This window comes from Fructilactobacillus carniphilus (genome assembly GCF_024029675.1).
Lineage (GTDB): Bacteria > Bacillota > Bacilli > Lactobacillales > Lactobacillaceae > Fructilactobacillus > Fructilactobacillus carniphilus.
The window spans coordinates 230,686-287,098 of the sequence record NZ_CP097121.1 but is presented as its reverse complement, the minus strand read 5'-3'; the positions used below and the strand labels follow the sequence as shown (position 1 = coordinate 287,098).

The window sequence follows — 56,413 nt, the reverse complement described above, 5'->3', positions numbered from 1 at the left end:
CTATAAACCAGCAGACTTTCAGCAAGAAAACCATTTCAATTTTTTAGTAAGCACGACACAAAAAAAGACTGCCAGTATTGGCAGTCTTTTTGCGTTTAATTAACGGTTATGTTTTTGCTTCTTCGCAGCTTTTTCCCGTTCGTTCGTGTTCAAGATGCGTTTCCGCAACCGCACGTGGTCAGGAGTAACTTCACAAAGTTCATCACTGTTCAAGAATTCCAATGATTCTTCCAAGGTTAAGTGCACCGGTGCCTTAACCTTGGCAATATCTTCAGAACCAGCGGCCCGGACGTTCGTTTGGTTCCGACCTCTCGTGATGTTGACGGAGATATCGTTATCTCGGGAGTTTTCCCCCACAATCATTCCTTCGTAAACTTCCGTACCTGGGTCAGTAAAGATTTTACCCCGGTCTTGCACAGCCATGATGGCGTAAGTGGTTACCTTACCCGTGTTAATGGAAACCAAGGTTCCGTTTCGACGGCCTGGATCCCAGTTCTTAACTACGGGAGCATACTTTTCAAAACTGTGGTTCATGATTCCGTATCCGTGCGTTAAGGACAGGAATTGCGTGGAGTATCCAATCAAGCCTCGAGATGGAACCAAGAAGCTCAGTCGGGTTTGGCCGTTACCGACACTTTCCATGTTTTGCATTTCCCCTTTACGTTGGGAAAGGGTATCAATGATGGAACCAGAGTATTCTTCTGGAGTATCAATTTGAACTGATTCGTATGGTTCGCACTTTACTCCGTCAATTTCTTTGTAAATAACTTCAGGACGAGAAACTTGTAATTCAAAGCCTTCCCGCCGTAAAGTTTCAATCAAGATGGACAAGTGCAATTCACCACGTCCAGAAACTAACCAAGCACCTGGATCATCGGTGTCTTCCACTCGGAGAGAAACATCGGTGTGCAGTTCCCGTTCGAGCCGGTCAATTAATTGCCGCGCCGTCACGAACTTACCGTCTTTACCTACAAATGGCGACGTGTTCGTTCCAAACGTCATTTGCATGGTTGGTTCGTCAATCCGCAAGATTGGAAGTGGTTCCAATGCATCTGGAGCAACGACCGTTTCCCCAACGTTAATATCTTCCATTCCAGATACCGCAATCAGGTCTCCGGCCTTGGCTTCAGTGATGTCAACCTTATTCAAACCGACAAATCCCATAATCTTTGTTACTCGGAATTTTTGTTGGGAACCGTCCAACTTTATTACGACCACGTTGTCACCAACTTTAATCTTGCCCCGAAAGACCCGACCAATTCCGATCCGACCCACGAAATCATCGTAATCAAGCATGGCAACTTGGAATTGTAATGGATCTTCTGAGTTATCGATTGGAGCTGGAATGTTGTCTAAGATGGTGTCAAAGATGGGCTTCATCGTGTGTTCTTGACTATCAAGGTCAGGATCCAGGCTGGAAGTCCCGTTCATTGCTGAAGCGTATACCACTGGGAAGTCTAATTGACTTTCGTCAGCCCCTAATTCAATGAAGAGGTCTAAAACTTCGTCAACCACTTCTTCAGGACGAGCACCGGGCTTATCAACCTTGTTGATTACCACGATGGGTGTTAAGTGTTGGTCCAAAGCCTTTTTCAGCACGAACCGAGTTTGTGGCATCGTACCTTCGGCAGCATCAACCACCAAAAGCACTCCATCAACCATCCGCATGATCCGTTCTACTTCACCACCGAAGTCGGCGTGTCCGGGAGTATCCAGGATGTTAATTTGTTTGCCATCGTACTTAACGGCCGTGTTCTTTGACAGAATCGTGATTCCACGTTCCCGTTCAATTGGGTTCGTATCCATGGCCCGGTCTTGAATTTGTTCGTGACCATCTAACGTGTCAGATTGCTTTAAAAGTTCGTTAACCAAGGTCGTTTTACCGTGGTCAACGTGGGCAATAATGGCAATGTTTCTAATATCATCTCTTGTTTTCAAATGTGGTTCCTCCTCCAAAGCATTAAAAAAGCCAACAACTCAATTCAATCGTAACCGTCAGATAAAAAGCCGTGACACTGTCACAGCCTCTCTGCACTCCATATTAACAATGTAAAATCGTTTGATGCTCTTCTATTCGCTGTTAAAACTATTATCAATCATAGCACATTAGTCTCGTTACAGTCAAACTAATTGACCTTAATCCATTTCACCTGGGGAGTGGCTTCCACCTGCTTTAAGACCTGGTAAACGTCAAAGCCCGAATTACGTTCAAACTCGCGTTGCAATTGATTCTGTTCCGTGCGCGACGGATTAATCGCTTGAAAGCGTTGAAAGCTCTTAATCAATTGTTCTCGGTTTACTCCGTGAGGCTGTTCGTAGGCTCGTTCTATGTTGCGAAAAAACTCCGTCACATCCGTCAGTTCAATCACCGACCAATCTTCGACGATGGGGTAACTATAGGTATCGTTAGTGCGTTTCTTCATGCTGACTTTCCTTTTTAATTGCTTCAATAATATCTGTTGACCAGTTTAAATTATAGTCCAGTTCGTCTGTTTCAGCATCCGATAACTTGAATGGCAACTCGTGTGATAACCCGCCCTGATTGATCAGTTTGGGCATCTGGTTTAGCGCAATTTGATCGCTCTTTTTTTCTAAACTAACCACTGGTTGCACAGTGGAATCCGCTCCGATGAGACATAGCAAAAGCTTTACAACTGCTTGAATTTGTAACACCTGATTGACAACGATTTGCGGATCCGTAACAGCTTGCTGCAACTTGCCAATCAAATCGGTGTCGTAATTATTCGTCGGACTTGCCACGTAGGACAATAATGACGATGACCCCACATAAATCCGATTCCAAGCCAAAACACAATTAGTGTTCAAGCCACAGGCGCTCACGTTGATGTCCTCATCAGAAACGTTAAAGTTCGTAATCAATTGCTCCCTTAACATCAACGAAACCGGAACGTTTCCCACTCCCATTAACTTGTTCACGTCAAGACCGGAAAAAGTGGCTAGGAAATACAAAAAGACTTCGTCATGGGGCGCATCCACAATAATTTTCCCCTGAAAAGCGCGTTCCATTACGTCGTTAATCATCAACCGCAATTCATTGATTGCAGGAGCTAACACTGGGGCAAGCTTGTCAGCTTCTGTCGTTGGTTGATCATAAAAATCGAGGCTCGGAACATAGATTAGAGTATCAACCATACTCAAATCAGCAGCTGCAGCTAATTTTTCTGTCCGAAAATGGCGACAAGCCCGAGCAATGATGGCTTCTGCCGCAAAGTTCTCCTCGTCTAGCAAAACCGTCACCGGTAAATCCAACATAGCAAGGGCCGTCAGTAGTTGGTGAACCCGTGTGGGTGCTCCTGTAATTAAGATTGAGGCTTGCATCCTTTTCATCTCCCAGTAAGATAAGATTAGTTCAGCGTTTCGTTTTTAGTTAGTAATAACCTAACATTAAGTTAAGAATTTGCAAAGTTTTTCGTAAATAGTTGCAAAGATTTGTTTTGCAAGCGTGCAGCCGCTAGCCTATAATGAAGTACGGATTATCACAACGAATGGAGGCTCTTACCTTGTATTTAATGAAAGACATTACCCGGGATGGTAACCCCGTCTTGCGCAAGCAAGCGAAACCGGTCCAGTTTCCCCTTAGTGACGAGGATCGCCAGCTGGGTGAAAAAATGATGCAATACCTAGAAATTAGCCAGGATGAAGAACAATGTAAAAAATACCACCTGCGGGCTGGAGTCGGTTTGGCTGCGCCCCAAGTGGGTGTTTCCAAGCTAATGGCAGCGATCCTAACTCCACCGGAAGAAGAAGGTCAGGAATCACCGTTCAAAGCCATCATGGTGAATCCGGTGATTGTCTCAAATTCCGTCCAACAAGCTGCCTTGTCCGTGGGTGAAGGCTGTCTTTCGGTTGATAAAGACATTCCAGGTTACGTACCGCGTTCTGACCGAATTACCGTTGAATATCAAGACCTAGACGGTGAAAAACACCGCGTTCGACTCAAGCACTATCCTGCCATCATTGCCCAACACGAGATTGACCATTTGCACGGTACTCTCTTTTACGATCACATCAACAAACAAGATCCGTTTGCAAAAGAGGATAACGAAATCTTTATTGAATAGTCGAAACAACTGCATAAAACAAAAACGTTTCCCTTCAGCACGAAGAGAAACGTTTTTATTTATCTAAGCGATGCAAATCAGTCACGTATTCCTGAGTGGCTCGGTTAGCAAGATCAACCACGTCAAAGGAAAGCTGATCTTGGTTAATCCAACAATCGGTCACCAATAACCGGGTCCGCCCACTCGGCGTTACGTAGCCATCTGCCCGAGCTTGCCGTTTCAAAGCGTCTGCTAACAATTGCGTGGTTTCCAATTCACCAGGGTGTTGCTGCAGAACACAACGATACTCAAAGACCATGATGCCCCGACCCCATACTTCATCTAAAACCTTGGCGCGTTCTAACTCTCCTACCACCAACTGACCAGTCGGGTCTTGCAAAGTCGTCAGTGTTTTATTGACTTCTTGGTCTACCAATCCCCGCACGTGTCGTTGGTGACGTTTGTTAGGAAGTGTAACCAAGAAGTGATGCAATACATTATAAATTATCAGAGCAATTAAAAACCCTAGTACTAATTCAATTCCCGTCTTCATTTTACTTCTCCATTTTTCTGTTATTACCGTTCTCATTCTAACAGAAAACGCTCCATATATACTTGCATCATAATCTATGATAAAATTTAAGTAGGAGTTGGTCTACCAACGAACAGTTCGACATAAAAATTAAGTAACTGAACTAAAGGAGTAATAATTGTGATTTACAAAGTATTATACCAACCAAACCCACAGGAAAATCCTAAACGGGAAGCAACAAAGGCGCTCTATTTAGACGCCCCTACTCAAGCAGATGTTCGTGATTTGATTGCTAAAAACACCGACTACGTGGTGGAATTCATCCAACCACTTGCGGGTAAAAAGCTCGAATTCGAACAACAAGAACCAGATTTTAAAATTACGGAGTTTAATAAATAATGAATAAACTAAACGTCAAAAACAACGAAACGGCGATTTATGGCGTTGGTGGTCTAGGCGAAATTGGAAAGAATACTTACGGAGTCCAATTTCAAGATGAAATTGTCTTAATTGATGCTGGGATTAAGTTCCCAGAAAGCACTCAACTCGGGATTGATTACGTTATTCCTGATTATCAATATCTAGTGGAAAATCAGAATAAAATTAAAGCCCTGGTAATTACCCACGGTCACGAAGACCACATCGGTGGGATTCCTTTTATTCTGAAAGCCATCAACGTTCCAGTGTACGCTGGTCCGCTCGCCCTCGCCCTTATCAAGGGAAAACTCGAGGAACACGGCATGCTCAAGCAAACTGAATTGCATGCTATCGACGAAAACACGGTCTTAAAGTTTAAGAAAACCAGTGTTTCGTTCTTCCGTACGACCCACTCCATTCCGGACGCTCTAGGTGTGGCTGTACACACTCCTGACGGTGTGATTGTTGAAACCGGGGACTACAAGTTTGATTTGACCCCAGTGACGAATACTCCACCAGATTTACAAGCAATGGCTAAACTTGGTGAAGAAGGAGTACTGTGCCTGATGGCTGACAGTACTAATGCCGAAAAACCAGTCTGGACCAAGTCCGAACGCTACGTAAGTGATTCAGTCCGCAAAATTTTCAAACGCGTCGACGGTCGAATTATCTTCGCCACCTTTGCCTCTAACCTTTCGCGGGTCATGACCGCCATCGATGCGGCCTACAAAAACGGTCGCAAAATTGCCGTCTTTGGACGGAGTATGGAAGCTGCCGTGGTGAACGGCCGGGAACTAGGTTACATTAAGGTTCCTGATAAGGCCTTTGTGGACGCCAACCAACTGAAGTCCCTACCGGCTAACAAAGTTATGATTCTTTGTACCGGATCCCAAGGAGAACAAATGGCGGCCCTCTCACGAATTGCCAACGGAACCCACCGCCAAATTTCGATTGAACCAGGCGATACGGTGGTCCTTTCCAGTAATCCGATTCCTGGAAACGTGTTAAGCGTGAACCGGGTCATTAACGAACTGGAAGAAGCCGGCGCTACGGTAATCAAGGGTTACGAAAACCACATCCATACCTCTGGACACGGTGGTCAAGAAGAAGAGAAACTGATGATCCGGTTGATGAAACCGAAGTTCTTCGTCCCGATTCATGGAGAATACCGGATGCAAAAAATCCACATGGGTCTCGCCGAACAGTGTGGGATTCCGAAGGATCACTGTTTCATTCTCAGAAACGGTGATGTGTTAGCTCTTACCAAAGATAGTGCGCGAATGGCCGGAAACTTTGCGGCGGGAGACGTGTACATTGATGGAAACGGGGTTGACACCGTTAACGAAAAGGTCATCAAGGATCGCCAACTCCTCTCGGAAGAAGGCCTTGTGGTGGTCGTAGCCACCATCAACCTCAAAGACCGCGAAATTCAGTCCGGTCCCGACCTGCTTTCGCGGGGCTTTGTCTACATGCGCGAATCCGGTGAACTCCTGGACCAGGGACGAAAGCTCGTCTTTCGGACGATTCGCCGTGCCATGAATAGCAAAAACGCCAGTGAAAAAACGATTAAAAAAGCCGTGATTAACGAACTGTCGAACTTCCTTTACGAAAAGACGGAACGCCGTCCGTTAATTCTACCAATGTTAATCATGAATAACACGAATCAAAAATAAAACTTAGTCGAACAAAATAAAACCCCCACCGAACGATTATCTCCGTTCTGTGGGGGTTTTTGGATTAAACTAATTTATCCATATTATCTTAGTATAGTTAGATATCAAATTAGTTATGTTATAATTAAATTCACACTACTAAAGGAGAATTTTCATGTGGGTTTTAATTATCATCGCCATCATCTTGATCCAACTTTTCTTATCTCGCCAAGTTAAGTTTCCAGTGCTCGGTTTCATTTTACCCATCATCTACTTGATCTATTCCGTTTACATGATGGTTACTACCGCTACCAGTCTTGGGATGGGGCTCTTGTTGCTCATCGGAGGAGAAGCAGTCTTATTAGACATCCAGTATCATGAATTTACGAAAAAAAAAAGACAACCAGCAACGAAAAATAAGCAACCATAGAAGCCCCAATTCTCTTGGAATTAGGGCTTCTCTTTTTTATTGCTCAAATAAAAACGCCCCACCAAGCAAGCGCTCGATGACAGGCGTCATATTAAAAGCAATTAATCTTTAACAATCCGGTCAATTTCAGCTAATTCATCAGCCGTAAAGTCCAAGTTATCCAAGGCCTTCAAGTTGTCTTCTAAGTGCTCAACTTTAGAAGCACCCGTAACCACACTCGTAACCGTTGGGTCATGCAATAACCAAGCCGTTGCCATTTGAGCTAGAGTTTGATTCCGGTTCTGGGCCAAGTCATTCAACTGGTTCAACTTCTTCACAGCTGCGGCTTCCCCTTTATCTAGGATAAAGCTGTTCGTGAAGTGCAAGTGAATGTCGTCCGGAATTCCGTTCAAATACTTGTCCGTCAATAATCCTTCGGCCAGTGGACCATAAGCCACTAATCCATCATGGTTATCAGCCAACGTTTGCAACGTGCCGTCGTTTTCTGGATCCCGATTCAACATGTTGTAAGAACTTTGGTTGACCACAAACGGTGTGTGCAATTCCTTGAACAGTTCAATCATCTTAGCGGTTTGCGGGCCATCGTAGTTCGAAATCCCGATGTAAAGGGCTTTTCCAGCTTTAACTAACCCGTCTAAGGCTTCCGCGGTTTCTTCTAAACGAGTGTTGGGATCAAACCGGTGGCTGTAGTAAATGTCCACGTAATCCAAGCCCATCCGTTGTAAACTGCGGTCTAAAGCAGCTACCAACGTCTTTTTCGAAGAGAAGTTTCCGTAAACTCCCGGCCACATGTGGAATCCAGCCTTGGTCGTGATGATCAATTCATCCCGGTAAGGCTTTAAATCTCGCCGGTAAACCTGGCCAAACATTCTTTCAGCGGCACCCGAGCCTGGACCATAGTTGTTAGCAAGATCAAAGCTGAAAATCCCGCGGTCAAAGGCCGCCAGCATAATCTTTTCACTGTCTTGGAAGTTCGCATCGTCGCCAAAACTGTGCCACGTTCCAAACGATAAAGCAGGCAGTTGCAGACCAGAATTCCCAGCCCGACGCACCTTCATATTGTCATAACGTTGTTCGTTTGCTTTATATACCATCCGTATTTCCTCCTCTAAATAAGCGATGAGTGGATTTGTGTTCTTGAATCAATTTTAACGCATTCCCCAGTAATTCCCCAACCGAAATCACGGTTAATTTTGGTAATTGATCCGGATCAGAAATTACAATCGAATCTGTCACAATCACTTGAGAAATGTTGGGGTCGTTCAAATCAACTGGTTTTCGGTCCGCAAACACGGGATGCGTGGCTACCGCAATCACATCTTCTGCGCCCGCCTTCTTCAAAGCAGCAGCCGACACCTTCATCTTCCGACCGGTCACAATCAGGTCATCAATCACAATTGCATTTTTTCCAGCAACGGAACCAATTACAGAATCCGGGATGTGGTTCGATGAATCCGGTTCCCGGTTATCAACAATCGCAATCGGCAGATCCAGTAAGTCGGCAATGATTCGAGCTCGACCCACCCCGTTATGATCAGGAGCGACCACCACGGCATTTTCATCTAAATGTTGGTCGTGAAGATAGTTACTAATCAACCGACTTGGTTGCAAGTGATCCACGGGAATGTCAAAGAAGCCTTGAATCTGGGCAGCGTGTAAATCAAGCGTAATCACGCGGTTAATCCCACTGTCCTGCAAGATTGACGCTAACAACTTAGCGGTAATGGGCTCCCGCGACCGTGCCTTGCGATCCGAACGTGAGTAACCGTAATACGGGATCACCACGTTAATCGTGTGGGCACTCGTCCGGCGCACTGCATCAATCATAATCATCAGTTCCATGAAATTCATATTCACGGGATTTGATAACGATTGAATGATGAAAACGTCCTTCCCCCGGACACTTTCATCGATGGAAATCTTGATTTCGCCATCACTAAAGTGGTTGATGGTCGCCTTTCCCATCGGCATTCCACTCACTTGCGCGATTTTTTCAGCAAGCGGACGATTGGAATTTAAGGCAAAAATAACTGGCTGTGGTTTTGTAGTCACAATGCTGGTTCCTTTCCAAATTGAGAAATAAACTTCACCTTTAATTATAATCAACTTATTCGAGTTTAGCACCCAGAAAATCCTGTGGGGTCACTCCCTGCATCCCAATCATGGGATCGATGGCCTGGCGTTCAATCGCCTGGACCGTTAAACTGGTTGTTTCTGGGTCTTGCTCTGCGGTTGCGGCGGAATCTGAAGTAGTTTGTGTAGCAGGACTAGTCGTCTCCTCCGCTTCTGCGGTTTCACCAAATGCCGATCGTAATCGATCCGGCAAGCCAGTCTTTCGCCGACTGGCCTCGCGTTCCAAAGCCGCCGCAAAGACCGAGGCATCTCCGACCATTACCAGCTTGCTAGCGGCCCGCGTCACAGCGGTGTACAACAGATTCCGATCTAGCATGCGACGATACGGTGCCACCACGGGCAGAATCACCATCGGAAACTCACTTCCCTGCGCCTTGTGAATCGAAGTACAGTAGGCCAGCGTCAGCTGCGTCCAATCTTTACGAGTATAAGTTACTTCAGTCTGGTCAAAGGCGACCGTCAGTTTATCCAGATACTGCTTGCCATCGGGATTCAACTCAATCCCCACGATTTTTCCAATGTCCCCGTTAAAAACGTTGTGTTCAGGATCATTCACCAGTTGCAAGACCTTATCGCCAATTCGAAAACTATGCCGGGCCGTTTCAACCTGCTTGCGATCCGGACTGGGAGGATTAAAAATCGCCTGGACCGCCTGATTCAAGTGGTCAATCCCCACTTCGCCGCGATACATCGGGGCTAACACCTGGATGTCCGAAGCTTGAAATCCCTTATCCTTCGCCTTCGTGATAATTTGTTCCAGCACTGGAACCACCTGCTGCACAGAACACCGAATGAAGCTCCGGTCGGGTTCCCGCGCTAGTAAGTCATCAGGCAGCACCCCGTCCTTTAAGTGATGCGCCAGTTCAATAATGGTGGAGTCCTCACTCTGGCGGTGAATTTGATTCAACTTCATTGTTGGAATTAATTCCGACCGAATCAAGTCCGAAAAGACCTGACCTGGTCCGACCGACGGCAGCTGGTCCTGGTCCCCCACCAGAATAACCTTCATCCCGGTCGGAATCGCCTGGATTAGTTTAGTAAACAGCTCCGTATCTACCATCGACATCTCGTCAATAATCAACAATTCACCATCCAGGGCGTTGCCGGGTTCCTCCTCATCGTCACCATTCAAACCTAGCAACCGGTGAATCGTACTAGCTGGCAAGTCGGTGGCATCGCCCATTTTCTTGGCAGCTCGTCCGGTGGGTGCGGCCAGTAACACCGGATACGAAGCATCATCACCCTTGTAATCACGCGGATCCAACGACAAATCATGCTCCTCGGCATAGGCCTGCACAATTCCATTGATAATGGTCGTTTTCCCGGTTCCAGGTCCCCCAGTCAAAATAAACAATGGTTGCGCAAGCGCGGCCTGAATCGCCTGCACTTGTGACTCGTCGTAGTGAATCTTGGCTGCCTTTTCCACTTTTTGAATCAACCGTTCGGTATCCTTAGGCGCCTGACTATCCGCCTGTAAAATCCGATGAACGTTTTCGGCAATCTGCCACTCGTCTTGAAAGAGTGCCTTCAGGTAAATCCGATCCTGATCGACCTGGACCTTGCCGTCCTTGACCAATTGTTTCAGCGCGTCTGCCAGCTTGGTATCATCAATCTGTTGGTTCGGGTCAGTGTCCAAAATCTGAAAGCTGGCGTTCATCACTTCTTTAGTCGTCGAATAGGTATTCCCACTACTAATCGATAACCGATCCAACGTGGTTAACAGTCCCGCGCGAAGCCGACCCGGATTGTTATAGTCAATTCCAACTTTATTTGCAATTTGATCCGCCCGTTTAAAACTGATGTTTTGGATGTCTTCCACCAGCCGATACGGATCCGTTTCAATCACTTCGAGCGCCTGACCGTGATACTTTTTAAAGATGGCGGCGGCCAACGAACTTCCAAAGCCATAGCTATTCAAGCCGACGATGACTTGCTCGGCTCCATTATTCTTCTGCAGGGATTCCGTAATCGTGTCCCGTTGCTTGGGTTTCAATCCCAATCCGTTTAAGACCTTCGGATCCTTCAAAATCTTGGGGATTAAATCCGTCCCGAGTTGATCCACGACCTTTTCCGCCGTCTTCGGTCCAATCCCCGGAAAATCACTCCCCGAGAGATACTTAATTAAACCGGATCTGGACGTCTGCGCCACCCGTTCGTAGTTGGTGGCCTGAAACTGCTTGCCGTACTTCGGATGGTCTACGACCCGACCAAAAAAGCGGTAACTAAGTTCATCATTAATTTCCGCAAAATTGCCGGTCACCACAATTTCTGATTCGTTCCACTCAAAGTTATGCTCTTCCACCTGCACCAGCAAGACCTTGTAAAAACTGTCGTTACCTTCAAAAAAGGTGGTTGCCACCTTTCCGGTCAGCCGCGCGGTTTCTGGTTGTTCTGCCGTTGGGTCGTCAAACAGGTTAATCGACTGTGCCACGAACCTCTACTCCTTTTGCTGCTTGCGCAGTACTTTTTCAATGTCTGCAATGCGTTCCCGATGAGTCATAAAGTAGTTCTCATCCAGCTCGCGCGACTTTTTAAACTCCGGCTCCGCTTGATCTCGGTGTCCGTTAGTTAGTTTAACTACCCCCAAGTTAAAGTGAGCGGCCTCATCGTTTGGATTAGCGTCTAATGTCTGCCGGTAAAAATCAGCGGCGGAATTTAAGTCCCCACTCGCCAGTAAACAATCCCCAATCAAGCGATTCAGTTCGGGATCCTGCTTGGCTTGGTCGTGAGCGGTAATCAAAAAGGCCAACGCCTTGCCATAGTTCTTTTCACCATAGTAACTTTGGCCCAACATGATATACGCATCCTGCTTCAAAGCGGGGTCCGTCACCTGTTGAAATTGTTGAATCGCCTTCGTGTATTCTCCGGCGGCGTAGTAAACGTTCCCCAGTCCGTAGGTCAACGTGTTCTTGGCCTTTTGACTCCGATCCGCAAATAACCCAAGCGCCTTCATCAACAATTCTTCGGCTTGCGTGTAGCTCTTGAGTTGAATTAAAAAGGCACTGAGGTCGTAGTACGGTCGGTAGTCGTTGGGGTGTTCGTCAATATCTGTGATTAACTGGTGCAACGTGGCGGCGGCCCGTTCCTGTTTTTCGTCTGCTTCTGCGTCTGAATGTTCTGCCATTACTCTCCTCCTACACTAAATCTGAATCCCGCACCGGGTGTTCCAAGTAGCTGGTGTCATTCCAATCCAGTAATTTAAAACTTTGACCGTGGTCATTGGTTTCTAAAATCGTCGTACTGGTATTGGCCAGGCCACCCCGTTTTCGCAAGTCTTGCAATGGAATCCCCAGTAATGAGTTAATCAAGGCGTTCAAAGCCGCTCCGTGGCTGACAATTAAAATCTCGTCGTCACCATTAAAATTAGCGGTAATCTCACTAATCTTGCTCCGCATCCGCTTAATCAAATCCGGAAACGATTCTCCGCCAATTGGAGTAGGGTCGTACTGGTCCGGGTGATTACGAAAATCGTTAAAGGTCTCGGGATACTGGGATTCGGCGTCAGTAAACTTCATCCCTTCAAACTTACCCAGCCGAAATTCCTCTAGTCGATTATCCAAACTCAACGGCACTGGATGCCGCAGTTCGTCATTAATCACTGCGGCCGTAATCCGAGCCCGCTTAATTGGACTGGCGTACACGTGCGCAAAGGGAATGTCTTTCAGATAATTCCCCACAAGTTTCATTTCCTGATAACTCGCCGGCAGTAATTCGGAGTCTCCCCCGGCTCCCTGGTAGCGACTCTCTAGGTTCCATTCGGTTTTTCCGTGGCGCACAAAGTATAATTTCATGGTCTTCATCCTCGTTTATAATCTACTGTTATTATGCCAGTTTCAGGGGGGAGACGCAAAAGAGCGAGACCATCTAACAATAAATAATGAAAAACCCCACTAGTTCAGCCTTTCAGCTTCACTAGTGGGGTTTTTACAGCATTCACTAACTTATTGATCTTCGTTTTCTTTATCCTTTGCCACTACTGCACGCATGTAGTTCCGAATGTCGTAGGTCACAATGGCACCCTTTTTCTCAAGGACCTTTTTGTAGTCATCGTAGAGAGATTGCGGAATTCGCATCGTAACACTCTTGTATTCAGTCGTATCCTTTTCTCGAGCCATCGGGTTCATTCCTCCCTTCCTAATGAGATTATTGTCCCACGTTCTCAACGTCAAATAAAGCGTTTAGACGCTAATTAATACTTTTTTAAACATATTGTAATTTCTCTTCGTTTTTGTAAGCTGCATCAATAGTCGCCACGCCCAAACATTCATCCCCGTCGTAAAAGACAACCGCTTGGCCGGGTGTCACGGCGCGAGCGGGTTCGTCAAAGGTGACCTTAACGTGGTTCTGATCATCATCGATCTGAACCGTAACGCCGACGTCCTTTTGCCGGTACCGGAACTTCGCGGTACAGTGGAAGGTTTGTCCCCGACTGTTACCGTCGACAAATGACAAGTCCGAGGCCGTCAGATAATCAGCGTATAGGTAAGGATTTTCGTAACCCTTGCCCACGTAAAGGACGTTCTTTTCGAGGTCCTTACCAATCACAAACCACGGCCGGTTATCCTGACCATCACCACCGATGCCAAGACCACGGCGTTGTCCGATGGTATAGTACATTAAGCCGGCGTGCTCACCCTTGACTTCGCCGTCGATGGTCATCATCTTCCCGGATTGCGCCGGTAAGTACTGACTCAAGAAGTTATCGAAGTTATTGGGTCCAATAAAGCACACGCCCATCGAATCCTTTTTATCCGCCACGTAGAGGTTCGCGTCGTGGGCAATCTGCCGCACTTCCGGCTTGGTCATCCCACCTACGGGAAACATCACTCGGTCCAGTTGCTCCGCAGACAGCTGACTCAAGAAGTAGGTTTGGTCCTTGTTGAGGTCGGTCGAACGAATCAAGTGGTTCTTCCCGTTTTCATCACGTTTAAGTTGGGCATAGTGACCCATGGCGATGTAATCGGCTCCGAGGTCCATTGCGTATTCCAAGAATGCCTTGTACTTAATTTCCGTGTTACAAATGACGTCCGGGTTCGGCGTCCGCCCCCGTTTGTATTCCGCTAAGAAGTACTTAAAAACCCGGTCCCAGTATTCCTTTTCAAAGTTCACGGAGTAGTAGGGAATCCCGAGTTGGTTGGCCACGTGGGCCACGTCCTTAAAGTCTTCCGTGGCGGTACAAACTCCGTTTTCATCGGTATCGTCCCAGTTTTTCATAAAGATTCCAACCACGTCGTACCCCTGCTGTTTCAACAGGTAGGCCGCGACCGAGGAGTCCACGCCGCCACTCATTCCCACGACAACGCGCGTTTGACTGTTATCCTGCATAATATCACCATCATCCTAATAGATTTAGAATCTACGATTGAAGGTCGTAATTCCAGTAATAACAATGATACGCTACCAGAACTGGGCTTGGCAAGCGTTAGGCACACCCGGCTAGTTTTTGGTTAAAACCTGCCGAATGATGAGATTTTGCATCAAAAATTGGTATTGTTCCCGTTCTTCGGCAAACTGGTCACCCTTAAAAATGTCGACATTTTTCAGTCCCGAAGCCGTCAGAATGGCCAGCTTCAACTGCTTTAAATCAGCGCTAATGCTGAGCTTTAGTTGCACGTTGGCTTTCGCATTCATCGGGTTCAACGACTGGGTTAACTCATAGTTGCCTAGCTTGGTCTTTTTAAAGTTGAGGTCGCTCAACGTGTACTTTTTCACCGCCGGATTAACCTGGTAAGTGGCGGTATCGCCGTCTAAATGAACTTGGTCTGTAAATGCCATTAGCTCTTCCTCCGCTCTGCTAGTCTGTGAATAATCTTGCTGGTCGTGGTTACGAACTGGTCAATTTCAGCTTTCGTTGTGTCTTTCCCAAAACTTACTCGGATGGATTCAGAAAGACGCGGACTATCTTTGCCAAACATCGCGGTTAAGACATGCGATGGTTCCAGATTCCCGGCAGTGCAGGCAGAGCCCCCGGACACTGCGATTCCATCTAAATCAAGGTTGTTCTGTAAGACATAGGTTGACGTCCCCGGAAACCAGAGATTCAGCACGTGCGGGGAGCCGGCACCTGCTTCCGGTCCATTGACGTGGACCAGAATCTCATGGTCAGCAAAACCGGTCAGGATTTGGTCGCGAAAACCGCGGAAACGGTCCCGCAACTCTTGCTTCTTGGCACTAGGCAATTGTTGCACCGCCGTCGCAAAGCCAGCAATCGCGGGCACGTTCTGGGTTCCGGCCCGGCGTTTATCTTCCTGGTCGCCCCCCATGATGTAACTAGGAAACTTCAGGTCGGAACGCCGGTAGAGAAAGCCCAGTAATTTGGGGCCGTACAGTTTATGCGCCGACGTTGACAGCAGGTCGATGTGGTCGCGTTCCACGTCAATGTCTTCTAAGCCATAGGCCTGCACAGCATCCGTGTGGAACCAAGCTTGGTGATCCTGGAGTAATTCACCAATCTCATGGATTGGCATCATACTGCCGATCTCGTTGTTAACGCTCATAATCGAAACTAACGTGGTTTCATCATCGAGAGCAGCTTCCAAATCGGACATCCGCACCGTCCCGTGTTCGTCGACCGGCAGATAGGTCACCCGGTAGCCGTGTTGTTCCAAGTAATGCATCGGCTTTAAAACCGCTTCGTGTTCAATCGCGGTGGTAATCAAGTGCTTTCCCAGGTCCTGACGGGCTTCCGCCGTCCGAATGATGGCGGTGTTATCGCTTTCGGTTCCACCACTGGTGAAAACAATCTCACTGTCCTGGGCATTGATACTGGCCGCCATCACATGCCGGCTATCCTCCAACACGTGGTTGGCCTGCCGGCCCAGTTGGTACAGCGTCGACGGATTGCCAAATGTATTTTGGTATTGTTTCGTTAGCTCGGCGAGAACGGGCGCAGAAATCGGCGTCGTCGCCGCGTGATCTAAGTAAATTTCGCTCATCGCCCACTCCTCCCTATGCCGCGTTGGTGTTGGCAAACAACCGGAGTAACATTTCGGCAGACTGCCGGCCGGCTGCTACCACGAATTCTTCAAAGCTCTGGCTAGCGTTTTCGTCTCCCGTATCGGACATCGCTCTCACCACCACGTACGGAACGTCAAATTGGTGAGCGACTTGGCCAACCGCAGCGCCTTCCATTTCTCCTGCTAGGGCATCCGGGAAGTGCCTTAAGATGGTCGCAATCATGTCTTTGCCGGCGATGAACTGGTCCCCGGTCACAATCAAACCGTGGTGGACGTTCAAACCTTGATCCGCCGAAGCGGTCGCAATCCGGTCACCCCAAGTTTTGGAGGCCGGAAAACGCGCTGGTTGGTTCGGTAACTGACCAAAGACTTCACCATCCGCGGTACAATCCACGTCGTGGTAAGCTGTTTCCGTCGAAATCACGATGTCTCCAACCTGTAACCCTGCCCCGATTCCAGCGGCTGCTCCCGAGTGAATCAGAACATCCACTGGAAAGTTGGTCATTAGTAAGGCGGCCGTGATCCCGGCTTCCACTTTTCCAATCCCAGATTTCACCAGGATGACCCGTTGCCCACTGATTTCACCAGTGTAAAAGTCGACCGCACCGACCGTAGTCGTTTGCGCGTTTTCCAGGGCCTCCTTGAGTTCCTTGATTTCTTCGTCCATTGCACAAATAATTCCAAACGTTTTCATTAATTTTTACTCCATTATCTAATTTAGTCGACAAAGCGCATCACGCAGAGGACGGCAATGATGAGGATGATTAAGATAATAATCACAAAGTCCAGCTTGTGCGCTAACCGGCGGTGACGGGCCTCTGGATCTTGGTCAGGAGCCTGCCGCAGTGGTTCCTGTGGATCAGTTGGTTCGTTGGAATCCGTTGATTGTCTGAACCGGTTGCGTCGCGATTGCTGTTGTTGCCGCCGAAACGCCTGCCGGGTCATCTCTGGTTCCGGATTCCCAGTTGTTTGTTTTCTATCATCCATCCTGCTAACCTACTTTTTCATTAATTCCCAGGCTTGAATCGCCATGATCGTCTTAGCATCCTCAATCGTCCCGGCTTGTACCATTGCCTGGGCTTCTTCTAAGGTGTACTCGCCAATTTCCAAAAATTCACCGTCATCACGCGGTAATTCGTCGGTCACGGGAGTCAAATCCGTGGCTAAGTACAGGTACATGTATTCATCGGTGAACCCACACGACGAATAGAACGAATAAAGGGGTTCAATCTTACCGGCTTGGTACCGAATTTCTTCGTTTAGCTCTCGTTGGACCGCATGGATTTCGTTACCGCGGTCGCGGTCATCGAGCTTGCCGGCGGGAATTTCCACCATGACCGCCTTAGCGGGTTCGCGCCACTGCTTTTCCAGCACCATCTTGTCGTCCGCGGTAATGACTAGCATTCCCACGGCCGGGGCGTGGTGAACCACGTCACGGTGCGCAGTTTCGCCGTTTGCGAGCCGCACCGTTTCTTGTTCAACCCTGATAATTTCACCGTCGTACTTAAGGTCACTTTTGATTTCGGTTTCTTTTAATTCCTTATCGGTCATAACCATTCCTCCACCTTTTCATTGTACTGACTTCGGGTTCGTGCCGCAATTACCGGGCTAAGCGAATCTTAGCTGCTTGCGGTCCGTTTTTACCGGGAGCAATCACAAATTCCACCAGGTCCCCGGCATGAATTAACTTAGGATTCCCCTGGATGATGCCCGTAATGTGCATAAAAATCTCTTGGTCTTCGTCATCTACTAGGTAGCCAAAGCCCCGACTCTGGTCGTACTGTTTAATCTTTCCTTGCATCGTCGTTTCTCCTCACTGCACAGCTATTTCTACTCTAATCATAACAAAAGCCGAGACTAACATCTCGACTTTTACATGATTGATTTAAGCGTCAAATTCAGTTGTCGCTGTTTCTGGGAATTCGGCCCGCACGATTTTAGCACACCGAGCACAGAACTCTGGATAATCCGGATCGCTGCCGACGTCGGTTTTAATCAACCGGCACCGTTCACAAACCTTCCCATCAGCGTGTTCCACTTCAATGGCGAGGTCGTCCCCAAAGGTGGAAACGTCGTCTTCGGCGGCTTCAATCGGCTTGATTTCTAGCTGCGAAACCATCAGGATTTGGGCCACGTCCACGTTTAATTGGGCTAAGAGCTCTTTCACTTTTGGCGTTACGTAGAGGATTAACTTAGCTTCGGAAGGCTTTCCGATGATCTTGTCATTCCGGGCAGCTTCCATCGCCTTTAGAACGTCCTTACGCAGTTGCATGAACTGATCCCATTCCGTTCGGATTGCCGCTTCGTTATCGAAGTGGTGCACCGTTGGCATTTCGGCTAGTTGCACGAATTCTTCTGGTTCGTAACAGAACTGCCAGATTTCTTCGGTCGTGTGCGGAATGATCGGCGTCAGCAACTTCGTTAGGGTTACTAAGGATTGGTACAACACCGTTTGCATCGCCCGGCGCCGGGAACTGTCTTCGGCATCAATGTACAAGATGTCCTTGGCAAAGTCCAGGTAGAATGCGGACAGATCCACTGTGATGAAGTGCATCAAATGCTTGTTGATGGCCATGAAATCATAGTGATCGTAGGCATCCTTCACGTTTTGTACCAACTCGTTTAACTTGATCAACATGAACTGATCAACTGAAGTCAAATCAGCGTAGTCCACCGCGTTGGTTTCTGGATTAAAGTCACTGGTGTTGGCTAACAGGTAACGGACCGTGTTCCGGATCTTCTTGTAGCTGTCTCCCACCGTCTTGAAGTTCCCCATGGAAACCCGCACGTCGGCAGAGGTATCAACGGTCGTAACCCAGAGCCGGACAATGTCTGCTCCCATTTGCTTGATAACATCCGCCGGCGCAATCGTATTCCCCTGTGACTTACTCATCTTGTGACCCTTACCATCGAGGGTAAAGCCTTGAGACAGCAGGTTCTTGTAAGGTGAAATGCCCGCCGTAGCCACGCTAGTGATTAGACTGGAGTTGAACCAACCCCGGTACTGGTCGGAACCTTCCAGGTACAGATCAGCTGGGTAGGTTAAATCAGGTCGTTCGGCGAGGACTCCTTGATGTGAGGAACCAGAGTCAAACCACACGTCCATGATGTCAGTTTCCTTGGTGAATTCCCCGTTTGGTGAGTGTTCACTGGTAAAGCCGTCGGGTAACAAGTCCTTGGCGTCACGTTCAAACCACACATCAGAACCGTACTTGGCAAATAAGTCCGCCACGTGGCCGATCGTTTCGGGCGTCATGATGGCAGTCCCGTCTTCTGCGTAGAAGATTGGCAATGGCACCCCCCAGACCCGTTGTCGGGAGATGACCCAGTCACCCCGGTCGCGAATCATGTTGTAGAGCCGTTGTTGTCCCCATTCGGGGTTAAAGTGAACCGTATCGATGGCATCGAGGATTTGTTGCCGAATTTTCGTTACCGAAGCAAACCACTGAGGTGTGGCTCGGTAAATGACCGGCTTCTTGGTCCGCCAGTCAAACGGATAACTGTGTTTGTACGGCATGTAGTACAGCAGTTGGCCCTGGTTCTTCAACTTGTCCAAGGCAATTTGGTTGGCATCTTCATAGAAGACACCCGCAAAATCTGGACCAGCTTCTTCGGTCAGGTATCCCTTGTTATCAACCGGGGCAAAGATTGGTAAGTCGTATTGTTTCCCGATGTTGTAGTCATCTTCCCCGTAACCAGGCGCGGTGTGGACTAAACCAGTTCCGGAATCAGCGGTTACGAAGTCGCCCAACATTGTGACTAACTTGCGGTCCGGCGTGAAGGGATGTTCGGCGAGGACACGGTCCAAGTCTTTTCCTTGCACGTGTTTAACGATTTGGACGTCATGCCACCCAAATAATTCCGCATCGGCATCGAGTAATTCCGCTGCCAGGACGTATTGCTTCGGATCATCGTCGTGTTTAACCACCACGTAGTCAAAATCAGGAGAGACCGTGATTCCTTCTGAGGCGGGAATCGTCCACGGGGTCGTGGTCCAAACCACCATGTAGGTGTTGTCGTTATCAAGGACGCCTTTGCCGTCAACCACCTTTTCAGCGTAGAACGCCGATGGCGATTCAATGTCGTGGTATTCCACTTCGGCTTCGGCGAGGGCTGATTCAGATGACCAGGACCAGATCACGGGTTTCAGTCCCTTGTAGATCAAGCCCTGTTCGGCCATCTTGCCAAAAACCCGCACTTCAGCAGCTTCGTATTCGGGTAAGAGAGTCAGATATGGATTGTCCCAATCCCCTTGCACTCCCAGCCGTTTGAATTCCGTTCGTTGCCGGTCCACTTGCTTTAAGGCATAGTCGTGACACAGTTTCCGGAATTCGTTGGTCGACATCTTCTTGCGGTCATAACCTTCTTTTTTCAGTTGTTGTTCAATCGGTAACCCGTGGGTATCCCAGCCAGGCACAAACGGAGCCCGAAAGCCGTTCATGGACTTGTAACGCACGATGAAGTCCTTGGTAATCTTGTTCATCGCGTGGCCCATGTGAATGTCACCGTTCGCATAGGGAGGCCCATCGTGAAGCACAAACGTGGGCTTTCCTTCGTTTAAGCGTTGGCGTTGTTGGTACAGTTGGTTGGTTTCCCACCCTTGCTCGCGTTCGAGCTCTTTGACCGGTAGGTTCCCGCGCATTTTGAACTTGGTTTTCCCCAGGTTCAAAGTGTCTTTGATCCGCATCGCATTTCCTCCTTTAATGTACAAAAAAACTCCGTCTCAATCGGGACGAAGTTGTCGTGGTACCACCCAAAATTCAGGACTGTGCACAATCCTCTCATTTTTGTTATTTACGTCATAATAATAAAGTGATCTACCACTTGGAAAGTGACCAACGGGCTCCCACCTTCCCCGTTTCGCTGTGGTATTTTCCAAGCGGCTTGCTGTCTTTATTAAAGAATCTCAATCTGGCCATCTGGGTAGAAGCGGATGGTTGGATCCGCGTATTTATCAGATGACAACGGTTGATTACTTTCAGAGTTTACTCTCCCTGCTTCTGAGTTGTCAAGGCTTTCCACCAATGATTCCATTTCAGGAAAGTTCCGGTAGTCAGCACCCTTTAGTAATTCCGACCAATCAGACTGATTCGCAAACTGGAGTTGACTCTCTAACATAGCCACCATTTTCTTTTGGAAGCGTTGCAGTTGCGTCCGGAAATCATCGGTACTCAAGGCCAAAGCGGCGGCTTGCTTTGTGCCCGCTTCGACTTGAGCTTGCGCCGTCTGCATTGCTTCGGTGAGGAGTTGGTTCGCCTTTTCTTGGGCCTCCTGCATCGTCTTTTCTGCATCAGCATTCGCCGCTTTTTTTACGCGGTCAGCAGCATCTTGAGCCACCAAAATCGACTCATTCAAAGACCCCTTCAGATCATCGTAATGAGACAGCTCGTTCTTAGTGTCATCGAGGTCCTGCTTTAACGATTCATTTTCATCTCGTAGGATTTGGTAATCCTTGATAATTTGTTCCAAGAAATCGTTAACCTCGTCAATGTTGTAACCCCGCATTTTGGTGTTAAATTTTTTATTGTGAATGTCTTCTGCAGAAAGTACCATGGTAAGCCTCCATCACTTATTTTTTATCACATCAAACTCTGCTTTAATTTTACCTTTTTTGGAAAATCCGTCATTTTCGTTCAGTTTAATTCGACCCAAGCCCCGCACGGACACCAGATCATGAAGTGCCAGCTCGTAATCAGGTTTATCGTATGTAAACCAGTTTAACCGTACCTTGCCTCGAGTCACTAAGTCTTTGGCTACCGCTCGTGAGACTCGAAACAACGTGGCAATTACTACGTCCAGTCGCAGAGACGGAAGCGTCGTGTGCACTGCTTGAGCGTCATCTTGTACCTGCAGGAGTTCCGTAAACGACCGTGGTTCTAGCTTAACCTTGGTCCGTCCCATTTCGATTACCGTCTGTTGCAAGTACGGTGCAATTTCCCGCTTGGTGATTAACTGCCACCGGGTCCCGTCTGTAATAATATCTCCTAACACGTTGCGCTCAATGCCACTGCCCATCAAAGATCCGAGGACCTGACGATGCTCCAGCGTTGCAAACTTAACCGGATAATTAATTTCTAGTAACGCGAGTTCAAAGTCTGAACTCATCGGATTAAAGTACTCCGGAAACAGGAGCGCTCGCTGCATCTCGGCCTGGGGATAACCCCCATCCATTTGAATGTGGAGCTCTGGTTGCCGGTTCACGAGGGTCGTGAGTAAATACCGTTCCCGCGCGTTTAAAAAGTCAGTTAAAATCGGTCGATACTCGGTTTGCGCCTGTTCCAGCCAATCACTGGCTTGGCGGAGAAAGGGTAACTCACTTGAACGAAAATGTTGGGTAACGTTTTCAGAGAGTCCCATGTTAACCCACCAAGTTAATCAGAAAGCCAGCAATCCCGTTGACTCCAATTTTAATGAACCAGAGCGCTAGGATGGCTAGCACCGGTCCAAACCCAATCATGCCGATGCGGGCAAAGTTGAAATACGACACAAATGGTTCCACCAAGCGATTAATTAGCTGACCTAGCTTTGACTGACTGGCTCCGGGCAACCAACTCATTAGCGCCCAGGCTACAATTAGATAACTGTAAATGTCAATCAGATAACCCAAAGTAACCGCAATTAAGTTAATCACGTTGACCATTAGTTTTTCTCCGAACGGTCGTAGATTTGACTTTTCACGTCACCATTAACCACGTAATTTTGGGGCGTGCACAGATAGACCTTTTCGTCAATCTGCTGTAAATCCCCCTCAATCGCGTAAATAGTGCCAGTAATAAAATCGACAATTCTCCGAATCGTGGTGCTATCAACGTTTTCCATCCGAATTAAGACCGCATCGCCGTTAATCAATTTGTTGGCAATGTTTTTCGCATCGGCAAAAATTCGGGGTTCCACGATGTTAATTTTACTGTCGGGCATCCGATTATCATTCATAGAAAGCACCTTTCGTGGGTTCTTCTTCACTGCGGGCGTGGTTGGTTCTTGTGGATAACTATCAATCTCGTCTTCGTCATCATTACCAAAAAAATTATTAAAAATACCCTTAGCCATGCCTAACTCCCCCTTTATTAGTCAATAATTATTGATTCCGGTACTTAAAGTTAAACGGCGGGATGTCATCGTTTTTTTGATCATCATCTGCTGCTTGATCTCCCGCGTTAAATGGTTCAAACTCTTGTTTTTCGACGTTTTGGAACCGTTGATCTGGTTCGGCGCGTTGTTGTTGCGTTTCTGGGTTGGGTGTTGCCGTTTGGCTGGGTTGCACAACCTGACTGTTTTGATCAGGATGCACGACATTTTCACTAGAACGAGTGGCATTTTGAATTGATTTGACGTCCGTAATATCGCCCGAATCATCGTCAATCCCCGTAGCAATGACGGAAACGCGAATTTCATCACCCATACCTTCGTCAATCGAAGTTCCAAAGATAATGTTCGTATCGTCAGAAGTAGCATCCCGAATGATGTTAGCAGCATCCTGAGCTTCAAAGATTCCTAAATCTGGACCACCAGTAATGTTTAACAAGACCTGCTTAGCACCATCAATGGAAACTTCCAATAATGGTGAGTTAATCGCCTTTTTGGTGGCTTCTGGTGCCCGGTTTTCACCGCTAGCAGACCCCACACCCATCAAGGCAGTTCCCTTGTCCTTCATAATGGTTGTTACATCAGCAAAGTCCAAGTTCACGTATCCTGGTCGCGTAATCAAGTCTGAAATTCCTTGTACCCCCTGCCGAAGTACATTATCGGCATCGTGTAAGGCACCTAAGAAAGAAGTCTTCTTGTCAGCCATTTCGAGCACTTGGTTGTTAGAAATCACCACCATCGTGTCCACGTTTTGCTTCAAAGCGGCCAATCCTTCACTGGCATTATGCGCCCGAGCAGGTCCTTCAAAGGTAAAAGGTCGGGTGACTACGGCAACGGTTAAGGCGCCGGCTTGTTTCGCAATCTTAGCGATAATCGGAGCGGCTCCGTTTCCAGTTCCACCACCCATTCCAGCCGTCACAAAGACCATGTCGGCTCCCTTTAAGGCATTGGTGATGTCTTCTTGACTTTCTTCAGCAGCTTTGGCCCCGACCTCTGGGTTCGAACCAGCTCCTAAACCCTTGGTGAGCTTTGGTCCTAGGTTAATTTTAGTTTCTGCTTTGGACGCATCGAGAGCTTGCAAGTCAGTGTTAGCAGCAATAAACTCAACTCCCTGCACTCCGTCTTCAATCATTCGATTGACGGCATTTCCACCACCGCCACCAACTCCGATGACCTTGATGCTTGCGCCCGTTCCTGTGTTTTGATCCATTGCGTAATCCATATTCTCTACCCTCCGTGGTTATTCAAAGAAATTCTTCAAAGAGAAGCCCAAGCCGTTCTTTTTTCGTTTCTTCTGTTGTTGTGATTGACCGCGCCGCGAAAAGAAAGAAGAGTCGTCCGCGTCGTCAGTGACGGGGGCGTCGTCCTGGTATTGATCAGGATCTTGTTCTGGTTCCGACTCCAAGTTAGCGGCTGGTTCACCGTGACTAGTTGTTGCAAAAACGTCGTAAATCACCTGTTCTACGTCACTCATCTGGGTCGCATAGTTAACTAAGGACAACCCAAGGGCGAACGAAGGATGGCGTAATCCCATTTTATCAGGAACATAGACCCGGACGTTCATCCCAAAGGTGTTGGCAGCGAGTTCGGCAATCTTTGGCATTGAAGCCACTCCACCGGTCAACACGATGCCCCCCGGCATTCCTAAAGCATTGGCAGCAGCGAGCTTGTCCTTTAAGCGACCTAGGATTTGATCAAGTCGAGCCTCAATAATTTCTGCTAGTAACTGTTCGTTAATCTTACGGGGTTGGCTTTGTCCGACCACTTCAATTGAAAACTCGTTATCAGCAACCGCATATTGTGCATCAGCAATTCCATATTCCCGCTTGATGTTATCGGCATCCGCAAGCGAGATGTTTAACACGGAGGAGATGTCCTTGGTGATGTATTGTCCGCCTTCGTGGTCCACATCTATGTACTTGAGCTCGTGATCGTGAATTACAGCTGCGGTTGATTGACCACCGCCCAAATCCAACAAAATCGTGCCAAAGTCTTGTTCTGATTCCGACAACGCTGTTTTACCCTCAGCTTCTGCTCCCACTACCAATTGGTCGATGGAAATCCCCGCTTGTTCAACGGCCTTGCGAACGTTATGAATGATGGTTTTCGGACCCGTAATTAAGCGTCCGTCTAATTCTAAACGCGTTCCTACCATGCCACGAGGATCTGCGATGTCATCAAACTCACCAATCTTAAATTCTTCCGGTAATAGATTAATAACTTCTCGTTCCTGGGGAAGATTATTCGAAATGGCAGCTTGCGTTACCGCTTGAATGTCTTGATTATTAATTTCGTTGGTACTGTCAGTTAAACTAATCATGCCAGAGCAGCGGTCAATGCTAACCAGATCCGCTGGCAGGCCGACAATGACACTACTAATTTGGACCCCAGATTTAGCTTCTGCCTGATCCAAGGTCTTGCGAATGGCCTGGGCTGCTTTGTCAATGTCGACAATGATCCCGCGGCTGACTCCAGCCGATGGTTCGTTGCCAACTCCAATTACATTTGTTTGACCGTCAATGGTCTGTGCAACAATTGCTTTAATTGAAGTAGTCCCGATATCCAAGCCAACGTAAATATCTGATTCTTTCATATGCTATGAAGCCTCCCGCTTACTTAACTAGCATTGCAAGTTGTTAGTTAATATTTGTTATCAGTCTACCATAATAGTTCACGTTTGAGAACGCGATGTTCACCGAATTGGCGTTGCGTATGCGCCGTATTCCATGTGAACAATACTAGGCTGTTTTAAAGTTAGTTTTAATCGTTGGTAATCTTTCAGTTTAGTCGCTACCTGGCTCGCAAACGTAATGATTTGGTTTCCATCACGGAGTTGCAAATGGACCTTATCACTCCTACCCGCATCCTTGGCTGATGTAATAGTCTGCACGTTGGTGGCCTCCTTTTTTGAAAGGCGCCCAAGCTGTTGACCCAACTCTTCCAGTTGCTTTCGCTCAGTAACTCCCTGAATTTGGCAACTGCGGTTGCGCACGGCTTCCACTGGTTGTTGTTGCTCAATCCGTCCGTTCGGATACAGGGCATACCACTGCTGATGTCGTTCAAACCAGGCGCGGGGCTGAGCAATTTCTGCGTGGGCCGTAATTTGATTACCTGCTGCCGTCAGCGTCAGACGATTTAGTTGCGGATAGCGTTGTTGGAGCTGGCGTTGCACCCGGGGAAAATCCCGTTTGACTAACGCCAAGTTATCACCCGGTTCAATCGGTAGCTCCTTGCCCAACAGCTTAGATGATGATGCAGGAGTTACCCGCACCGTAGCCACCCGGTTTAAGGATGAAGCTTGGTAACCAAAGTAGGCGCACAGACCGCCGAAAACGATTAGCAACGGCACCGCTATGCGCACAGACCTTCTCCACCGTTCCCGTCTAATTTGCCGGTTTCTTCGTCCGACCCGGAGCCGGCGATGACGCCATTTGCGATCCGAATCAGCTCGCAGTCGTTCGTCTACCAACTCGTCTTGTGTTTTTTCATCCATGGTCTGTCCCTTACCACTTATTTTTGGTGTTGCCGAATTGCTTCCCGGCACACGTCTAGTAATTGATCCGCCGCATCAGCCACGCCGAGTTTCCGGGCGTTATCGGCCATCGCTTTCCGTTCTTGTGGATTGTTCATCAAGTGATCAATCTTTTGCAGTAACGTTGGTGCACTTAATTCAGCTTCCGTCTCCAGTAAAGCCGCATGTTGGTTCACCAGACTCATGGCGTTCTTGGTTTGATGATCGGCGGTTACGTATGGACTCGGAATCAAGATGGAGGGAATTCCATCGGCGGTGATCTCAGCTAGACTGGTTGCTCCAGCTCGACCTACAATCAAAGCCACCTTCGGTAACACCTCCGGCATGTTACTAATGTAAGGAACCACCTTCACATTGTCGTTAATGGGAACCTTTTTCAAGCTCTCCATGACCCCATCATACCGGTTTTTGCCCGTGACGAACACTACTTGATAATCTCGATGGTTAAATTTGGGGATAGCGGCTACCATGGCTTCATTTAATTTCAATGCTCCCTGGCTCCCGCCAAAGACCAACACCGTGGGTACATCGTTCTGTAATCCCAGTTCGGACCACTGGAAGTTACTCTTAATTTCAGCCACCTGTTGGGCCCGCGGATTTCCTGTAAAGACCACTTTAGCTTCAGGAAACTGGGAGCGCGCTTCGTCAAAGGCAATCCCAATCTTATCGACGTAACGGCTCAGAAACTTGTTCGTCCAGCCAACCACGCTATTTTGTTCGTGAATGACGGTCGGAATCCCCATCTTAGCAGCTGCATACAAGACCGCTCCGGAAACGTAACCTCCCGTTCCGACCACAACGTCTGGCTGGAACTGCTTAATAATTCGTTTGGCGGCCTGTACGCTCTTTAAAAAAAGGTACACCGTTTCAAAGTTATACAAGGAAAACAACTTCCGTTTAAACCCTTGAATCTTCAATTCGCGAAAGTCAATTCCTTTTTCAGGGACGATGTTTTTTTCCAGTCCGCGTTTGGAGCCCACGTATAAAACTTGGGCACCAGCGTCTTGGCGTTGTAGTGCTTCCACTAGCGCCAGGGCCGGGTAAATGTGTCCCCCGGTTCCCCCGCCAGAAACAATCATCTTCATTCTTATTTCTCCTCTCGTTGACCGGTTAATTTTTCTACGTCAGCAATAAAGCGATCTCCGCGTTCTTCGTAACTAGCAAACTGGTCCCAGCTAGCATTGGCAGGTGATAGTAACACCACATCGCCCGGTTGACTGAGGTCATAAGCCGCGGGGACGGCTTCGTCGAGGTTGTTTACAACTTTAATGTCAGAAACTCCAGCAGTGGTCCCCGCTTGTTTTAATAATTCGGCAGTTTCACCATAGACCACCAATCCGCGGACATGATCACGAAATTCAGGTTCCAGTTTTTCAAATGTGTAACCTCGATCCAGTCCCCCGGCAATCAAAACGACTGGTTTTTGCATCCCAGCCAACGCCATTTGGGTGGCTTCAATGTCCGTTGCCTTGGAGTCATTATAAAATTCGCGTCCTGCAGCAGTTAACACGTACTGGTTACGGTGACGCACGCCAGAAAAGGTGCGTAGGACTTCCACAATCTTGTCATTAGGTACTCCGGATAACTTAGCCACCGCAATCGCTGCTAACGCATTTTCCACGTTTGGTTCGCCGCTAACCTTCAAATCCGTCACATTCATGATAAATTCGTCCCGGAAGTACAATTTACCGCGATGTTGGTAAGCTCCGTCTTCGTAATTTCCTTGCGCAGAAAAAGGCACTACGATCGCCTTGCTTTGTTGACTGAGCTTGCGCCATTCTGGTTGATCAAAATTCATGACCAAAAAGTCGCGTTCCGTTTGGTTCTTGGTAATTCGCATCTTAGCAGCCACATAGTTTTCCCGGGTCTTGTGATAGTCCAGGTGATTCGAGTAAATGTTAGTAATCACAGCGATGTGAGGATGGAACTTGGTAATCCCGAGCAACATGAAACTCGACAATTCCATCACGATTTGGTCGCGACTCGTATCCCGTTCGGCAACCTGCGTGGCAGGAATCCCAATGTTTCCCGCCCGGTAGGCAGTTCCATTACTCATCCCTGCGGTTAACATTTCGCTAATCATCGTAGTGGTCGTGGTTTTGCCGTTACTTCCAGTTACAGCAACAATTGGAGCACTCGAAATTTCAGCAGCCAGTTCGACTTCACAAATAATTGGAATCGACTTGTGCAAGGCCGCCTGAACTAGCGGTACCGAGTACGGGATTCCCGGATTTTTTACCATCAAGTCGGCAGTTTCCACCAAACTTTCGGGTGAGGAACCAGCCACCACGTTAATCCCCGCTTTCACCAAGCGGTCGTAATCAGCGATTTCTGCTGCTGGTTTGGCATCCGTAAGCGTCACGTGCGCCCCCAACTTTACTAGCAATAAAGCAGCGTTGGTTCCACTCATCCCGGCTCCAAACACTAATACGTTTTTATCTCGATAATCATTAATTTCTCGCATGCTAAGCTCCTACTTTAAATCATTGCCCAGACGCCAGTTACAGCAGTAAATAACCCCACGGTCCAAAAGACCAAGTCGATTTTCCATTCGCTCCAACCGATCATCTCAAAGCTATGGTGAATGGGTGTCATTTTAAAAATCCGCTTGCCCGTTAGTTTAAAGGATCCGACCTGTAAAATCACGCTCAGAGTTTCTAACACAAAAACCAAACCAATCCATAGTAGGGATAGTTCGTGATGGAGCAAAATCGAAACCGCGGCTAACGAAGCTCCCAAGGCTAAGGAGCCCATGTCCCCCATAAAAATTTGGGCCGGCTTGTGGTTAAACAGGAGAAATGCTAAGACGGCACCCACCACGGCCCAGCAGAAGAGTTCCACTTCGTACTGACCCTGAACCTGAGCAATGATTCCATAAGCAGCAAAGGCAATGGCACTTAACCCACTCACCAATCCATCTAATCCATCGGTTAGGTTCACGGCGTTGGAAAAGCCCGTCAACCAGAAAACAACGAACAGAACGTACAAAATACCAAGATGTACCTCGCCAACGTCAAAGAAACGAATCGACATCGGAAAACCCCGGACGTAGTAACCGGCAGCGAACACCAGCGAACCAAAGACCTGCAAGGCAAACTTTTGCCAAGCCTTAAAGCCTTCGTTCTGGCGGCGAAACAGTTTGATGCTATCGTCCCACATTCCAATTAGACCGAAGAATAATAATACAAACAACAAAATCAACAGGACAGAATTTAACTGGTGGGTCAAAAATCCAATTCCCGCTCCGGTTAGAATAATGGCAGTTACAAAGCCCAGACCTCCCATCGTTGGGGTTCCGCTCTTTTTTTCGTGCCAGCTCGGGCCTTCCTCACGAATCATCTGTCCCTCGTTTTTTTCACGAAAATATTTAATTAGGAGCGGGGTAAAGCCAAGGGTTAAAGCGAATCCCACCACGAGGGGTAATATTCCATCCATAATTTCCATTAAATTCCAATCCTTTCTGTCCTAACTACTGTAAATTAAATCATTATCGTTAGCCTGCTGTCGAACGCCCTTTCGTGGTGCTGGTCGTCTTGATTCAGCTAACTATTTCGTCTTATTTTTATCATTATCAAGCGCCTTTTTCATAACCACGTTAAAGATTTTAGCAATTTCTTTGGTGGCCGGTTGATCACCCAACTGGGGCTGCTTCATCGTCACATACATAATATAACGTGGATGCTTAGCCGGTGCCATTCCAGCTACGGAATACAGATAACTGTCGTTGCCACTTTCATACTGACCATGGTCATCTGTTACCTGAGCCGTTCCCGTTTTAGCCGCCACCCGATACCCATCAATTTGAAAGTCATGACCAATCCCGTAATCCTTGTAAACCACATCTTCCATGTGCTTACGCATTTGCTCAGCAGTTGACGCCGAAATTGGATGACCCACAATTTTCTTCGGATAATTTTTTACCACTTGTTGATTTTTGGCATCCGTGACCTTATCAATTACACGCGGTTGCAACATAGTTCCATTATTGGCAATGGCGGTGAACCCTTGCATCATTTGCAACGCCGTCACTTGAATTCCCTGTCCAAAGGCCGTGTTTGCTTGTTCAATCGGTCGTTTAAACTGCATCGAGCCCATGGCCTGTTGATCAAAGTTCGACGAATTATTTTGCAATAACTGGAAGCGTTTGATGTAATCCTTCCACGTTGTCGATCCCATGTTTTCTTCCAAATGAGCCATTGCCACGTTACTAGACAGAGCAAACCCCTTATCATAAGAAATCGTACCCCAGCCGTTACGGTTCCAATCGGGAACAATTTGATTTCCAATTTGGTGCGTTCCAGAACGGTAGGTATCGGAACCGTGGTAGTTCCCGCTGTCAATGGAAGCGGCCATCGTAAAGATTTTCATGGTTGATCCGGGTTCATATAGATCTTGCGTCAGCGTGTCCCGCCAAACGTCGCCCAAACCTTGACCGGTAGATGGATTAAAGCTAGGCCGTTGCGCGGCTGCTTTAATTTCTCCTGTTTTCGCATCCATCAAAATGGCGTTTAAAACTTTGGGGTGAACATCTTGATCCACCTGATTCATCTGGTTTTCTAAAAGTAATTCTAAACTCGGATCAATGGTAGTGTGAACGTTCTTCCCGTTTTTAGGCTTCTTTTCCTTAGGTTTTTCTGAGGGGATTTGGTAACCGTAATTATCATGCTGACTCTCGCGAAAGCCATCCGTTCCCTTCAGGTATTTTTCAAAGCTATTTTCAATCCCCATCTGCCCTTCAAGGTGAGTTTGTTTCGTTTTTTTATCTACCTGTTGCGAGGCAATCCCTACAATATGAGAAGCAAAAACCCCGTTGGGATACATCCGAGCTGGTTGAGCAATAAAATTCACACCGGTCAGATGTTCTTTTTGAATTTTTTGCTTCACTGATAACGGAATGTTGTTCCCCGCGTTTCCAAACTCAACTTGGAAGGTTTTGTGCTTAGGGTTTAACGTCCGGTACGCCTTTTCATACGAAATTGGTAAGTTAGCGGATAATACCCGCGCCGTTTTGGCCTTATTCTGAACATATTGTGGATTACCCTTCATATCCTTTTGCTGGTGATTCAAGACTGCATAGACAGAATATGTATTGGTATTTTCAGCCAGTGGTTGCCCGTTGTTGGCATAAATGGTTCCCCGTCGGGCGTGCATGATGCTGGTTTGGTTATACAATTTTTGGGTACGATTGGAAAGGTTAACTCCGTTAGCCGTCTTAAAAAGAGCCTTTTGCGCAAAAAAGATGATAATCAATAAGAAAATCACCATGGCAAACACCAAGAAGCTCTTACCCGCCAGCTGTCTGGTTTTAACCGCTTTCCTTTGATTATTCATCTTCGTTTGCTTCTTACTCATCGAGTTACATTCCTTACATTTGAGTCTGCAATGGATAGCTTATCTTGTTTAACAACGTGATTAATGGCTTTCACTTCTCTGCTATCTAATTCCTGACGATAAATTTGGTTCTGCCGGTTCAAACGTGTATTTTTCGTCGTCACGTTTTGTAAAGTTCGTTGGGAATGATTAAGTTGGTTTTTCGCAGAAACTACGGTAATCATTAACATTACCATCAAGCACACCCCGGTAACCATGATGGTTTTTTCAAAAGCCGACAAGCGTAAGTGAGGAACTGGTTGTCTCCCTTGTTGTTGATGTCTGTTTGTTCGTGAATTTTGATTTGAGCTTATTTGTCTTTGTCGTTCAGCGAGACCATTCTGTGCCACAATGAAACCTCCTACTTGATTCTTTCAATAATGCGTAACTTGGCGCTGTGAGAACGATGATTTTCAGTCTGTTCTACCGTACTTGGTCGAATTGGTTTTTTGGCAACGAGCTGGAAGTGCGGCTCCAACTCCGCCGGAATCACCGGTAAGTTGGGAGGCAAATCCGGAATCGTGGTTTGCTCTTTAAAAATTCGTTTGACCAAGCGATCTTCCAATGACTGAAACGTAATGACGGCTAAGCGTCCGTGCGGTTTTAAAAGCGTTAACGCCTGTTCCAACGATTCCTCTAGGGCTCCCAGTTCATCATTAACTGCAATCCGAATGGCTTGAAAAACCCGTTTAGCCGGGTTTCCGCCATGTCGCCGCGCAGCAGCCGGAATCGCTGACTTCACTAACTCGGCTAGCTGGGTCGTCGTTTCAATGGATTGTTGTTGGCGCTCTCGTTCAATTTTACGGGCAATCTGCTTGGAGAACTTTTCTTCCCCGTATCGAAAGAAAATGCGCACTAAATCCTCATAAGGCCACTGGTTGACTACTTGGTAGGCGTCTAAACTTTGCCGCTGATCCATCCGCATATCTAAGCGAGCGTCTCGTTGATAGCTAAAGCCCCGTTCGGCATCATCAAATTGGGGCGAAGAAACCCCGAGGTCATACACGATTCCGTCCACGTCCCGAACTCCTTGAGCAGCTAAATCTGCTTTTAAATGGCGAAAGTTATCGTGAATGAAGGTCACCTCTTGTTCCTGTAAATAAGGACGCAGGTGCGTTTCATTGTAGGTAATGGCGGTTTGGTCTTGATCAAACGCATATAAATGTCCCGTGGTCAGCTGCGACAAAATCAAAGCACTATGTCCGCCCCCACCTAGGGTACAGTCCACATAGACGCCAGTTGGATGGACGTTTAATCCAGCTACGGCTTCGTGTAATAATACTGTTTCGTGCTTAAATTCGGTCATTATCACTGACTCCTAAGGTTAAAAATCTAGTAAATTTTCGGCGATTTCGTTGAAATCATCCTGAGCTTGGTCATTATAGTGATCCCATCTTTCTGCATCCCAGATTTCAAAGCGACTGGAAACCCCCGCTAACACACACTGTTTTTGCAAGTGAGCGTATTGAAGCAGTGGCTCGGGCAGGTTAATTCTTCCCTGTTTATCGAGCTCACATTCCGTCGCGGCGGAAAAAAAGAGCCGGGCAAAAGTCCGGGCGTCCCGTTTGTTAAACGGTAATTGGTTAATTTCTGCCTGGACCTTTTCCCATTCCGCCTGCGGATAACCAAACAAACAGCCGTCGAGTCCCCGGGTAACCATGAATTTGGGCCCCAGTTGCTCCCGAAATTTAGCGGGAATAATGAAACGGCCCTTTGTGTCAATATTGTGACGATATTCACCAAGTAACAATAAAACCGCCTCCTATCCCCTAAATATAGTTTCAGTCTACCACAATCTACCACTTTGAACCACTTAATTAAGAATTTTTGCCACAAAAAAAGTAGCACGAGAACATGTGTTCTGATGCTACTTAGAGCCGAATTCCAATTTCATAAATCAGGGCGATTACATAACAAGCCAGCCAGTACAAATCTCCCAACCGCCACCAAGCAATTAAAAATGGTTTGAGAAGAATTTCACCATCTTTGAAAAACCAAATTACAAGCAAGAGTGCCCCACTCCCAAACCAAATACTGAGTAACAACGGCAACCAGGTATTACCATGGGCGTCAATGTTGAACAATGGTAGCACCGCAATGGCAAAAAGCGGCAACACATCAATCACTTTCAACTTTGTGAAAAAGCGTTGGTGACTCACACGTTTCGTGAAGCTCAATAGTAGCGCGACTACTAAGAAGACCACCAAAGGAACTAGTTGTAGCTGTAACAAAGCGCTAATCGAATTAGGAACCTGAACCAGGTGCATGCGAATTCCTCCTTTTTTTGATCATGATTTGCAAAGACCACCAGACACCTTTAAAATTGTGATTAAACGAAAAATGAAAGTGGTGGTAAATTTGACAAAGTGGAAAGATAAAACAACCTTTCAAAAAATCTTGTACATCTTCGTTTGGATTATGATTATTGTAACTCTAGCCGGAGTAATTTTGGGATCGGCTTTAACCCTTTTCGGTGGCTAACATCCCTTGCAAACAAAGAGGACTGAAAATCGCAATTTTCAGTCCTCTTTTTGTTTGACTGTTTATTGGTCGTCGGTTTCTTGCTTATAAACCGTCCGAGGCGTACTACCTCGTTGTGGGCCAACGTAACCACGTTGCTCAAAATCATCAATAATGCGTGCAGCCCGGTTATAGCCAATGCGAAACCGCCGTTGCAACATTGAGGTACTAGCCTTATGTTCGTGGACTACAAATGCCAATGCCTCGTCAAAAAGTGGATCTTGATCTTCTTCAGCAGCTTCTACTTCCATCTCGGCATCCGTCACTACCAAGTTATCGTCGTACTCAGGCTGGCCTTCCTTTTTGACGGCTGCGACAATCGTTTCGACATCGGCATCCGAAATAAACGATCCTTGTACCCGGTTCGGCCGGGTTTGCCCAATCGGCTGGTACAGCATGTCTCCACGACCAAGCAATTTTTCTGCTCCGTTCGCGTCTAAAATGGTCCGTGAATCAATTCCACTGGAAACAGCGAAGGCAATTCGGGACGGCACGTTGGCCTTAATCAAGCCCGTAATGACGTCGACTGAAGGCCGTTGGGTGGCAAGCACCATGTGAACCCCCGCGGCTCGTCCCATCTGAGCCAGACGAATGATAGCACTTTCGACCTCATTTGAAACTGTCATCATCAAATCAGCCAACTCATCAACCACAACTACGATGTACGGTAATGGCAGTAGGTGAGTCCCTTCCCGTTCGTTTTGTTCCTTCACAAACTGATTATAGCCTTCGATTTTCCGCTGACCACTCTTCGCAAACAGTTCATACCGTTCTTCCATCTGGCTAACAACTTTATGCAATGCCCGAGCGGCCTTCTTCGGATCAGAAACTACCGGAGACAGTAAATGTGGAATCCCGTTATAGACGCCCAGTTCCACCCGTTTGGGGTCAATCAGCATCAGTTTAACCTGATCGGGGCGCGCCTTGAGTAGCAAGCTCACTAACATCCCGTTGATAGCAACCGATTTCCCACTTCCCGTAGAACCGGCAATCAACAGGTGGGGCATCTTCGTCAAGTTACAAGACACTACGTTTCCGTTAACGTCTTTTCCCAGTGGGACCGTCAAGAAATTGCTTCGTTCCTGAGCTGACTGGCGTTCAAAGACCTCTCGAAATGAGACCGTGGCCACCTCTCGATTGGGCACTTCGATTCCAATTAACGATTTCCCAGGAATTGGTGCCTCAATCCGGATATCCTTGGCGGCCAATGCCAACGCCAAGTCGTCGCTCAGATTCACGATTTTACTAACTTTAACTCCTACCGCTGGTTCTAATTCATATTCCGTAACGGAAGGCCCCAGACTCACGTTCTTCACTTGAGCATCAATGCCAAAACTGCGCAGGGTTTCCTGCAGGGTTTCTGAGTTATGGTTAGCTGTGGCTACTTCATCTGTCTGATCCTCTGGGGCAATTTGCCGTAATAACTGCACGGACGGCAATTGATAATCGCCCTCTGCTTCATCCGTAGTCACCATCGGATTAGGTTCAACCACCTCTGGTTCTGGAGCAGGGCGTTCACTAGCTACCTGCACAGCAGGTGCTTCGGGAGTCGATTTGCCGGTTGAGTCGGGCATCGTTGTCTTTGAAACAGACGCGTCTGCTGACGGTTGAGGTTCTTCATTTGACGTGGGTGTCGTCGAAGTTGATGTAACAGTAGAAGGAGCTGCTTTTGCATGCTGCTGTGGTGTCGATTGTTGTGCTAACTTTCGGCGGTGATGGGCCGCCTGAATCGCTGACAAACAGGCCTTGAGCAGCTTACATCCCTGCCGTAATCCTTGCACTACGTTAACCTTCAACAGCAACAGAATTCCAGTCAGGATTAATCCCAGTGCTAAAATCGTAGCTCCAATCCAGGAAAAGAGTTTGGCAAAAACCAATAACAGACCAGCACCTAAAAGACCTCCTCCCGCGTCGGCACTGACACGACCAGTGCTCAAATCACCCAGTACACTTTCCCAGGTAATCTGGATTAATTGGATGTGTAACCCCAGTCCGTTAAATTGCAGGATAGAGGCTCCCATTAGCACCCCTAGACTGACACAAATTAATCCTAGCCAACTACGTTCCGATAACCGAGGAAGGTGCAACTCTAAAAAGGTAAGTCCACTCAGTACCGCGGTAATCAACAGGACCACTGGGTACAAATTCCCTACTCCTAAGCGAGTTAGATTGGCGACGCCAACTCCCACAATTCCTAATTTAAATATCCCGAGTCCGGACAAAATCAAGCCAACTAAACCTAATAGATTACGGCGCTTGGTTCCCAAGTAGGTCAGAATGCGATTCTGCCGCCGGTTTTTCTTCGTTTTCGTGGTTGTGCGGCGGCGCTTGGTTTTTGCTGGTGTTGTTCTTTTTTTCGTTGATTTTCTAGCCGCCACAAAAATTCCTCTCTAATCTTTAAACTATTTTAACTTATCGTGTTCATACGTATGCACCCGTTCTAATCCAGCAAATGATTGCTGGCGTAGCGCCTCGTAAATCACAATTGCACAGGTGTTAGACAAGTTCAGCGCTCGAATGTGCTCATCATCTTGCGGAATCCGTAACGCCTGGCGTGCGTATTGTTGTTCAAACCGTTCGGGTAATCCGGTGGTTTCCTTACCAAACACAAAGTAATAATCTTGGTCAAAATCATGATAATCCGGGTCCGTGTAGGTTTGTGTTCCAAACTTTGAAATTAAAAACATGTTTTCAGGATTTGTAACCGTTTCTAAAAAAGCCGGTAGGTTGTCATGATAGCGAATGTCCACCTTATTCCAATAATCTAGCCCGGCCCGTTTAAGATGTTTATCATCAACTGAAAAGCCGAGGGGCTTAATCAAATCAAGAACCGTGTCCGTTCCGGCGCAGGTCCGCGCAATGTTTCCAGTATTGGCCGGCATCAGAGGTTCAAATAAAACAATGTGATTAGTCATAAATTTCTCCGCTTTCTATTTTCAACTTAGACGTCTATTATAGCACACCTGTTCGCATTTCGTGCAGAGCGGCAAATGCACCGAAGCATGGTAAGATTAAGCCAAAGGAGGATGAATTATGCAAATTGAACCCTTAATTTCGACCTTTCACGAGGTCCATACGGCGAGCGAAAAGGCTTTGGTGCGGGTGGCGCTTGCGAATCACTACCAGACTCCCAGTCGCGGATTAATTGCAGCAACTACCACCTATCTCCACGAACATCAGCAAAGTTTAGACGTGTGGATTAGTGCGGATTCGAAAACTAGCACTTGGAACGATGCAGAAATCAACCTGATGGAAGACGACCTTTTTCAATGCCAGGAACTAGGAGTTGATGGCGTCATTTTTGGTGCTTTAACTCAAGAAAACCAGTTAGATCAGGAAGCCCTCGAGGTCTTTTTAGGGGCATCCGCAGGAATGGAAACCTTTTTCTCCCCGACGTTTACTAAACTACCCCCATCGGAATGGCCGTCTGCCTTACAGTGGCTGGACGAACACCAATTCCGGGGAATTGTCGCTGCTGATCATTTAACAGAGCTCCAGGAAGCCTTACCAGCCTTTCCGAGCTTACAATTGGTGCCCCTTACGGAAACCACCGCTGCTGCCCAAGCGGTAGCCACCACGATCGATGTCTCGACCATCATTGCCCCACTAGTTGACTAGGCAAAAACGACTTCCTAAACCAGGAAGTCGTTTTTAGGTTGCATTAATTGCGAAAAACACGCAGGAACCGGTGCCGTAACGGTTACAGTTCGCTGGGCTAACGCGTCAAAAAAGGAGATTCGGTAGCAGTGCAGTGCCTGATGCGAAAGCTCATGATTGGTGGGATTATACAACCAATCCCCCACTAGCGGCAAGCCGAGCGCTGCAAAATGTACCCGAATTTGGTGGGTCCGTCCGGTATGTAATCGAATCTTTACTAGCGAATGGTGCGTGGTCCGATCGAGCAACCAAAATTCGGTCTGCGCAAATTTACCGCCACTGACAACGGCTCGTTCCAAAAACGAACCAGGCCGTCGCCCAATCGGCAAAATAATGGTGGCGTGGTCATTCACCGCCTGTCCGTCTAACACCGAGACGTAATGTTTTTGAACCTCGTGGCGTTGTAGTTTCCGGTCTAACAAAGAATGGGCTAGACTATTCTTGGCAAAAATTACTGGACCGCTAGTTCCCTTGTCCAAGCGATTGACCACGTGAATCACCCGGTTCGCATAACCTTGGCGAATGTAATAACCGAGCACCCGATTAACCAGCGTGTGATTCGGATAAAGCGCCGATGGAACGGTGGCTACCGTTGCTGGTTTATTTAGAATTAAATAGTTGTCATCCTCAAATAAGATGGAAATCGGGAGCTCGGAAACCTGCAAGTGGGGATTTTGAGGTTCGGGCGGCAAACTGACCGTTACCACGTCGCCCTGCTGAATTACTTCGTGCGGATAGCGAACTTTTTGATTAACCTGCAGTTCGCCTCCATGAAACTTCACCCGTTTTAACAGGGAGCGGGTCACCCCGTGCTGCAACAAAAAAGTCCGCAGTTTAAGCGGACTCGGTTGTTGATTGGTCCATTGAAATTTACTCATTCATATCCTCACCAATGAAGGAATTACCGACCCGCTTCCAGAAGTGGGTGTGCCGGTACTTCGCAAAGTAAATCCGTCGTTCCGAAATGCGGTAGGTAATCGCTTTAATCGGGCGGTCCTTCACCATTAACTGATCACAAGTTAACACGTTATGAAGTGAAACGTTGGGAACAATCGTCAGCTCTTCTGAAGGAGGAATGATGATGGGCGAGCCAATCGTTCGAAAGACCCGGTTGTTAATCGAAGCCATTTCAGCCATTTGCACGGCATTAAAGCGCGGAGAAATGATGGCTCCTCCCACTGATTTATTGTAGGCCGTTGATCCCGTCGGCGTTGAAATACACAAACCGTCACCGCGAAAGTTTTCAAACAGTTGGTCTTTGATGTAGACCTTCCCTACCATCGTCCCGAATAACTTTTTGACGGTCGATTCATTGAGGGCCAGCATGTAATCTGGTTCCCCTTGATCAGAATACTCCACCTTGATGTCTAACAACGGATAGCTTACGCTTTGTCCGTTATCGCGTTCAAGACTAGAAACTAATTGTTCGACCTCATTATCCCGCCAGTCAGTATAAAACCCTAAGTGACCGGTATGGACCCCTACAAATCGAATTTTTTCGGCCAGATCTTTGTAGTGATGAAATGCCGATAACAGCGTCCCATCACCACCAACTGAAATCACAACTTCTGGGTTTAATTCATCGAGCTGTAATTCGTTTGATTGATTAATTAATTTGGCTAACGCCGTCGCCACCGTGGTTGAGGAGGCGTTGTCGTTTCCAAAAATGGCAATCCGCATCATTTCTCTCCTTTGTCGTCTGCTTGGTCTTGTTGCGCTTCCGCGTTGGAAAGCTCATGGTGAATCTGCGACATTTCCTCATCGAGCTTAAAAGCTGTCTCAGATGCCGCTTGCAACCGCTGATGCACGTCCTCGGGAAATTCACCGGGATGTTTATAGTTTAACGAATGTTCCAGCGTGGCCCAGAAATTCATGGCTAACGTCCGCACCTGAATTTCCACGAGAATCTCCCGTTCTCCATCCAATAGTTGGAGCGGATAGCGAAATACAATGTGATAAGAGCGGTAACCACTTTCCTTTTCGTTATTAACGTAGTCTCGCTCGGAAACAATTTCTACGTCGTTACGGCGGCGTAATAACTGAACCACGTCCGATACATCGTCCAAAAAGGGACACATAATTCGTAGTCCACAAAGGTCTTCCATATCTTCTGTCAACCGCTCTGCCGTAATATGGCGCCGTTGCATTTTTTCTTCGATGCTTGGAATCGATTTAATCCGACTCGTCACAAATTCAATGGGCGAGTGTTCGCCTCTAACCTGAAATTCCTTACGCATCCCGCGTAGTTTTACTTTCCATTCTTTTGCGGCTTGTTGGTAGGGAAATAAAAGTTGCTCCCAGTTTTCATTCACAAAACCACCTCATTTACACTTGATAGTAACATCTTATCATATTCCGAACTCCAGCTCGGCAGTTCCAGAGACAAAATCATTGAAATTTAACTAAAGTTTGGTATTCTAAATAGTGCGTCTATTTATAAAGTTTATCTTAAAAAGTTTAAATTTCGAGAAAGGATTGTGCGGAATGATTGAAATGTACTTATTTGTAGAACCAACTTGTTCCACCTGTTTAACCGCGGAACAAGCTGTTACTAAAGTTGCTGATAACTTAACCCAAAAAGTGCGTGTAAAGTTCATTCCGTACCTTCAACTTGGAATAATTAACAACGAGCACCATCAACTTGATTACCAAATTACATTAGACTACAAAGCAGCTCTCTTTCAAGGATGCAAAAAAGGACGAGAATTCTTGCAACAGTTGCAAACAGAAATTATCACGAACCAAACTACTTATTCTAAATCATTGGCCGACCAAGTAGCTCGGGAAACTAGTTTGGACTTAGAGATGTTTCAAGAAGATCGCGAATCTGACCTTCCCCAATCGGCCTTTAAGTCCGACCAAGAATTGATTCGGGAAATGGGCGTAGCTGATCACGACAACCTCGTGATTTTCAACTGTGCAAGTTGTGCCAACGGTCTTTTGATTAAAGATTTAGACTATCAACATTTACATACCCTCTGTACCGAGATGGAAGCCAAGATTCAAAAAGAAGCTGGCACCCCTAACTTGCGGGTGCTGTAAAAGACTAGCAAATGCTAGTCTTTTTCTTTAGCCTGAATGGCCCGTTTTTTCTGAACCCCGTCCGCAAACCAGTGCTCCTTTTTTTGCCAGTATAGCTGTTGGTTCCGTTGGGTCGCCATCCCAGCTTGTACTAGATGATTGGCAAATTGCTGAACGATAACAAATACATGCTGATGTAAATCAGCCAATAACGGAAATTGAAGCTGGTGTTCCAACCGAATTACTAAGTCAGTTAAGTTAACAGTGTGCTTCGTTTCTAATTCCAATAGCACCTGAATGCGCCAGTTTAACCACCAAATCGCTGTTTGCAACGGTGGAACCGAACGGGGAACATGACAAACCAGCGGGCATCCTTGTAATAAGTGACGCTTTTGATAGCAAGTTTGTTGCAGTTTTACCACGGCCGGATTTTTCCGTTGCAACTGGTTTTCTACCCATCCTTGAAATAGTCTCAAGGATGGCACCGTTGGCTGCGTTAGTTGTGGATGTTGCAAGAACTGAATTAATGCCGCGCCGGTGCTAAACGATTGCTCCAAAAAAATCAACCGCTGATCCACCAAGCGAAGCTGATAACGGATCACGAACCGCATCGGCTGCTCTAAAAGAAAGAGCAGGTAATAGCCCACCGTTGGTCGATAAGCCAAAAACTTCAACACGCTGGCAGCAGTTTTACGCCGCAAGTAATACGCGTGCCCTAATAGCCATTCGGAGTGAAGCTCTAGGCTTCGGTAGCCTTGGATTCGTTCGCAAAACCGAGTTAGTGAAAGCGGACTACATTGAAATTCAAGCACTAGGTGGTGGTTCACCAACACATCTGGTCGTTGGTGAATTGCATCCAGATACCATTCCAACTGGGCGGTCCCATCCTGTTGACTCTGTTGCCATAAAAAGAACTTCCCTGCTAGATGCTCCTTCGTTTCTGGCTCCCCTACATGGCAACCGATATTTTGACGATGGGCAAAATGAGCCACCTTAAATCTACCTCGGCGTAAAAGGACTGTCGCCGCACAGTTAGGACAATAATAAGTTAATCCCCGTTCAGCGGTGCAAGCATTGATTCGTTTTTGGTCAGTCGTCATTGCCATTAACAAGCACATCACCCTTGTAGAAGATACGAAAAAAGACCACGTTTCTGTGGTCTTTTTGGTTAGTTTAATTAAAGTAATGGGTCAACGTTTTAACTGCTTGTTGCGCAATGATAGGTTGCGCTGATTGTTCCAGTTGCTCGGAGCGCATGGGACTTAACTCACCAAATTCATAGAATAAACTGAGCTGGTCGTCAATCGCATCTAACTGAGTTTTAATCTCATCCCAAGTAGGATCAACGTTGTCCGGAAACAATTGGTAACGAAGCACTAGATAATACTGGTCTTCGCGCTTATACAACGCCGTGGCCAATTTAACCCCGTGAATCCGGAGTTGCCGTTGGGCAGCCTGAATTCCGTTCAAAAGTTCTTCAAAACTAGCAAAGCGAATCGGAACCACTCTGGTTAAATGATCCGCATCAAAAACATCGCTGCTCTGCTGTTTTTGCTTCATTTTTGTAAATTTTTCCTTGGATTCTTCCGAAGCGAAGTTCACGTTGGCTTCCGTCAGTTGAGAAACCAACCGGTCATCCTTACTGATGATCATTTCAAACCCATCGTGGGCGGGTAAAACTTGAAAGGAAACCAGGTCGTTATTCTGAAACTCGTGATCAACGTCAACCTCTTCGAGGATTTGGTAGAAGAATTGTTCGACCTCATCCTGATTTTCCATGAGATCTAAAAGATTAACGTGCCGTTCTTGTAAATCCTTGTTAGTGACCCAAACTTTAATCGTATTTTCATTTGTTTTTTCAAATTTCAAAACGATCCCTCTTTAATCTAAATATTAATTACCATTCCTGTGTGCGGAAGTTGCACGGGAAGCTGGTTGTGACTGGCCACCGTAGTTTCTTGTAATAACCGGTCGCGGTCTGCTGTTTGGGGCAAATGACTAATTAGCAACGAGTGCACGTGTGCATTTAGGGCCATTCCCCCAACCTGAGTGGTAGTCATGTGCCAGATTTTCCCCGGTTGATCAGCAAAGAAATTGGTATCAGCAATCAACAGGTCTGCGTCATGAGCAAACTCTGTCAGTGTGGGGAAAACCTTTGAATCAGCAGTATAAACCAAAACTTTTCCGGTGTCACGTTCTTTGATTCTCATTGCAAACGCTGGCACTGGATGTTCTGTCCGTAAGAATTTAATTTCAAAGGGTCCAATCTGGTTAACCGTTTCAGGATCATAGGCCCGCTTTTCCGTTGCCGTGGGCCAATCTAAGCCGTCAAACGCTGCTTGATCGAAAATATGCCCGTAAATGGGTAGTAGTTCATGTTGATATCGTTCCGGGTGTAATTGCCAGTAGTATTGTAAAACCCCAACGTCGGCCACGTGATCGGCATGATAGTGCGATAATAAAACCGCATCTAAGCGTAAGGGATCTAAAACGTTCCCCAGCTCCATTAATACTCCACTGCCACAATCTAAGAGCAAATTGAAGCCTTTTGCTTGTAACAAATAGCCACTGGTTGCCGTGTTTTGATAAGGATAACCACCATAATAACCTAAAATAGTTAATTTCATTGTTTAACCTCATTTAAAAATCTTTTTTCTTTTAACTTCCTCTACTTTATTCTAAACTAAAAGTAGATAAAATGATTGGAGGATTACCATGATCAGAAAAATTTCCGTAACATTTGGATCAGAAGCCATTCTGGAACAGATTATGAAGAAATATCCCGAACGACACATGGCACTATTTGCCGCTGCTAACAACGCTCACGGAATGCAATTAGTGGATTATTCTGGTGAAGATTCTGTTTTCACTTCGCCAGTTGTTTACGAGGTAAAAGCGCATGCGGGTAATGATGACTGGGAGCACTACATTAGTTACATCGAAATTAGTCCGAGCAAAGACCAGCGACAAATTCTGGATGCTCAAGTTAGCAACTTTATGAGCAATCCGGATACCCCTACTGGAATGACGGGTGTTTACTATCTAACCGCCGAAGGTAATAGTGACAGTCGGATATTATTAACCCTTTGGAAACAGCAATATGATTGCATGAAATGGGAACAAAGTGAGCAACACGATTTTGTTTCGTACCAAACCTTTAAGAATGATTTTAGTGCTAACTACCATGAGATTGGTTATCAACGAGTTCAACCTAAAGCATAAAAAAAGGAGATGAATTTTTCATCTCCTTTTTTTAACGGTCCGTACGAGACTCGAACTCGTGATCTCCTGCGTGACAGGCAGGCGTCTTAAACCGACTGGACCAACGGACCAAATTGCGGGGGCTGGATTTGAACCAACGACCTCCGGGTTATGAGCCCGACGAGCTACCAGACTGCTCTACCCCGCGATAATATTCAAATAAAAAATGACCCGTACGGGATTCGAACCCATGTTACTGCCGTGAAAGGGCAGTGTCTTAAACCACTTGACCAACGGGTCAAAAAACGGAGAAGGAGAGATTCGAACTCTCGCGCCGCTTACGCGACCTACACCCTTAGCAGGGGCGCCTCTTCAGCCACTTGAGTACTTCTCCAGATGGGCCTAAGTGGACTCGAACCACCGACCTCACGCTTATCAGGCGTGCGCTCTAAACCAGCTGAGCTATAGGCCCAAAATAAAAGCGGGTGACGAGAATCGAACTCGCGACAATAGCTTGGAAGGCTATGGTTTTACCACTAAACTACACCCGCATAACATATTTAATTAATGAAACAAGTGGCGCGGGACAGAATCGAACTGCCGACACACGGAGCTTCAATCCGTTGCTCTACCAACTGAGCTACCGAGCCATATCAAAGCGGTCCGTACGAGACTCGAACTCGTGATCTCCTGCGTGACAGGCAGGCGTCTTAAACCGACTGGACCAACGGACCAAATTGCGGGGGCTGGATTTGAACCAACGACCTCCGGGTTATGAGCCCGACGAGCTACCAGACTGCTCTACCCCGCGATAATAAAAGGAGGATGAGAGATTCGAACTCTCGCGCGATTTGACTCGCCTGACGGTTTTCAAGACCGTTCCCTTCAGCCAGACTTGGGTAATCCTCCGTCAAACAGAAACAAGTATAGCATATACATATAAGGCCGTCAACAATAATTTGACAAATGGATCTTGTAGGACTCGAACCTACGACCGGACGGTTATGAGCCGTCTGCTCTAAACCAACTGAGCTAAAGATCCAAGACCTAATCGCGGCGGAGGGAATCGAACCCCCGACCTCTCGGGTATGAACCGAACGCTCTAGCCAGCTGAGCTACACCGCGATTAATAGGCAAATATTACCTAAAAATAGATATTAAAATATCTAATCGGGAAGACAGGATTCGAACCTGCGACCCCCTGGTCCCAAACCAGGTGCTCTACCAAGCTGAGCTACTTCCCGAACAAATGCACCTAGCAGGAGTCGAACCTGCAACCTTCTGATTCGTAGTCAGACACTCTATCCAATTGCGCTATAGGTGCATAAATGCCGAGGACCGGGATCGAACCGGTACGGTCATTACTGACCGCAGGATTTTAAGTCCTGTGCGTCTGCCAATTCCGCCACCCCGGCAAAAGGTGGTACAAAGCGGAAGACGGGATTCGAACCCGCGACCTCCACCATGGCAAGGTGGCGTTCTACCACTGAACTACTTCCGCATAATGCCGACTAGAGGATTCGAACCTCCGACCCCCTGTTTACAAGACAGGTGCTCTGCCAACTGAGCTAAGTCGGCATATGCTATATAATTAATGAGCCGTGGCAGGTTCGAACTGCCGACCCTCTGATTAAAAGTCAGATGCTCTACCGACTGAGCTAACGGCTCAAGATGGAAGATACAGGGCTCGAACCTGTGACCCTCTGCTTGTAAGGCAGACGCTCTCCCAACTGAGCTAATCTTCCAATTCGCGTGGCAACGTCCTATCCTCGCAGGGGGCGATCCCCCAACTACTTTTGGCGTGCTAAAGCTTAACTGCTGTGTTCGGCATGGGAACAGGTGTATCCTTTAGGCTATCGCCACCACACTCTGAGTGAACTTCGTTCCCTCAAAACTAGCTAATATTATTTCCTGCTGAGTTTCCATTCTGCTTTTCCTTGGTTAAGTCCTCGACTGATTAGTATTAGTCCGCTTCACGTATCGCTACGCTTCCACTTCTAACCTATCGACCTGATCATCTTTCAGGAGTCTTACTTCCATATAGGAATGGGAAATCTCATCTTGAGGCGAGTTTCACACTTAGATGCTTTCAGCGTTTATCTCATCCATACATAGCTACTCAGCGGTGCGCCTGGCGGCGCAACTGATACACCAGCGGTATGTCCATCCCGGTCCTCTCGTACTAGGGACAGCTCCTCTCAAATTTCCTGCGCCCGCGACGGATAGGGACCGAACTGTCTCACGACGTTCTGAACCCAGCTCGCGTACCGCTTTAATGGGCGAACAGCCCAACCCTTGGGACCAACTACAGCCCCAGGATGCGATGAGCCGACATCGAGGTGCCAAACCTCCCCGTCGATGTGAACTCTTGGGGGAGATAAGCCTGTTATCCCCAGGGTAGCTTTTATCCGTTGAGCGATGGCCCTTCCATACGGTACCACCGGATCACTAAGTCCGACTTTCGTCCCTGCTCGACTAGTCAGTCTCACAGTCAAGCTTGCTTCTGCCTTTACACTTACAGAATGATTTCCAACCATTCTAAGCAAACCTTTGAGCGCCTCCGTTACTATTTAGGAGGCGACCGCCCCAGTCAAACTGCCAACCAGACACTGTCTCCGAGCACGATGAGTGCTCAGGGTTAGAGTGTTCACATAGCAAGGGTAGTATCCCACGGGTGCCTCCACCGAGACTAGCGTCCCGGTTTCAATGGCTCCTACCTATCCTGTACAAGCTATGTAAACACCCAATATCAAGCTACAGTAAAGCTCCATGGGGTCTTTCCGTCCTGTCGCGGGTAACCTGCTTCTTCACAGGTATCTTAATTTCACCGAGTCTCTCGTTGAGACAGTACTCAAATCGTTACGCCTTTCGTGCGGGTCGGAACTTACCCGACAAGGAATTTCGCTACCTTAGGACCGTTATAGTTACGGCCGCCGTTTACTGGGGCTTCATTTCGAGGCGTCGCCGAAGCTAACCTTTCCACTTAACCTTCCAGCACCGGGCAGGCGTCAGCCCATATACTTCATCTTACGATTTTGCATAAACCTGTGTTTTTGATAAACAGTCGTTTGAGTCTCTTCACTGCGGCTGACCTGACGGTCAGCACCCCTTCTTCCGAAGTTACGGGGTCATTTTGCCGAGTTCCTTAACGAGAGTTCTCTCGCTCACCTGAGGATCCTCTCCTCGACTACCTGTGTCGGTTTGCGGTACGGGTAGTTAATTACTCACTAGAAGCTTTTCTCGGCAGCGTGACATCGGTTGCTTCTCTACTTTAATTTCGATCCTCATCAACGCTTGTCAACCCGGTCAGAAGCATTTCACTCCTCACCTGACTTACGTTTTAAACATCCTTTTCCAGCCGGATGCTCAACCTAGCCTTCTGCGTCCCTCCATCGTTCCAACATAATTAACTAGTACAGGAATCTCAACCTGTTATCCATCGCCTACGCTTCTCAGCCTCGGCTTAGGTCCCGACTAACCCTGGGTGGACGAGCCTTCCCCAGGAAACCTTAGTCATTCGGTGGACCAGATTCTCACTGGTCTTTCGCTACTCATACCGGCATTCTCACTTCTAAGCGCTCCAACAGTCCTTCCGGTCTGCCTTCATTGCCCTTAGAACGCTCTCCTATCACGCAACGTAGTTGCGTCCGCAGTCTCGGTAATATGCTTAGCCCCGGTAAATTTTCGGCGCAGAATCACTCGACTAGTGAGCTATTACGCACTCTTTAAATGGTGGCTGCTTCTGAGCCAACATCCTAGTTGTCTAAGCAACTCCACTTCCTTTTCCACTTAGCATATATTTAGGGACCTTAACTGGCGGTCTGGGCTGTTCCCCTTTCGACGATGGATCTTATCACTCATCGTCTGACTCCCGGACATAAATCAATGGTATTCGGAGTTTATCTGAACTCAGTAATCCAAGACGGACCCCTCGCTCAAACAGTGGCTCTACCTCCATGATTCTAATTCCGAGGCTAGCCCTAAAGCTATTTCGGAGAGAACCAGCTATCTCCAAGTTCGTTTGGAATTTCACCGCTATCCACACCTCATCCCAGCACTTTTCAACGTACACGGGTTCGGACCTCCGGTGCGTATTACCGCACTTTCATCCTGGACATGGATAGATCACCTGGTTTCGGGTCTACGGCAACATACTAATTCGCCCTCTTAAGACTCGCTTTCGCTACGGCTCCGCTTTTTCGGCTTAACCTTGCATGCAACTGTAACTCGCCGGTTCATTCTACAAGAGGCACGCCATCACCCCTTAACGGGCTCTGACTGCTTGTAGGCACATGGTTGCAGGAACTATTTCACTCCCCTTCCGGGGTGCTTTTCACCTTTCCCTCACGGTACTGGTTCACTATCGGTCACTAGGGAGTATTTAGCCTTGGGAGATGGTCCTCCCGGATTCCGACGCCGTTTCACGTGTGGCGCCGTACTCAGGATCCTGAACTGAGGGAATTCAATTTCGCTTACGAGACTATCACTCTCTTTGGTGCAGCTTCCCAACTGCTTCAGCTATCAAATTCTTTTGTAACTCAAATGTTCAGTCCTACAACCCCGAACCACGAAGGTTCGGTTTGGGCTATTCCCAGTTCGCTCGCCGCTACTTTGGGAATCGAAATTTCTTTATCTTCCTGTGGGTACTTAGATGTTTCAGTTCCCCACGTCTGCCTCTGCGTAGCTATGAATTCACTACGTAGTGATTAGTCATTACACTAATCGAGTTTCCTCATTCGGAAATCTCCGGATCACAGCTTACTTACAGCTCCCCGAAGCATATCGGTGTTAGTTCCGTCCTTCATCGGCTCCTAGTACCAAGGCATTCACCATGCGCCCTTTCTAACTTAACCTATAATCCGACGGATTATAAATTATTGAGTTTAGCGATTAAACACATTAAAAAACTCAAATTACACAATGGTTTTCTCGGTTAAAATTATATCAATCAATATAATTCTTACAGAAAATAATATTATCTAGTTTTCAAAGAACCAAGCGGTACTAAAAATACTAGTACCAATGGAGAATAGCGGGATCGAACCGCTGACCTCCTGCTTGCAAAGCAGGTGCTCTCCCAGCTGAGCTAATTCCCCAAAATTCAATTATCATACCGTAACAACGGCGATGGGCCTAAGTGGACTCGAACCACCGACCTCACGCTTATCAGGCGTGCGCTCTAAACCAGCTGAGCTATAGGCCCAAAAAGCGCGGATGGTACTGTGAGAGTAGTTCTCTCAAAACTAAACAAGACTTTGATCGGTGTAAAGTTCCGTATTATTCCTTAGAAAGGAGGTGATCCAGCCGCAGGTTCTCCTACGGCTACCTTGTTACGACTTCACCCTAATCATCTGTCCCACCTTAGGCGGCGGACTCCATACGGTTATCCAACCGACTTTGGGTGTTACAAACTCTCATGGTGTGACGGGCGGTGTGTACAAGACCCGGGAACGTATTCACCGTGGCATGCTGATCCACGATTACTAGCGATTCCAACTTCATGCAGGCGAGTTGCAGCCTGCAATCCGAACTGAGAACGGCTTTAAGAGATTAGCTTGACCTCGCGGTTTCGCAACTCGTTGTACCGTCCATTGTAGCACGTGTGTAGCCCAGGTCATAAGGGGCATGATGATTTGACGTCATCCCCACCTTCCTCCGGTTTATCACCGGCAGTCTCTCTAGAGTGCCCAACTCAATGCTGGCAACTAAAGACAAGGGTTGCGCTCGTTGCGGGACTTAACCCAACATCTCACGACACGAGCTGACGACAACCATGCACCACCTGTCATTCTGCCCCCGAAGGGGACACCTAATCTCTTAGGCTAACAGAAGATGTCAAGACCTGGTAAGGTTCTTCGCGTAGCATCGAATTAAACCACATGCTCCACCGCTTGTGCGGGTCCCCGTCAATTCCTTTGAGTTTCAACCTTGCGGTCGTACTCCCCAGGCGGAATGCTTAATGCGTTAGCTTCGGCACTGAGAGGCGGAAACCTCCCAACACCTAGCATTCATCGTTTACGGCATGGACTACCAGGGTATCTAATCCTGTTTGCTACCCATGCTTTCGAGCCTCAGCGTCAGATGCAGACTAGACAGCCGCCTTCGCCACTGGTGTTCCTTCATATATCTACGCATTTCACCGCTACACATGAAGTTCCACTGTCCTCTTCTGCACTCAAGTTTCCCAGTTTCCGATGCACTTCTTCGGTTAAGCCGAAGGCTTTCACATCAGACTTAAAAAACCGCCTGCGCTCGCTTTACGCCCAATAAATCCGGACAACGTTTGCCACCTACGTATTACCGCGGCTGCTGGCACGTAGTTAGCCGTGACTTTCTGGTTAGATACCGTCACGCCGTGAGCAGTTACTCTCACAGTCGTTCTTCTCTAACAACAGAGTTTTACGAGCCGAAACCCTTCTTCACTCACGCGGCGTTGCTCCATCAGACTTTCGTCCATTGTGGAAGATTCCCTACTGCTGCCTCCCGTAGGAGTATGGGCCGTGTCTCAGTCCCATTGTGGCAGATTACCCTCTCAGGTCTGCTACGTATCATCGCCTTGGTGAGCCATTATCTCACCAACTAGCTAATACGCCGCGGGTCCATCCAAAAGCACTAGCGCAAAGGCCAGCTTTCAAACTAAAACCATGTGGTTTTAGTTGTTATACGGTATTAGCATCTGTTTCCAGGTGTTATCCCCTACTTCTGGGCAGGTTACCCACGTGTTACTCACCAGTTCGCCACTCGGTCCGATCTAAAGTCAAATCCGTGCAAGCACTTCATTTCATTTAGGAGACCTCGTTCGACTTGCATGTATTAGGCACGCCGCCAACGTTCGTCCTGAGCCAGGATCAAACTCTCATTTTAAATGAGAACTTTACTAGCTCTACTTTATTATTTGTTTCTTAAGCGAATTGACTTCGCAAATGTTTAATTTTTAAACGCTAGTTTAAAAATTCCTTACACTTTTTGTAATCAAAATCTTGTTCAGTTTTCAAAGAACTACCCAATCATCAGTTACTTGACAACTTAATTATCATACAATGTTCAGAGGAAGAAGTCAAACACTTTTTTAATTCATTATAGTGCTCTATCAATCGCTCTTAACAACATGAATTATACTATCAACTTATCTAGGGTTCGTCAATACTTTTTTGCAGAAAAAAAGACTAGCCATCACGAAATTATCGTATGGGCTAGTCTTTAATTTAATTATTTCAATTCGGGCGCGTCAGTTTGAAAGTCAGATTCAGTTGACTTGCCGCCATTTTGATCGACTAAATCATTCTTTTGCTTTTGATCGGTTTGTTTCAACTTTTTCAAAGCGTCCTTTTTGTTGTAGTTAAACGACTTCTTATTAACATCATGATATCCAGGTACCTTGTGGAAGCGAAGCAAGTCACCATACACAACCTTATCAGAATTAGATAACGAATTATCGACGTAACTTTGAATCTTCGCCACTTCTTGCTTCTGTTCATTATTAAGCTTGAGCTCCGAACCGGTCTTAGTATCATAAACGGTGGATCCCACTTTCGTATACTTCGGACTAACAAAGTCACCATTTCTAAACGGCACAATTTGGTTATTATCCTTACTCATCAAATCCTGTCCAAATTGAATCATGTTCTGATTATTAACTCCGAGTAAGTGCAGCAAGGTAGGTAAGACATCAATTTCTCCCCCATAAGTATGGTTAACTCCACCTTGAATATTAGCACCATTAATCATGAACGGTACCTTCTGGAATTGAGCCAGATCATACTTATTAACACTCTTCTTATTCAAGAGCTTAGCAATGGCCGGACGATGGTTATTCGAAATTCCGTAATGATCCCCATAAAGAACCACGACACTGTTCTTCGCTAATCCACTCTTTTGTAAGTAGGCTTCAAATTCTCCAAAAGCCTGGTCCAGGTAATGCGCAGTTTGCACGTATGGATCAACCGTATTATCCCCAGTAGTGGTAGCTGGAAAGTCCGTGTTTTGTTTATCCAACTCATACGGGTAGTGGTTCGTTAACGTAATCAACTTCGCATAGAAAGGCTGCGGTAACTGTTGAATGTATGGAATACTCTGCTTGAAGAAAATTTTATCCTTCATCCCGTAACCAATGTTGTAGCTTGGCTTATTTTTGTAGTATGCCTCACTAAAGAAGTAGTCATATCCCCACGATTTGTAGGCGTTGTTTCGGTTCCAAAAAGTTGGAACATCGCCATGAAAGGCTGCCGTTGTGTATCCCTTCTGATCCAAAATCGATGGAGCCGCTTGATAAGTATTTTGTCCCCCATAGGTTACCATCGCCGAACCCTGCGGCAAACCATACAGTGAGTTTTCAAGCATCATTTCCGCGTCAGAAGTCTTTCCCTGCGCGACTTGGTGGTAGAAGTTATCAAAGGACAGCGTATGTTGATCATGGTAAAACTTATTAATGTTAGGCGTAACTTCTTTTCCGTTCACCTTATAGTCAATTAGGAACTGTTGGAAACTTTCCAAGTGAATGATAAAGACGTTTTTGCCCTTTTCTTTTCCATAGTAACTCACGTTCGGACTAGCGTAGTTCTGTTTAACGAACTTTTCTACGCTCTTTAAGTCCTTCGCCTTTGCCTGTGATCTCGTTTTCGATTCTTGATGAGTTTGATAAGCACTAAAGGCGGCGTACTCGTTCAACCCCAAGTACTTCACAATGTAATTATTATCAAAAGTTCGTGTCAATAATCCCGAGCGATCGGCATTAGCCACGTTGTATTCGGCAAACATCAAGACTAGGGATAGAATGGTAATGCCCACTGCGTACCGTAACTTCAACGGCTTCTTGCTAATCTTAATTACTCCGAACAGTAACAGTAAGATTAAAATCACGATGTCCAAATACACAATAAAATCAGTGGGACGCAGGATTTCCAAGAAACTTTTTCCCAGGTTATTTTGTACGTTCCCCGTTCCCTGAATAATTCCCATGGACAAGAAATCCGAAAATTCTCGGTAATACAAAATATTGGCAAAAATCCACGTGGACTGTAAGAAATCGATAATTAGCATCAACCAGTAGGACAACTTCCCCCGAAAATACAGGGCAATTCCGAACAAGAGTAGAGCAGACGGCAGTGGGTTAACCGCTAGCAGGAATTCTTGCATCCCACCGGATACTCCAAGGGTAAAGTCCGTTTTATAACAATAATAAGTTTTCAGCCAAAACAGTAAGACAACCAGGACGTAAAATCCAATCGTTGTATTAAAAAATTGGCGGATTCGCTTCCAAAAAGCAGCCATGCTTATTCCTCCATACTTTCCGCTTTATTATTTTGCGCGTGAACGCGCCGGGGCTTGATCATCAAGGCAACCAGCCCTAAGAACAGACCGAGATAGTAGGTCAATAATCGCCATAAAATCATGGCCAACGCTAATTTGCTGGAGCTATGAATGTAGCTACGGAATAACTTTTCAAAGCTATATTCGGCTCCCCCCGCTCCTCCCGGAATAGGAAACATTGAAATTACTAAGAAGATCAAAACGTCCAGGCTAGTAACCATTACGACGTTCGCATTATGATAACCTAACGACAGCATCACAAAATACGGAATGAGGTAGTAGAAAAACAGTTGTAAAAAGGTCAAGATGCAGACCTTGGCCATTAGTTTCCCTTCGTGCCCAATCCGAATACTTTCATCGTGGAAATTATCAATTTTTTGGTTCAAAGTTCGTTTCCAACGTTGGTATTTGTTTTCGTTGACAAACCAGCCCACCACTTTAAAACAGCCGTTGACTAGCTTTTTTGTCATCGAATACCAGTACATGATCATCAACAGTCCCACAATCACCACCAGGTGAATCAAAAACCCGAACACTACAAAAATAGCTAACGAGTGGACAGTATCAACCAGGTAGCGAAAGCCAATGATCAAGCTCACCACAAAATTCAGGACAATCATTGCTTGATAGATGACAAACTTCATTAACAGGGCCGAGCTGGCCTTCCCTCCATCAACACCAGCTTGAAGGAGCACCACCAATTGCGCAGGTTGACCCCCACTAGAAAACGGAGTAATCCCGTTAAAGAGTTGTTCAACCAGGGGAACCCGAATTGCATCCCGAAACGAAAATGTTGGCGTACTACTCTTCACCAAAAGATAGGTCACGACCGATTCAAAGAAAAAATACAGTAAAATACAACCCAGAGCGACGGTTAGCCACCCTAAGTTGACGGAAGAAAGGTCATTAATTAGCACGCTAAATTTAATGTCACGCACAGCGTACCACGAGATTAGCAATCCAATGGCCACCATGAGTAGTAACGAAATTTTATTTCTTCTGGACATGAGACCTCCCGTTTTCCGCCTGTATTTGGGCTTGCTGGATGTAAAAATCATGCCAAATCTGGGCTAAGTGATCCTCAGAATAATAATCAGAAGCCGTTTCTGCTTTATGAACATACTCCGCCAACTGCTCAGGATCATCCGCCAATTGATGTAACCACTGATTCATATCTGGCTCATCCTTAGCAGGCGCATAATAACCAGCAATGATTTGTTGGTATAGCGGTAAATCCCGTAAAATCACCGGCAACCCGCAAGAAAAGGCTTCTAACACTGACATTGGAAATAGCTCATTATAGGATGGCAGTAAAAAGACATCCGCCAAATCATAGTAGTCAACCAGCTGCTTGCGGTCCACAATCCCCGGAAAACTCAGGTTCGCCGGTGGATTTTCAACCAACTTTTTGAGTTCTGAATAACCTGCAGTCATGCCACCAAACGAAAAACCGCCCACCCAGATAAATTGGTACATCGGATTTGCCTGAGCCAGCTTGGCAAAATCTAACACGCCCTTTCGGGTTTGTACTTGTCCCGTACAAATTACCGTGAAGCGATGCTGATCGTAACCATATTGATCACGCAATCTTTGCTTCTGATTTGGTGATACCGGATGGAATTCCGTCTTGCTTACAAAATTCGGAATGTAAGTTACTCGTTTGGCTGAAATCCCATACTTTTCCAATTCGGGAATAAAGGTCGGATTCACCACCACAATTTGATCCATCCGTTTGTAAAATGCAATCACATACCGATAAAACAATTGCTTAATTCCCAGGGGTAGTTGCAAACTTTCCTCCAGAGTTTCTGGCAGAAAGTGCACGTAGCCAATTTTACGCCCCCGATGTTTACTAAACGTCGACAGGTAAAAAGTAGGATTAATGGTGTGATAGTGACTAATATCAGCAGGACGATACTGGTTCACTTCAATTTGAAATTCCGTCGGAAAACGGTCACGTAATAACCGGATTAATTCCAGATAGGCGCTTCCTACTCCCTGACCTTTGACTTTGGTCGCCGTTGAAAACATGTCAATTTTGAGCATCGTCATTCTACTCCTTATCGTCAGTGCTAACGTAACGGTCTACAACGTCGCGATAAAAACTTTCGATTTGATCCACAAAGTAATCGGCCGAAATGTCATGCAATTTTTGCTGCCGTAGTTCAGAGTTATCCAAGTAAGCAGTGGGATGCTGTAGGTATTCAATCACATCGTTACTAAATTCTGTTAACGTGGTGAACGTTTTCCCTAAAGATGGATCAGTAATCAAATCATTCGTATAGGGACTAGCAGCCACCACTACTTTGGTATCGGCGGCCATCGCTTCAATATAGGTTAATCCCTGAGATTCAGAGTTCGACGTTGACACAAATAAATCCGCCATTCGATAGTAGGCGTTGACCTTTTGATTATTGATCTCACCGGCAAAAGTCACATGGGCTTGCAAGCCAGACCGAGCCACCTGTTGGTGCAAATCATCTGCTGCTGGTCCGTCCCCCACAATGACAAGATGGGCATCCGGAACCGCTTCTAG

53 protein-coding genes, 21 tRNA genes and 3 rRNA genes (1 of these 77 cut by a window edge) are annotated in these 56,413 nt (G+C 46.9%); 8 read left to right on the top strand and 69 right to left on the bottom strand.

The features are described 5' to 3' along the window. Positions 1-99: 99 nt before the first annotated feature. The 3 genes from typA to M3M37_RS01560 form a co-directional block, all read right to left on the bottom strand. Positions 100-1,938 carry a translational GTPase TypA gene (typA, locus tag M3M37_RS01570; protein ID WP_252795416.1) on the bottom strand — a complete coding sequence of 613 codons (1,839 nt, stop codon included), beginning with the start codon at positions 1,936-1,938 and terminating at the stop codon, positions 100-102. A gap of 188 nt (positions 1,939-2,126) precedes the next feature. Continuing rightward, positions 2,127-2,423, bottom strand: a complete 297-nt coding sequence (locus tag M3M37_RS01565; protein ID WP_252795415.1) for a UPF0223 family protein — start codon at positions 2,421-2,423, stop codon at positions 2,127-2,129. Further along, positions 2,407-3,339: a lactate dehydrogenase gene (locus M3M37_RS01560; RefSeq protein ID WP_252795414.1), complete on the bottom strand. Its 933-nt coding sequence runs from the start codon at positions 3,337-3,339 to the stop codon at positions 2,407-2,409. Before M3M37_RS01560 ends, M3M37_RS01565 begins: the two co-directional genes overlap by 17 nt. 182 nt (positions 3,340-3,521) lie before the next feature. Between M3M37_RS01560 and def the strand changes: the two genes are divergently transcribed. Beyond that, a complete protein-coding gene (gene def, locus M3M37_RS01555; protein WP_252795413.1) occupies positions 3,522-4,082 on the top strand; it encodes a peptide deformylase in 561 nt (186 codons plus the stop codon). A 55-nt stretch (positions 4,083-4,137) separates the two neighbouring features. On the opposite strand, the gene M3M37_RS01550 is transcribed toward def, so the two are convergent. Next, positions 4,138-4,614 carry a hypothetical protein gene (locus tag M3M37_RS01550; protein ID WP_252795412.1) on the bottom strand — a complete coding sequence of 159 codons (477 nt, stop codon included), beginning with the start codon at positions 4,612-4,614 and terminating at the stop codon, positions 4,138-4,140. A gap of 159 nt (positions 4,615-4,773) precedes the next feature. On the opposite strand from M3M37_RS01550, the gene M3M37_RS01545 reads away from it, so the two are divergent. From M3M37_RS01545 to M3M37_RS01535, 3 genes are all read left to right on the top strand, one after another. Further along, positions 4,774-4,992 carry a DNA-directed RNA polymerase subunit epsilon gene (locus tag M3M37_RS01545; RefSeq protein ID WP_252795411.1) on the top strand — a complete coding sequence of 73 codons (219 nt, stop codon included), beginning with the start codon at positions 4,774-4,776 and terminating at the stop codon, positions 4,990-4,992. Further along, the gene (rnjA, locus tag M3M37_RS01540) at positions 4,992-6,683 is read left to right on the top strand and encodes a ribonuclease J1 (protein WP_252795410.1); all 1,692 of its coding nucleotides are present in this window, start codon (positions 4,992-4,994) and stop codon (positions 6,681-6,683) included. The genes M3M37_RS01545 and rnjA overlap by 1 nt, the downstream gene beginning before the upstream one ends. Before the next feature lie 154 nt (positions 6,684-6,837). Next, positions 6,838-7,092, top strand: a complete 255-nt coding sequence (locus M3M37_RS01535) for a hypothetical protein (protein ID WP_252795409.1) — start codon at positions 6,838-6,840, stop codon at positions 7,090-7,092. A gap of 101 nt (positions 7,093-7,193) precedes the next feature. Here the strand turns inward: M3M37_RS01535 and M3M37_RS01530 are convergent, their stop codons facing one another. The 29 genes from M3M37_RS01530 to M3M37_RS01390 form a co-directional block, all read right to left on the bottom strand. Beyond that, positions 7,194-8,186, bottom strand: a complete 993-nt coding sequence (locus tag M3M37_RS01530; protein ID WP_252795408.1) for an aldo/keto reductase — start codon at positions 8,184-8,186, stop codon at positions 7,194-7,196. After that, positions 8,176-9,147, bottom strand: a complete 972-nt coding sequence (locus M3M37_RS01525) for a ribose-phosphate diphosphokinase (protein ID WP_420842977.1) — start codon at positions 9,145-9,147, stop codon at positions 8,176-8,178. Before M3M37_RS01525 ends, M3M37_RS01530 begins: the two co-directional genes overlap by 11 nt. A 52-nt stretch (positions 9,148-9,199) precedes the next feature. After that, positions 9,200-11,656: an SF1B family DNA helicase RecD2 gene (gene recD2, locus M3M37_RS01520; RefSeq protein ID WP_252795406.1), complete on the bottom strand. Its 2,457-nt coding sequence runs from the start codon at positions 11,654-11,656 to the stop codon at positions 9,200-9,202. A 6-nt stretch (positions 11,657-11,662) separates the two neighbouring features. Next, positions 11,663-12,349: a tetratricopeptide repeat protein gene (locus M3M37_RS01515; RefSeq protein WP_252795405.1), complete on the bottom strand. Its 687-nt coding sequence runs from the start codon at positions 12,347-12,349 to the stop codon at positions 11,663-11,665. Between the two features lie 10 nt (positions 12,350-12,359). Then, positions 12,360-13,016, bottom strand: coding sequence for a histidine phosphatase family protein (locus M3M37_RS01510; RefSeq protein WP_252795404.1), 657 nt, complete (start codon positions 13,014-13,016; stop codon positions 12,360-12,362). A 150-nt stretch (positions 13,017-13,166) separates the two neighbouring features. Beyond that, positions 13,167-13,340, bottom strand: a complete 174-nt coding sequence (locus tag M3M37_RS01505; protein ID WP_252795403.1) for a transcriptional regulator — start codon at positions 13,338-13,340, stop codon at positions 13,167-13,169. Positions 13,341-13,425: 85 nt separating this feature from the next. Then, positions 13,426-14,550, bottom strand: a complete 1,125-nt coding sequence (mnmA, locus tag M3M37_RS01500; RefSeq protein ID WP_252795402.1) for a tRNA 2-thiouridine(34) synthase MnmA — start codon at positions 14,548-14,550, stop codon at positions 13,426-13,428. A gap of 111 nt (positions 14,551-14,661) precedes the next feature. Then, positions 14,662-15,000, bottom strand: a complete 339-nt coding sequence (locus M3M37_RS01495) for a DUF1831 domain-containing protein (RefSeq protein WP_252795401.1) — start codon at positions 14,998-15,000, stop codon at positions 14,662-14,664. Continuing rightward, entirely contained in the window at positions 15,000-16,160 is a 1,161-nt protein-coding gene (locus M3M37_RS01490) for a cysteine desulfurase family protein (RefSeq protein ID WP_252795400.1), read from the bottom strand. The genes M3M37_RS01495 and M3M37_RS01490 overlap by 1 nt, the downstream gene beginning before the upstream one ends. Positions 16,161-16,173: 13 nt before the next feature. Further along, complete coding sequence (locus M3M37_RS01485) at positions 16,174-16,875, bottom strand: 5'-methylthioadenosine/adenosylhomocysteine nucleosidase (RefSeq protein ID WP_252795399.1); 702 nt, start codon at positions 16,873-16,875, stop codon at positions 16,174-16,176. A gap of 23 nt (positions 16,876-16,898) precedes the next feature. After that, entirely contained in the window at positions 16,899-17,168 is a 270-nt protein-coding gene (locus tag M3M37_RS01480; protein WP_252795398.1) for a hypothetical protein, read from the bottom strand. Between the two features lie 9 nt (positions 17,169-17,177). Next, positions 17,178-17,732, bottom strand: coding sequence for an NUDIX hydrolase (locus tag M3M37_RS01475; protein WP_420842969.1), 555 nt, complete (start codon positions 17,730-17,732; stop codon positions 17,178-17,180). Between the two features lie 49 nt (positions 17,733-17,781). Further along, positions 17,782-17,982, bottom strand: coding sequence for a cold-shock protein (locus tag M3M37_RS01470; protein ID WP_252795396.1), 201 nt, complete (start codon positions 17,980-17,982; stop codon positions 17,782-17,784). Positions 17,983-18,066: 84 nt separating this feature from the next. Continuing rightward, positions 18,067-20,868 carry an isoleucine--tRNA ligase gene (ileS, locus tag M3M37_RS01465; protein WP_252795395.1) on the bottom strand — a complete coding sequence of 934 codons (2,802 nt, stop codon included), beginning with the start codon at positions 20,866-20,868 and terminating at the stop codon, positions 18,067-18,069. A gap of 209 nt (positions 20,869-21,077) precedes the next feature. After that, positions 21,078-21,734, bottom strand: a complete 657-nt coding sequence (locus tag M3M37_RS01460) for a DivIVA domain-containing protein (protein WP_252795394.1) — start codon at positions 21,732-21,734, stop codon at positions 21,078-21,080. Between the two features lie 12 nt (positions 21,735-21,746). Beyond that, positions 21,747-22,538: a YlmH family RNA-binding protein gene (locus tag M3M37_RS01455; RefSeq protein ID WP_252795393.1), complete on the bottom strand. Its 792-nt coding sequence runs from the start codon at positions 22,536-22,538 to the stop codon at positions 21,747-21,749. Position 22,539: 1 nt separating this feature from the next. Then, entirely contained in the window at positions 22,540-22,821 is a 282-nt protein-coding gene (locus M3M37_RS01450) for a YggT family protein (RefSeq protein WP_252795392.1), read from the bottom strand. After that, complete coding sequence (locus M3M37_RS01445; RefSeq protein ID WP_252795391.1) at positions 22,821-23,231, bottom strand: cell division protein SepF; 411 nt, start codon at positions 23,229-23,231, stop codon at positions 22,821-22,823. The genes M3M37_RS01450 and M3M37_RS01445 overlap by 1 nt, the downstream gene beginning before the upstream one ends. Before the next feature lie 28 nt (positions 23,232-23,259). Continuing rightward, positions 23,260-24,489: a cell division protein FtsZ gene (gene ftsZ / locus M3M37_RS01440; RefSeq protein WP_252795390.1), complete on the bottom strand. Its 1,230-nt coding sequence runs from the start codon at positions 24,487-24,489 to the stop codon at positions 23,260-23,262. An 18-nt stretch (positions 24,490-24,507) separates the two neighbouring features. Further along, positions 24,508-25,860 carry a cell division protein FtsA gene (gene ftsA / locus M3M37_RS01435; RefSeq protein WP_252795389.1) on the bottom strand — a complete coding sequence of 451 codons (1,353 nt, stop codon included), beginning with the start codon at positions 25,858-25,860 and terminating at the stop codon, positions 24,508-24,510. A 99-nt stretch (positions 25,861-25,959) separates the two neighbouring features. Continuing rightward, complete coding sequence (locus M3M37_RS01430; RefSeq protein ID WP_252795388.1) at positions 25,960-26,760, bottom strand: hypothetical protein; 801 nt, start codon at positions 26,758-26,760, stop codon at positions 25,960-25,962. A 17-nt stretch (positions 26,761-26,777) separates the two neighbouring features. Beyond that, entirely contained in the window at positions 26,778-27,884 is a 1,107-nt protein-coding gene (gene murG, locus M3M37_RS01425; RefSeq protein ID WP_252795387.1) for an undecaprenyldiphospho-muramoylpentapeptide beta-N-acetylglucosaminyltransferase, read from the bottom strand. A gap of 2 nt (positions 27,885-27,886) precedes the next feature. Next, positions 27,887-29,263: a UDP-N-acetylmuramoyl-L-alanine--D-glutamate ligase gene (gene murD, locus M3M37_RS01420; protein WP_252795386.1), complete on the bottom strand. Its 1,377-nt coding sequence runs from the start codon at positions 29,261-29,263 to the stop codon at positions 27,887-27,889. Between the two features lie 14 nt (positions 29,264-29,277). Next, entirely contained in the window at positions 29,278-30,234 is a 957-nt protein-coding gene (gene mraY / locus M3M37_RS01415) for a phospho-N-acetylmuramoyl-pentapeptide-transferase (protein WP_252795894.1), read from the bottom strand. Positions 30,235-30,345: 111 nt separating this feature from the next. Beyond that, on the bottom strand, positions 30,346-32,151 hold the full coding sequence (locus tag M3M37_RS01410) for a peptidoglycan D,D-transpeptidase FtsI family protein (RefSeq protein WP_252795385.1): 1,806 nt from the start codon (positions 32,149-32,151) through the stop codon (positions 30,346-30,348). Then, complete coding sequence (locus tag M3M37_RS01405) at positions 32,148-32,519, bottom strand: hypothetical protein (RefSeq protein ID WP_252795384.1); 372 nt, start codon at positions 32,517-32,519, stop codon at positions 32,148-32,150. Before M3M37_RS01405 ends, M3M37_RS01410 begins: the two co-directional genes overlap by 4 nt. An 11-nt stretch (positions 32,520-32,530) precedes the next feature. After that, the gene (gene rsmH, locus M3M37_RS01400) at positions 32,531-33,475 is read right to left on the bottom strand and encodes a 16S rRNA (cytosine(1402)-N(4))-methyltransferase RsmH (protein ID WP_252795383.1); all 945 of its coding nucleotides are present in this window, start codon (positions 33,473-33,475) and stop codon (positions 32,531-32,533) included. A gap of 18 nt (positions 33,476-33,493) precedes the next feature. Then, positions 33,494-33,919, bottom strand: a complete 426-nt coding sequence (mraZ, locus tag M3M37_RS01395) for a division/cell wall cluster transcriptional repressor MraZ (protein ID WP_252795382.1) — start codon at positions 33,917-33,919, stop codon at positions 33,494-33,496. 121 nt (positions 33,920-34,040) lie between these two features. Continuing rightward, positions 34,041-34,436 carry a DUF3397 family protein gene (locus M3M37_RS01390; protein ID WP_252795381.1) on the bottom strand — a complete coding sequence of 132 codons (396 nt, stop codon included), beginning with the start codon at positions 34,434-34,436 and terminating at the stop codon, positions 34,041-34,043. Between the two features lie 82 nt (positions 34,437-34,518). On the opposite strand from M3M37_RS01390, the gene M3M37_RS01385 reads away from it, so the two are divergent. Further along, positions 34,519-34,650, top strand: a complete 132-nt coding sequence (locus tag M3M37_RS01385) for a DUF4044 domain-containing protein (protein WP_252795893.1) — start codon at positions 34,519-34,521, stop codon at positions 34,648-34,650. 62 nt (positions 34,651-34,712) lie between these two features. On the opposite strand, the gene M3M37_RS01380 is transcribed toward M3M37_RS01385, so the two are convergent. Both M3M37_RS01380 and M3M37_RS01375 read right to left on the bottom strand, forming a co-directional pair. After that, the gene (locus M3M37_RS01380; protein WP_252795380.1) at positions 34,713-37,067 is read right to left on the bottom strand and encodes a DNA translocase FtsK; all 2,355 of its coding nucleotides are present in this window, start codon (positions 37,065-37,067) and stop codon (positions 34,713-34,715) included. A 24-nt stretch (positions 37,068-37,091) separates the two neighbouring features. After that, positions 37,092-37,604, bottom strand: a complete 513-nt coding sequence (locus M3M37_RS01375) for a tRNA (cytidine(34)-2'-O)-methyltransferase (RefSeq protein ID WP_252795379.1) — start codon at positions 37,602-37,604, stop codon at positions 37,092-37,094. A gap of 118 nt (positions 37,605-37,722) precedes the next feature. Between M3M37_RS01375 and M3M37_RS01370 the strand changes: the two genes are divergently transcribed. Continuing rightward, positions 37,723-38,307: a copper homeostasis protein CutC gene (locus M3M37_RS01370; RefSeq protein ID WP_252795378.1), complete on the top strand. Its 585-nt coding sequence runs from the start codon at positions 37,723-37,725 to the stop codon at positions 38,305-38,307. Positions 38,308-38,321: 14 nt separating this feature from the next. Here M3M37_RS01370 and M3M37_RS01365 read toward each other — a convergent pair whose 3' ends face one another. Genes M3M37_RS01365 through M3M37_RS01355 form a run of 3 tightly spaced genes read right to left on the bottom strand, consistent with a single transcriptional unit; the run spans position 38,322 to position 40,658 of the window. After that, positions 38,322-39,224, bottom strand: coding sequence for an RluA family pseudouridine synthase (locus M3M37_RS01365; RefSeq protein ID WP_252795377.1), 903 nt, complete (start codon positions 39,222-39,224; stop codon positions 38,322-38,324). Then, positions 39,217-40,026 carry an NAD kinase gene (locus tag M3M37_RS01360; RefSeq protein WP_252795376.1) on the bottom strand — a complete coding sequence of 270 codons (810 nt, stop codon included), beginning with the start codon at positions 40,024-40,026 and terminating at the stop codon, positions 39,217-39,219. The genes M3M37_RS01365 and M3M37_RS01360 overlap by 8 nt, the downstream gene beginning before the upstream one ends. Then, entirely contained in the window at positions 40,026-40,658 is a 633-nt protein-coding gene (locus M3M37_RS01355; RefSeq protein WP_252795375.1) for a GTP pyrophosphokinase, read from the bottom strand. The genes M3M37_RS01360 and M3M37_RS01355 overlap by 1 nt, the downstream gene beginning before the upstream one ends. 172 nt (positions 40,659-40,830) lie before the next feature. On the opposite strand from M3M37_RS01355, the gene M3M37_RS01350 reads away from it, so the two are divergent. After that, a complete protein-coding gene (locus tag M3M37_RS01350; protein WP_252795374.1) occupies positions 40,831-41,388 on the top strand; it encodes a DsbA family protein in 558 nt (185 codons plus the stop codon). 14 nt (positions 41,389-41,402) lie between these two features. Here M3M37_RS01350 and M3M37_RS01345 read toward each other — a convergent pair whose 3' ends face one another. The 3 genes from M3M37_RS01345 to M3M37_RS01335 all read right to left on the bottom strand — a co-directional run bounded on the left by M3M37_RS01345 (position 41,403) and on the right by M3M37_RS01335 (position 43,994). Beyond that, positions 41,403-42,473, bottom strand: a complete 1,071-nt coding sequence (locus M3M37_RS01345; RefSeq protein ID WP_252795373.1) for a competence protein CoiA — start codon at positions 42,471-42,473, stop codon at positions 41,403-41,405. Positions 42,474-42,540: 67 nt separating this feature from the next. Next, positions 42,541-43,236 carry an adaptor protein MecA gene (locus M3M37_RS01340; protein ID WP_252795372.1) on the bottom strand — a complete coding sequence of 232 codons (696 nt, stop codon included), beginning with the start codon at positions 43,234-43,236 and terminating at the stop codon, positions 42,541-42,543. Positions 43,237-43,253: 17 nt separating this feature from the next. After that, complete coding sequence (locus M3M37_RS01335) at positions 43,254-43,994, bottom strand: MBL fold metallo-hydrolase (protein ID WP_252795371.1); 741 nt, start codon at positions 43,992-43,994, stop codon at positions 43,254-43,256. An 88-nt stretch (positions 43,995-44,082) separates the two neighbouring features. Here M3M37_RS01335 and M3M37_RS01330 point away from each other — a divergent pair, with 88 nt between their 5' ends. Then, positions 44,083-44,589, top strand: coding sequence for a hypothetical protein (locus tag M3M37_RS01330; protein WP_252795370.1), 507 nt, complete (start codon positions 44,083-44,085; stop codon positions 44,587-44,589). Between the two features lie 35 nt (positions 44,590-44,624). Here M3M37_RS01330 and M3M37_RS01325 read toward each other — a convergent pair. The 28 genes from M3M37_RS01325 to M3M37_RS01190 form a co-directional block, all read right to left on the bottom strand. Next, positions 44,625-44,699: transfer RNA gene (locus tag M3M37_RS01325), tRNA-Asp, on the bottom strand. Between the two features lie 3 nt (positions 44,700-44,702). After that, positions 44,703-44,776, bottom strand: a tRNA-Met gene (locus M3M37_RS01320). Between the two features lie 19 nt (positions 44,777-44,795). After that, positions 44,796-44,868: transfer RNA gene (locus M3M37_RS01315), tRNA-Glu, on the bottom strand. Between the two features lie 6 nt (positions 44,869-44,874). Continuing rightward, positions 44,875-44,962, bottom strand: a tRNA-Ser gene (locus tag M3M37_RS01310). Positions 44,963-44,965: 3 nt separating this feature from the next. Next, a tRNA-Ile gene (locus M3M37_RS01305) sits at positions 44,966-45,040 on the bottom strand. Positions 45,041-45,048: 8 nt separating this feature from the next. Further along, positions 45,049-45,119 (bottom strand) — tRNA-Gly (locus M3M37_RS01300). A gap of 26 nt (positions 45,120-45,145) precedes the next feature. Beyond that, positions 45,146-45,218, bottom strand: a tRNA-Phe gene (locus M3M37_RS01295). A 9-nt stretch (positions 45,219-45,227) separates the two neighbouring features. Further along, positions 45,228-45,302: transfer RNA gene (locus M3M37_RS01290), tRNA-Asp, on the bottom strand. A 3-nt stretch (positions 45,303-45,305) separates the two neighbouring features. After that, a tRNA-Met gene (locus M3M37_RS01285) sits at positions 45,306-45,379 on the bottom strand. An 8-nt stretch (positions 45,380-45,387) separates the two neighbouring features. Beyond that, positions 45,388-45,477, bottom strand: a tRNA-Ser gene (locus M3M37_RS01280). 58 nt (positions 45,478-45,535) lie between these two features. Then, positions 45,536-45,610: transfer RNA gene (locus M3M37_RS01275), tRNA-Ile, on the bottom strand. Positions 45,611-45,619: 9 nt separating this feature from the next. Next, a tRNA-Met gene (locus M3M37_RS01270) sits at positions 45,620-45,693 on the bottom strand. Positions 45,694-45,738: 45 nt separating this feature from the next. Further along, a tRNA-Pro gene (locus M3M37_RS01265) sits at positions 45,739-45,812 on the bottom strand. A 6-nt stretch (positions 45,813-45,818) separates the two neighbouring features. Then, a tRNA-Arg gene (locus M3M37_RS01260) sits at positions 45,819-45,892 on the bottom strand. A gap of 5 nt (positions 45,893-45,897) precedes the next feature. After that, positions 45,898-45,983: transfer RNA gene (locus tag M3M37_RS01255), tRNA-Leu, on the bottom strand. Positions 45,984-45,997: 14 nt separating this feature from the next. After that, a tRNA-Gly gene (locus M3M37_RS01250) sits at positions 45,998-46,069 on the bottom strand. A gap of 4 nt (positions 46,070-46,073) precedes the next feature. After that, positions 46,074-46,146: transfer RNA gene (locus M3M37_RS01245), tRNA-Thr, on the bottom strand. 17 nt (positions 46,147-46,163) lie between these two features. Next, a tRNA-Lys gene (locus M3M37_RS01240) sits at positions 46,164-46,236 on the bottom strand. Positions 46,237-46,240: 4 nt separating this feature from the next. Beyond that, positions 46,241-46,313, bottom strand: a tRNA-Val gene (locus tag M3M37_RS01235). A gap of 5 nt (positions 46,314-46,318) precedes the next feature. After that, positions 46,319-46,435: ribosomal RNA gene (gene rrf, locus M3M37_RS01230) — 5S ribosomal RNA — on the bottom strand. A 70-nt stretch (positions 46,436-46,505) separates the two neighbouring features. Continuing rightward, positions 46,506-49,421, bottom strand: a 23S ribosomal RNA gene (locus M3M37_RS01225). A gap of 170 nt (positions 49,422-49,591) precedes the next feature. After that, positions 49,592-49,664 (bottom strand) — tRNA-Ala (locus M3M37_RS01220). Between the two features lie 32 nt (positions 49,665-49,696). Then, positions 49,697-49,771: transfer RNA gene (locus M3M37_RS01215), tRNA-Ile, on the bottom strand. Between the two features lie 85 nt (positions 49,772-49,856). Beyond that, positions 49,857-51,432: ribosomal RNA gene (locus M3M37_RS01210) — 16S ribosomal RNA — on the bottom strand. Together the 16S, 23S and 5S rRNA genes with 21 tRNA genes alongside form the textbook arrangement of a ribosomal RNA operon. Positions 51,433-51,777: 345 nt before the next feature. Then, positions 51,778-53,838 (bottom strand): LTA synthase family protein, encoded by a 2,061-nt coding sequence (locus M3M37_RS01205; protein ID WP_252795369.1) that lies wholly within the window; start codon positions 53,836-53,838, stop codon positions 51,778-51,780. A 2-nt stretch (positions 53,839-53,840) separates the two neighbouring features. Further along, positions 53,841-54,884, bottom strand: coding sequence for a lysylphosphatidylglycerol synthase transmembrane domain-containing protein (locus M3M37_RS01200; protein ID WP_252795368.1), 1,044 nt, complete (start codon positions 54,882-54,884; stop codon positions 53,841-53,843). Then, on the bottom strand, positions 54,868-55,923 hold the full coding sequence (locus tag M3M37_RS01195) for a glycosyltransferase family 4 protein (RefSeq protein ID WP_252795367.1): 1,056 nt from the start codon (positions 55,921-55,923) through the stop codon (positions 54,868-54,870). Before M3M37_RS01195 ends, M3M37_RS01200 begins: the two co-directional genes overlap by 17 nt. Positions 55,924-55,930: 7 nt before the next feature. Next, positions 55,931-56,413, bottom strand: the end of a protein-coding gene (locus M3M37_RS01190) for a glycosyltransferase family 4 protein (RefSeq protein ID WP_252795366.1). The gene runs 684 nt beyond the window's last position; the window shows 483 of its 1,167 coding nt (coding positions 685-1,167); the start codon falls outside the window, past its right edge; it ends in the stop codon at positions 55,931-55,933.

Bases quoted from the DNA above. Each gene is read 5' to 3' on its own strand.
- M3M37_RS01565 (WP_252795415.1), bottom strand. From the start codon at position 2,423: ATGAAGAAACGCACTAACGATACCTATAGTTACCCCATCGTCGAAGAT.
- M3M37_RS01560 (WP_252795414.1), bottom strand. From the start codon at position 3,339: ATGCAAGCCTCAATCTTAATTACAGGAGCACCCACACGGGTTCACCAA.
- M3M37_RS01550 (WP_252795412.1), bottom strand. From the start codon at position 4,614: ATGAAGACGGGAATTGAATTAGTACTAGGGTTTTTAATTGCTCTGATA.
- rnjA (WP_252795410.1), top strand. From the start codon at position 4,992: ATGAATAAACTAAACGTCAAAAACAACGAAACGGCGATTTATGGCGTT.
- M3M37_RS01535 (WP_252795409.1), top strand. From the start codon at position 6,838: ATGTGGGTTTTAATTATCATCGCCATCATCTTGATCCAACTTTTCTTA.
- M3M37_RS01530 (WP_252795408.1), bottom strand. From the start codon at position 8,186: ATGGTATATAAAGCAAACGAACAACGTTATGACAATATGAAGGTGCGT.
- M3M37_RS01515 (WP_252795405.1), bottom strand. From the start codon at position 12,349: ATGGCAGAACATTCAGACGCAGAAGCAGACGAAAAACAGGAACGGGCC.
- M3M37_RS01510 (WP_252795404.1), bottom strand. From the start codon at position 13,016: ATGAAATTATACTTTGTGCGCCACGGAAAAACCGAATGGAACCTAGAG.
- M3M37_RS01505 (WP_252795403.1), bottom strand. From the start codon at position 13,340: ATGGCTCGAGAAAAGGATACGACTGAATACAAGAGTGTTACGATGCGA.
- mnmA (WP_252795402.1), bottom strand. From the start codon at position 14,550: ATGCAGGATAACAGTCAAACGCGCGTTGTCGTGGGAATGAGTGGCGGC.
- M3M37_RS01495 (WP_252795401.1), bottom strand. From the start codon at position 15,000: ATGGCATTTACAGACCAAGTTCATTTAGACGGCGATACCGCCACTTAC.
- M3M37_RS01490 (WP_252795400.1), bottom strand. From the start codon at position 16,160: ATGAGCGAAATTTACTTAGATCACGCGGCGACGACGCCGATTTCTGCG.
- M3M37_RS01485 (WP_252795399.1), bottom strand. From the start codon at position 16,875: ATGAAAACGTTTGGAATTATTTGTGCAATGGACGAAGAAATCAAGGAA.
- M3M37_RS01480 (WP_252795398.1), bottom strand. From the start codon at position 17,168: ATGGATGATAGAAAACAAACAACTGGGAATCCGGAACCAGAGATGACC.
- M3M37_RS01475 (WP_420842969.1), bottom strand. From the start codon at position 17,732: ATGACCGATAAGGAATTAAAAGAAACCGAAATCAAAAGTGACCTTAAG.
- M3M37_RS01470 (WP_252795396.1), bottom strand. From the start codon at position 17,982: ATGCAAGGAAAGATTAAACAGTACGACCAGAGTCGGGGCTTTGGCTAC.
- ileS (WP_252795395.1), bottom strand. From the start codon at position 20,868: ATGCGGATCAAAGACACTTTGAACCTGGGGAAAACCAAGTTCAAAATG.
- M3M37_RS01460 (WP_252795394.1), bottom strand. From the start codon at position 21,734: ATGGTACTTTCTGCAGAAGACATTCACAATAAAAAATTTAACACCAAA.
- M3M37_RS01455 (WP_252795393.1), bottom strand. From the start codon at position 22,538: ATGGGACTCTCTGAAAACGTTACCCAACATTTTCGTTCAAGTGAGTTA.
- M3M37_RS01450 (WP_252795392.1), bottom strand. From the start codon at position 22,821: ATGGTCAACGTGATTAACTTAATTGCGGTTACTTTGGGTTATCTGATT.
- M3M37_RS01445 (WP_252795391.1), bottom strand. From the start codon at position 23,231: ATGGCTAAGGGTATTTTTAATAATTTTTTTGGTAATGATGACGAAGAC.
- ftsZ (WP_252795390.1), bottom strand. From the start codon at position 24,489: ATGGATTACGCAATGGATCAAAACACAGGAACGGGCGCAAGCATCAAG.
- ftsA (WP_252795389.1), bottom strand. From the start codon at position 25,860: ATGAAAGAATCAGATATTTACGTTGGCTTGGATATCGGGACTACTTCA.
- M3M37_RS01430 (WP_252795388.1), bottom strand. From the start codon at position 26,760: ATGGATGAAAAAACACAAGACGAGTTGGTAGACGAACGACTGCGAGCT.
- murG (WP_252795387.1), bottom strand. From the start codon at position 27,884: ATGAAGATGATTGTTTCTGGCGGGGGAACCGGGGGACACATTTACCCG.
- murD (WP_252795386.1), bottom strand. From the start codon at position 29,263: ATGCGAGAAATTAATGATTATCGAGATAAAAACGTATTAGTGTTTGGA.
- mraY (WP_252795894.1), bottom strand. From the start codon at position 30,234: ATGGATGGAATATTACCCCTCGTGGTGGGATTCGCTTTAACCCTTGGC.
- M3M37_RS01410 (WP_252795385.1), bottom strand. From the start codon at position 32,151: ATGAGTAAGAAGCAAACGAAGATGAATAATCAAAGGAAAGCGGTTAAA.
- rsmH (WP_252795383.1), bottom strand. From the start codon at position 33,475: ATGACCGAATTTAAGCACGAAACAGTATTATTACACGAAGCCGTAGCT.
- M3M37_RS01390 (WP_252795381.1), bottom strand. From the start codon at position 34,436: ATGCACCTGGTTCAGGTTCCTAATTCGATTAGCGCTTTGTTACAGCTA.
- M3M37_RS01375 (WP_252795379.1), bottom strand. From the start codon at position 37,604: ATGACTAATCACATTGTTTTATTTGAACCTCTGATGCCGGCCAATACT.
- M3M37_RS01370 (WP_252795378.1), top strand. From the start codon at position 37,723: ATGCAAATTGAACCCTTAATTTCGACCTTTCACGAGGTCCATACGGCG.
- M3M37_RS01365 (WP_252795377.1), bottom strand. From the start codon at position 39,224: ATGAGTAAATTTCAATGGACCAATCAACAACCGAGTCCGCTTAAACTG.
- M3M37_RS01360 (WP_252795376.1), bottom strand. From the start codon at position 40,026: ATGCGGATTGCCATTTTTGGAAACGACAACGCCTCCTCAACCACGGTG.
- M3M37_RS01350 (WP_252795374.1), top strand. From the start codon at position 40,831: ATGATTGAAATGTACTTATTTGTAGAACCAACTTGTTCCACCTGTTTA.
- M3M37_RS01345 (WP_252795373.1), bottom strand. From the start codon at position 42,473: ATGGCAATGACGACTGACCAAAAACGAATCAATGCTTGCACCGCTGAA.
- M3M37_RS01335 (WP_252795371.1), bottom strand. From the start codon at position 43,994: ATGAAATTAACTATTTTAGGTTATTATGGTGGTTATCCTTATCAAAAC.
- M3M37_RS01330 (WP_252795370.1), top strand. From the start codon at position 44,083: ATGATCAGAAAAATTTCCGTAACATTTGGATCAGAAGCCATTCTGGAA.
- M3M37_RS01205 (WP_252795369.1), bottom strand. From the start codon at position 53,838: ATGGCTGCTTTTTGGAAGCGAATCCGCCAATTTTTTAATACAACGATT.
- M3M37_RS01200 (WP_252795368.1), bottom strand. From the start codon at position 54,884: ATGTCCAGAAGAAATAAAATTTCGTTACTACTCATGGTGGCCATTGGA.
- M3M37_RS01195 (WP_252795367.1), bottom strand. From the start codon at position 55,923: ATGCTCAAAATTGACATGTTTTCAACGGCGACCAAAGTCAAAGGTCAG.